We start from the raw sequence: 56,883 nt of genomic DNA, 5'->3' as shown, positions 1-56,883 counted from the left end.
GGGCGCGGCCGGACCCGTGGGCGCGGTCGGGGAAGCGGGCGCGGTCGGGGAAGTCGGCGAGGTCGGCGATGGCGGCAGGGGTATGTCCGCCGGGTCCACCGTGTGCGCCGGGCCGGTGCCCGCGGGCGGAGCCGGGGTCGTGGTCGACGGGCCGGTGGAGCCCTTGATGGGGATGCCGTCGGCGACACCGTCGATCTTGCGTCCGAGCCCCGCGACACCGACCGGCCCGGAGCCCAGCTTGGGCGCCGAGTTGGCGATCTCCCCGGCCGCGACCTCGTTCGGGTCGCCGCCCTGGGCCACCCCGACACCGATCTTCGCGCCGAGGGTCGAGCCCTCCTCGACGAAGCCGCCGACCTGGTCCGAGGCCCGCTTGCCGATCGAGTCGCCCAGCGCGGGATCGGTGGTGTCGCCGAACCGGCCGCCGCCCCCGGGCGGTACCGGCGCGTTGCCGCGCGCGGAACCGATCTTGCCGATGCCGCCCTTGAACGCCGTCCCGGCGACCGCGCCGGCGGCGGCGCCCGCGAAGACACCGGCCGCGGTGATCTTGTCGTGGTTGGCGGCCTTGGCGGCCGCCTCCAGCGCGGAGTTGGTCAGGAACTTGCCGCTGACGTCCACGGCCGTCTTGCCCACCGGGTTGGCCAGTACCGCGCCGACCGCCTTGTTGGCGGTGACGGAGTCACTGACCTTGGTGATCGTCCCGGAGACCTTCGCGATGGTCCCGGAGTTCTTGATCGCGGCGACCACACCGGGGGCGATCGCCTGGACCGCCTTGCTGCCCAGCTTGAACAGGGAGGCACCGGGGATGATGCCGATCAGCCCGGCGACGAAGTCACCGGCCTTGATGCCCCCTGTCTGACTCGCCACCACTTGGTTGAAGACGAACAACGCCCCGCCGAGCAGCGCACCCACCACCGGGAAGAACACGGCCACCACGGCGATCAGCGCGGCCAGCAGGATCTGGACGAACGGGAAGTCCTTGAAGAAGTCGGCGATCTTCTGGAAGACGTTGCGCTCGGGAATCGCCTCCGACGCCGCCTGGTCCAGGACATCGGCGCAGGTGCGCTGCGCGGACTCCCGCATCTGCTTGGCCTGCTGGGCCAGGCCCTTGGCGGCACCGAGCTCGTTGTTGCCCGCGTCGATCTCGTCCTGGACCGCGCGGGCCTGCGACTTCTCCTCGTCGGTGGGGTTCTCGCCGAGCGTCTTGGGCGTCTGGCCGGCCTTGGCGGCGGCCGAACGGGCCTGGTCGACGGCGCGGTCGAAGGTGTCCTGGGCTTCCTGGAGGCGGGGGATGTAGTCGGTGTAGGCGCGGGCCGCGTCGTGGTACGAGGTCGCCGTCTTGTTCAGCTTGTCGGGAAGGTCGTCACCGATCTTCTCCTTGAGCTGGTCCATGGCCGAACCGCGGCCGAGGGAGATGGTGCCGTCCTTCTTGAGGATGTTGAGCGCCTTCTCGGCGGCGTCACCGACGTCCTGGTACCGCTTGACGATCCCGCGGATCAGTTCGGGGTCACCCGGCGTCGGGTCCCGGTCGAGCCCGACGAGACGGAAGTCCTCGTCGCTCGCATGCCGGCGTCCCATCCTTGCCCCTCCCAGCTCCGTGTTCGTTGTCGCTTGCCACACGGCGCCCACCGGGACTTGGTTCAGATCTCTTTCGAACCTTTTTCCCGGGGCGCCCCGTGTAGGGGGTGACGGAACCCGGAACCCGGGACGACGGCCCGGCACGCACACGACGACTTGGGTGGAGACGATGAGAGACGGCGTCAGCGCCACAGGGCGGCACCGGCCGGGTGCCGGTACGCCCGCACCCGCCCGCGGGACGGCCGTGCGCCGCGCCGCGGCCGCGGTACTGCTCGCGCTCTGGGCCCTGTTCGCGGCGGGCGCCGCCCCGGCGAGCGCGGACGACCAGCTGGTGAAGGTCTTCGTGGTCCAGGACACCGCGGCGGCCGGGGGCGCCCCCGCGACGCTGGCGTCCGTCGCGGCGAGCACCCTCGGCGACCCGGCCCGCGCCGGGGAGATCTTCGACCTCAACCGCGGGCAGGCGCAGACCGACGGCTCCGCCCTCACCAGCCCGGACGAGCAACTGCACCCCGGCTGGATCCTGCGGCTGCCGCCGGACGCCTCGGGCCCCGACGTCCAACTGGCCCGCGACAACGCCGCCCAGAACGCCTCCGCGCCCCCGGCCGCCGACGGCGCGACCACGGCCACGAGCACGGGTGGCGGTACCGCGTTCACCATCCCGCTGCCCGCCGCGATCGCCGTGCTCGGCGCCGTCCTGCTCGCCCTGGTGACCGCGGGCATCGTCGGACGCCGCCATGTGCGCGCCGCGTGGGCCGCGCTGGGCCGCGCCGTGCGACGGCTCGGCGATCCCGTCGCCCGGCGCCGCCGCCTGGCGCTGCGCCGCACCGTGGGCCGGCGCTTCGCCGCCGACGCGGGCTCCGCGCGCCGCGCCTACGCGGCCGCCGCCGAACTGTCCGGCCCCGGCGCCGCCCCGGAGCGTCCGGTGCACGCCCTGCGCGTGGACAGCACCGGGGTGACCGCGTGGCTGACCCCCGGTGACGCACCGGGCGCCCCCTGGACGGCACTCGACGGACCGGAGGGCACCCGGTGGCGCACCACCGCCGGCACCGGCACCTCCCGGGTCCCGGACGACCGGGCCTGCCTGGTGCGGGTCGGCGTCGAGGCGGACGGGGAACCGGTCTTCTACGACCTCAGCCGGCTCGACGGGGTGCTCAGCGTCACCGGCGACCGCGACGTCGCCCGCGACGTGGTGAACGGCCTGCTCGAAGAGGTCGCCCGCAGCCGGCCCGGCACCCCGGTGACCGTCCTGCGCGGGCCCGAGGACACGTCGCAGCTGACGCTGCCCGCCGGGCTGCGGCAGGTCGTCCGCATCGAGGCGGGCGCGGCGGCACCGGCCTCCTCGGCACCCGAGGCCCACGGCACGGTGCGCGGCGCCGCCGCCCGCCGCCCGGTCCTGGGCCTGGTCGTCATCGCCGGCACGCCCACGGGGTCGGAGGCCGCCGAACTGGCCGAGCTGTGCGGCCCCGGCGGGGCCGGCTGGACCGGACTGGTCTGCGGCGACGTCGGCGGCGCCCACTGGCGCTGGACGGCCGACGCGAACGGCGAGGTCGACATCCCCGTGCTCGGACTGCGGCTGACGGTCCCGGCCTGAAGCGCGTGAACGGCGTCGACTCCGCGGTCAGCGGGCCGCGGAGCCGACCCGGCTGCGCAGATTGCTGAGCGCGTAGTGCTGCCGGGACTTCACCGTGCCCGCCGGTACCCCGAGGATCCTGGCCGTCTCCTGCACGGTCCTGCCGAACAGGTATGTGTGCACGAGCACCTCGCGGTGCTCGTGCGACAGGTGCCGCAGCAGGGCCCGCGCGTCGACCGAGGCCAGGACGGCGTCGGCGTGGTCGGGCTGGATCACGTCGTCATGGTCAGCGCCCACCGTCTCGTGACGGGAGCGGGCACTGCGGATGCGGTCGATGGCCAGGTTGCGGGCCACCGTGAGCAGCCAGCCCCGGACGGACCCCTCACTGCCGTACAGCCGGTCGGTGTGGTGCCAGGCCCGGATCAGCGTCTCCTGGACGACGTCCTCCGCCATGTGGCGGTCCCGCAGCAGCCGCTCGGCGTAGGCCAGCAGCGGCTTGCCGTGGTCGGCCACCAGAAGGGTCAGCAGATGTCCGGAGCGTGCCGCGGGGCGGACGCCCGGGGCGGCGGCGAAAGTCATGGTCGGTCCTGGAAGGCACAGCTCGTCCCCGTCGGCGCTCCCGGCTTCCGCACCGGCACCACCGCACCGCCGGAGCGGTGCGCGGATCGCCGAAGGACGGGGCAGGGCGGGCGGCGGCCGGGCCGGGTGTGGGGCCCGCCGGCCGACGGGCACGAAGGTTCGTGCCTGCTTCGGCGATGTTCCTGGCGGAAGCAGCGCGTGGCGTGATCGTAAGCAGGCACCGATGCCGAAAAACTGACGCAATTCTGACCATCCGCGCCGCGCCCCCCCGGGCCCGGGCATGGCAACGACCCGCCGGGGCATCGCATGCCCCGCGCGGGCCGTCGACCGGACCCCCGGGCCGGCGCGGTCGCGCCGCCCGGGCCGGGACGGTCAGCCCTTGGCCGCCGGAACGGTCTTGCCGCGGTCGACCGTGATGTCCTTCTTGATCGCGAACCACACGCCCTTGACGTTCTGGCCGTTGGTGTCGCCGGGCTGGCTGTCGCCCTTGAAGGTGTAACCCGGCCAGCAGTTGAAGGCCTCCTGCGCGGTGCCGTTCGGCGTGTTGAAGGTGAACAGCGCCTTGGGGTCGAGGCCCGCCTTCTTGGCGTCGGCGGCGGTCACCGGGGCGGTGGGGGTCCACTTCTGCAGGCAGGTCGCGTCGCACGCGGTCTTCATCGGCCACGGCTCGTCCTTGGTGAACAGGTACAGCGTCCGGCCGTTCTTGTCCTGGAGGATCTTCCCGAGCTTCGGGTCGTTCAGCACGCCGAGGGCCGGGCGCTCCACACCGGCCTTCCAGCCGTCGGGCTCCGCGGCGTACCACACGCCCTTGACGCCCTGGCCGTTGGTGTCACCGGGCTGCGTGTCCTTGGCGAAGTAGTACAGCGGCTTGCCCGCGAGGGTGAGCTGCTTGGAGCCGTCGGTGCGGGTGATGGAGCCGAGCAGGTCCTGGTTCAGGCCCTTCGCGGTCTGCGTGTCGTCCGCGGGGACCGGCGGCCACTGCGCCGCGCAGTCGCCCTCGCAGCTCGACACACCGGGCGTGGTGTCCTTGCTGAAGACGTAGACGGTCCTGCCCTTGCCGTCCACGACGATCGTCTTGAGCTGGGTGTCGGTGCGCACCGCCAGCCCGGACGCCGCCTCCGTCACCGGCGGGGCCGACTCCGTGTCGCCCACGTTGGGATAGCCGGACACCGCGTTCACCACCGGCTGCTGCACCGCCGCGGGTGCTGCGCCCGTGCCGGTCTGCTGACCGCAGGCGGTGACAGCCGTCAGCGCCAGCGCCGTACCGGTCAGGAACAGGGCGTTCCGCGCGTTCTTGTTCATCGCACTTCCTCAGGTCCACCAGACGTCCGCTCCGGGCCGGAGCTACGCCGCTATACACGGACCCGTGGCACCACTGGGTTCAACCCGGTGCCGTGCAATTTTTCGCGCACCCCCCGGGCGTCGGGATGACCGATGCCCTCCAGGATCGCCAGCGCCTGACGCAGGGCGCCGGCCGCGCCGTTGACGGCACCGGCGGCGATGTGGGTGTCGGCGATGTGGACGAGGGTGTCGGCCTCCAGGTACCCGTCCCGGATCTCCCGGTACATCCGCAGCGCCCGCCGGAAGCAGTCCAGCGCCTGTTCGTAACCGCGCAGTTGGTGGTAGGCGCAGCCCAGGCTGTCCCACGCGGCGGCCTCGCCGTTGAGGTCGCCGGTCTCCTGGTGGATGGCCAGCGAACGGCGGCACTCCTCCACGGCCTTGTCGTACTCGCCGAGCAGCATGTGCGTCCAGCCGACCTCGTTGTGCACGCTTGCCTCGCCGTTGAGCTGCCCGGCCGCGCGGTACAAGTCGCCGGCGAGCCCGTAGTGGCGCAGCGCGTCGTCGTGCCGCCCGTGCCGGTTGGACAGGAAGGCCCAGTAGCGGTGGACCCGGGCCTGGCCGCAGGGCTCGCCGACCTCCCCGAACAACTGCAGCGCGCGCAGCAGGTGTTCGCGCGCACCCTCCCAGCGGTCCAGCCGCCCCAGCGCGAACCCGAGCGCCCGGTGCGCGTGCGCCTGGCCGAGGACGTCGCCCTGCCGCTGCGCCGCCGTGGTGGCCGTGGTCTGCGCGGTCCGCTGCTCCTGCCAGCGGCCGTTGCGGTCCAGGTACAGCTCCAGCACCACGGCCAGCCGCCAGCTGTGCGACCCGTCCCCGTGCCGGCCGTCCTGCTCGATGGCGGCCAGCAGCACGGACCGTTCGGCGTCGAGCCAGTCGGCCGCCGCGCGCTGGTCGGTGAAGCGCTCGGGCACGGTGTGCGCCGCAGGGCGGCGCAGCGCGAGCCGTTCACGGTGCGGGGCGAGCGCGGCGACGGCGGTGTGCGCACTGTGCAGGTAGTGGTCGAGCAGCCGGACCCCGGCCGCGGCCGCCTCCCCCGGGTCGTCGTGCTCGCCGGTCAGTTCCGTCGCGTACGCCCGCAGCAGCCCGTGCGAGGAGAACCGGCCCGGCGCGTTCTCGAAGAGCAGCTGCGCCCGGACCAGCTCCGCGAGCAGCGCGCGCGTCTGCCCGGTGCGCCGGGCCGCCAGACTCGCCGCGGCGGCCACCGAGCAGTCCGGCCCGGGATGCACGGCCAGCAGCCGGAACAGCCGGGCCGCCTCCGGGCTCAGCGCCTGGTACGACCAGGAGAAGACGCTGCGCGCGTCGCCCAGCGGCGGCTCACCGGTGAAGGCGTCGAGGCTGCCGTGGCTCTCCCGCAGCTCGTCGGCGATCGCGGACAGCGGGAAGCCCGGGTTCAGGGCCGCGCGGGCGCTGACGATGGCCAGCGCCAGCGGGAGCCGCCCGCACAGCGCCACGATCTCCGCGGTCGCCAGCGGTTCCCGGGCGACCCGTTCCGCGCCCAGCCGCAGCGCCAGCAGTTCCTCCGCGTCGTCCTCGCCGAGCAGGTCCAGGGTCAGGGAGCGCGCGCCCTCGGCGGTCACCAGCCCCTGGAGCTGATGGCGGCTGGTGACGACCGCCAGGCAGCCGGGCGCGGACGGCAGCAGCGGGCGGACCTGCTCGGAGTCGCGGGCGTTGTCCAGCACAACCAGCACGCGGCGGCCCGCCAGCAGGCTGCGGTACAGCGCGGCCTGCGCCTCCAGCCCCGCGGGGATGCGGCCGACCGGTATCCCGAAGGCGTCGAGCAGCGCGCGCAGCGCCTCGGCCGTGCCCATGGCGGCGCCCGTGAGGTGGAAGCCGCGCAGATCGAGATAGAGCTGGCCGTCCGGGAAGCGGTCGGCGACCTGATGGGCCCAGTGCACGGCCAGGGTGGTCTTGCCCACGCCCGCCATGCCGCTGATCACCACGGCCTGCGCCGGTTCCGCGGGGACGGGCAGCAGCGTCCCGGACAGCTCCAGCTCCGAACGCCGCCCGGAGAAGGCGGCGAGGTCCCGGGGCAGCTGCGCGGGGCGCAGCTGGGCCGCGCCGCCGGGGACGTCGTCCGCCGCGTCACCCGCCGGGGGCGCTGCGTCCCCTGCGTCTGCTGTGTCCGCTGGGTTCGCTGGGTTCGCTGGATTCACGACGGGGCGCGCGGGTGCCGGTACCGCCTCCGCCGGCGCCGCGCGGTCCACGGCCGTGCCGTCCAGCACCCGGTACTGCGCCTCCCGCAGCTCCGGACCCGGGTCGAGCCCGAGCTCGTCGGCGATCCGCAGCCGTACTCCCTGGTAGACCTCCAGCGCCTCCGCCTGGTGCCCGGTCGCGGCCAGCAGGTCGATCAGCCGGGCCTGGAGCACCTCGTCCAGCGGGTGGTGGGCGGCGGCCTGCCGCAGGGTGATCAGCACCCGCTCCGTCAGCGCGTCCCCCGCGGCCGGCGCATACCCGGCGGCCTCCTTCACGGCGACCAGGTGCTCGTTGTCCACGGCGGCGAAGACCGGGTGCGCCCGCACCTCGGGCGCGATGCCGGAGGCCGTCGGGCCCCGCCACAGCCCCAGCGCGTCGACCAGCAGCCCGGTGGCGCGGACCCGGTCGCCGCGCTGCGCCAAGTTCCGCGCCTGCACCCGCAGCGCCCGGAACTGCAGCAGGTCCAGCTCCGCCGGCTCCACCTCCAGCCGGTAGCCGCCCGCGTCACGGACCAGCCGGCGCGACGCGGAGCCGGTCGGCAGCCCGGGTTCGAGCAGCCGGCGCAGCCCGCCGATGTGCCGATGGACCACATTCACGGCGGTCTCGGGGGGCTCTTGGCCCCACAGGGCGTCCAAAATGGCGTGCAATGGCACCGGTTGCCCGCTCTGGGCCAGCAACAGGGCGAACAGGGCCCGCTGCTTCGGTGGGCCCAGCTTCACCTCGGCCCCGTCCCGCCAGGAACGGACCGGCCCGAGGATCTGGAAGCGCACCACCACCCGGCCAAGCTTGGCATGCTCGCGGGGCGGCGTCGCGCCCGGCGCCGGACGGCGGGCCCTCCGACCGGGACAAAGGCGGTCCGGCGGCAGCCGGGGGTCTGTGCCCGCGACCGTTCCTTTGGCATGATCCCTTCCCATCGCACCCGCTGTTCGAAGGGATCACGCGTGATCGTCACCGTCACGTTGAACGCCGCCATCGACGTGACCTACCGCGTCCCCCGGCTGCGGCCGCACACCACCCACCGGGTGTCGGAGACCGCCGAACGCCCCGGCGGCAAGGGCCTGAACGTCGCCCGCGTCCTGGCCGCGCTCGGCCACGAGACCGTGGCGACCGGCTTCGCGGGCGGCCCCGCCGGCGCCCTGCTGCGGGACCGCCTCGCCGCCGTGGACGGCGTCACCGACGCGCTCGTCCCCATCTCCGGCACCACCCGGCGCACGGTCGGCGTCGTGGACGCATCGGGCGGCGGCACGACGATGTTCAACGAGCCCGGCCCCACGATCACTTCGGAGGAGTGGACGGCCTTCCTCGGCGTCTACCGCAAGCTCCTGGACGACGGCGCGCGGGCCGTCGCGCTGTGCGGCAGCCTGCCGCCCGGACTGCCCGTCGGCTGCTACGCCGACCTCGTACGGGACGCGCGGGCCGCGGGCATACCCGTCCTGCTCGACACCAGCGGTGAACCGCTGCGGCGCGGACTCGCCGCCCGGCCCGACCTCGTCAAGCCCAACGCGGGCGAACTGGCCGGACTCACCGGGGCGTTGGAACCCCTGCGGGCCGCCCGCGACGCCCGGCGCCGCGGTGCCCGCGCCGTCGCGGCCTCGCTCGGCCCCGACGGCCTCCTCGTCCTCACCGAGGACGGCTCCGTGCTGCGCGCCCGCCCACCGGCGCCCGTCGCCGGCAACCCGGCCGGCGCGGGCGACTCCGCGGTCGCCGGCCTGCTGTCCGGTCTCGTGGAGGGACTGGACTGGCCGCGCCGGCTCGCCCGCGCCGTGGCGCTGTCGGCGGCGACCGTCGCCGCGCCGGTGGCGGGCGAGTTCGACCGCGCGACCTACGCGGACCTGCTCGGGCGGATCGAGGTCGGCGCGGAGGCCGAAGCGTGCTAGCCGAGCCGAGCCGAGCCGACCCCTCCCCGGCGGGTCAGCTCTTGTGCTGGCCCTCTTCCAGCCACATCCGGTCGAGGTAGAAGTTGCACTGGTTGCCCGCCTCGCAGGAGAGCGTCAGCGTGTTCTCGCCCTTGTTCAGGGCGATGTAGCTGAACGAGTTGGTCCAGCCGTGCTCGTAGTCGCCCGGCTTGGCGTTCGCGAAGTTCTTCAGGCTGATGGGCCGCGCCTGCTTCGAGCCGTTGACCGTTATGGTCGCGTTGCCGTCGGCGCCGGGGACGCTGTAGTCCACGAAGACGGTGTACGCGCCGTCGTCGGGCGCGGTGAACTTCCACGTGACGGTGGCGCCCGCCTTGTCCATCCCGGCGACGTACTTGCCGTCCGCGGCCTTGGCACCGGGCACGTCCGACGTGATGAAGGCGCCGCCCGACAGGGGCAGACCGGCCACGTCGGTCTTGCCGGGCAGCTCGCCGCCCGCCGCGTCGCTGGAGGAGGGCTGCGGCGTGTCGCCACCGGTGCCGGCGGTCGCGGTGGGCGACGGGGTGCCGCCCGCCTGCGCGTCGTCGCCGGAGCCGTTGGCCATGGCGACACCGATGCCGATCGCGACCGCCGCGACCACGGCGACGGCGCCGATCAGCAGGCCCTTGCTGTTGGGGCCGGTGGAGCGGGAGGCCGCGGCGCGGCGGCCGCCGCCGGGACCGGCGGGAGCGGGCTGCGGCATGGCCTGGGTCGCCTGCGGCTGCTGCCCGTAACCGGGCTGCTGCGGGGGCTGCTGGCCGTAACCGGGCTGCTGGGGCCGCTGCTGCTGGCCCTGCGGGTAGCCGTAGGCGGGAGGCTGCTGCTGCTGGCGGCGCTCGCCGACACGCTGGACCTGGTTGTACGACGTGCGGGGCACACCCGGCTGCGCGACGGACGTCTGACCCGCGTCCTCGCCGTCCTGCCGGTACAGGTACCCGAAGGGGTCGTCGTTCCCGGGCTCGGGGGCGCCGTTGTTGCCGGCCGTCATCCGCTCTTCACCTTCCACTGCCTATCGCTTGCACAGCCCTATCAGTGCCGGGAGACCCGGCATAAGGGAGTGCGCTCTCCGGATGGCCAATGTTCATGATCGATTCATCCGCGGCTGTCGCGGGCGGACACATCCCTGCCCCGGGTACCCTACCTGTCCGCACTGAGCGGCCGCGGGCCGCGAACCCTCCGAGATGCGCCCATACGGTGGAGCCGTGACCGAAGACACAACCCGGGGCGCGCCCCGGGAAGCGGACGAGTGGACGGGGTGGCGGGCGGCCACCGAGCGGGCGCTGTACGGGCCCGGCGGCTTCTTCCGGCGCGAGCGTCCCGCCGCCCACTTCCGCACCTCCGTGCACGCCTCGCCGCTCTTCGCCGGCGCCGTCGCGGAACTGCTGCGGCGCGTCGACGCCGACCTCGGGCACCCGGGGGAGCTCGCCCTCGTCGACATCGGCGCGGGCGCCGGAGAGCTGGTCAGCGGGGTTCTGGAGGCCTTCGGCGACCCGCGGCTGCGGGTCTTCGCGGTCGAAAAAGCGCCGCGGCCGGCCGGGCTCGACGCGCGCGTCCAGTGGTGCGCGGAGCCGCCGCGGGGGGTGCGCGGACTGCTCTTCGCCAACGAGTGGCTGGACAACGTACCGGTCGATGTCGCGCAGACGGACGCGCACGGCGTCGCCCGTTACGTCCTGGTCCGTGCCCGCGACGGGGCCGAGCGGCTGGGCGGCCCGGTGGACGGCGCCGACGCCGCGTGGCTCGACCGCTGGTGGCCGCTGACGGGCGCGGAGGAGGGGACGCGGGCGGAAATCGGCCGGTGGCGGGATGCCGCCTGGGCGGACGCGACCGCCTGCCTCGACGCGGGGCTCGCGGTCGCGGTCGACTACGGGCACACGGCGGGCACCCGGCCGCCGTACGGGACGCTCACCGCCTTCCGCGAGGGCCGCGAGATCTCCCCCGCCGTCCCCGACGGCTCCAGCGACATCACCGCGCACGTGGCCATGGACGCCTGCGCCGCCCCCGGCGCCGTCCTCACCACCCAGCGCGAGGCCCTGCACGCCCTCGGCGTCACGGGCGCCCGCCCCCCGCTCGCGCTGGCGTCCACCGACCCGGCCGGCTACGTCCGCGCCCTGGCCGGAGCGGGCCAGGCCGCCGAACTCACCGCCCCCACCGGCCTCGGCGCGTTCCTCTGGCTGAGCCTGGCCGTCCCTCCGGGCCGGGCCGCACAAGCGGCCGGTACGGGTGGGAAACTAGGCGCATGACGGAGACCACGATCGGGATCGGCGGCGCCGCCGAGGGCACGGACATGGTGCTGAACATCGGCCCGCAGCACCCCTCGACGCACGGCGTGCTGCGGTTGCGGCTGAAGCTGGACGGGGAGCGGATCAGCGAGGCCGAGCCGATCGTCGGCTACATGCACCGGGGAGCGGAGAAGCTCTTCGAGGCCCGCGACTACCGGCAGATCATCATGCTGGCCAACCGCCACGACTGGCTCTCCGCCTTCTCCAACGAACTGGGCGTCGTCCTCGCCGTGGAGCGCATGCTCGGCATGGAGGTGCCGGAGCGCGCGGTGTGGACCCGCACCCTGCTCGCGGAGCTGAACCGGGTGCTCAACCACCTGATGTTCCTCGGCTCGTACCCGCTGGAACTGGGCGGGATCACGCCGATCTTCTACGCCTTCCGCGAGCGCGAGGACCTCCAGGCGGTCATGGAGGAGGTCTCCGGCGGCCGCATGCACTACATGTTCAACCGCGTCGGCGGCCTCAAGGAGGACCTGCCCAACGGCTGGCACGGACGCGCCCGCGCCGCCGTGGCCCAAGTGCGCTCCCGCATGGGGACGTTCGACGACCTGGTGCTGGGCAACGAGATCTTCCGCGGCCGCACCCGCGGCGTCGGGGTGCTGGCGGCGGCCGACGTCCACGCGTACGGCGTCAGCGGCCCGATCGCGCGCGCCTCGGGCGTCGACTTCGACCTGCGGCGCGACGAACCGTACCTGGCCTACGGGCAGTTGCAGGACACCCTGGAGGTGGCGACCCGCTCCGAGGGCGACTGCCTGGCCCGCTTCGAGATGCTGCTGCACCAGACGCACAACGCGCTGGACCTCGCGGACGCCTGCCTCGACCGCATCGCCGAACTGCCCCCGGGCCCGGTCAACCAGCGGCTGCCCAAGGTGCTCAAGGCCCCGGAGGGCCACACCTACGCCTGGACGGAGAACCCGCTCGGGCTCAACGGCTACTACCTGGTGTCCAAGGGCGAGAAGACGCCGTACCGGCTGAAGCTGCGCTCGGCGTCCTACAACAACATCCAGGCGCTGGCCGTGCTGCTGCCGGGCACGCTGGTCGCAGACATGGTGGCGATCCTCGGCTCGATGTTCTTCGTCGTGGGCGACATCGACAAGTGACGCCGCCCCCGGCGCCGGCTCCGGGGCGCGGCGCTACGAGGACTGGGCGCGCAGCTCGCTGAGGTCGAGCTGCTCGGTCTCGTCGTGCGCGGTGAGGTCGATGACCTCGGCGCCCGCCTCGGCCGCGGCGTCGGACTGCAGCGCGGCGCGGGCCGCGACCGCCTCGTCCCCGACGACGTCGGCGAGGTCCGCCCCGGCGGCCCCGTCCGTCCCCGGCGGCAGCTCCTTCGGCTGGCCCTTGGCGTTCTTGGCCGTGCCGAAGAAGTCGAACCCGCCCTGGGTCCGGGAGGCCTGCTTGTGCGGCTTGGCGTACGGAAGGACGGCCGCGGCGACGGCGGGCAGCGCCTTGGGCTGCCGCACCGGCAGGGCCGGGTTGCCCGCGGGGCGCTCCAGGACGCCACGGGTGGCTGTGGCACCGTCCGCGGCGGCGTGCCGGCCGTGCTGCTCGTCGGAGTCCGCCACGTCGCGGCGGCGGGCCTCCTGGACGGTGGCGGCGGCCTGCTGGCGGGCGGCGTTGCGCGACAGGTCCTTGAGCGCCGCGGCGGCCTGCAGGTACGCGGTGGGGCCGAGGGCGTTCGCCGGCACCGCCAGGGCGGAACCGGCGGCCTGGACGGCCAGGACGCGGCCGTCCTCCAGCGCGCGGGCGCGCTCGGACTCGGCCGTGGCGTAGCGGCGCAGCAGATCGGCGTGCTCGGTGCGCAGCCGGGCCAGTTCGGCGCGCTTGCCGCGCAGCTTGTTCTCCAGCTTGCCGCGCAGGTCGCGGGAGTCCTCGAGGTCGACCTCCAGCTCCGCGATGCGCTCGTCGGCACGCCACTCGTCGCGCACGCGGGCGGTCTTGAGGTCGGCGACCTGCTTGCCGGCCGAACGGTCCCAGCTGCGCAGCAGGAAGGCACCGGCACCGGCGGACGCCGCGGCGCCGAACACGAACACATGGAGCAGCGCCGGATCACCGATCGCCAGACCACCGAGCGCGAGGGCCGCGGCGGAGCCGGCGACCGTCACGGGCGGCAAAAGCCTGTGCAGCGGTTGGGAATGACGGTGGCGTCCACGTGGCATGCCAAGGAACTTAGCGTGCCCGTGAGTCGCATGGGGCCCCGCCATCCGATTTCTCACTGAACATACAACGACAAATACGGAGGGCAGCCGCCCCGGCACAATGCGTGGCGCGAATGCCCGCCCCGAATGAATTCCGATCTTGCTCATCGCCGCGGCGCGCCCCGGCCCCGGGGAATTCCGCGGACTCCGCTTCGACCTGCTGTTTCGGCCCCGCGGGGCGGGCGGGACGGGCGCCCCGGGAAATTCGGCGGGGCCAGGGTGCGGCGCTGATCGCGATTAGCCGGACGTTCCGATCGGCGTCCGCCCGGGAAGATCACTGGCGGGCGGACGGCGGCCGCGTGACAATCGGCGGGAGGGCCGCCGGACGGCGTCCCGGCGGGGAGCCGTGAGATGACCACACCGCGGGATTTGCTGATCACCGCCTCGGAGCCGGCGTCCGGCCGCTCCGTCGAGCAGGGCGATCTCTCGCTCGCGCTCGCCGGGGCCGAGGCGGTCGACCTCCTGGCCGCCGGAGCCGTGACGCTGGCGGACGGCCGCCTGGTGCCCGGCGAGCGGTCCCCCCTGACGGACCCGCTGCTGGACGGTGCGGCGGCGGCGCTGAACCGCCAGGCGCCGTACGAGACGGTCGCCGACTGGCTGTGGCGCCGGGGCCGGGACCTCACATCGGTCTACCTGGCCGCGATGGAGGCGGAGGGCGAACTGGTGGAGAAGCGGCAGCGCCGCTGGGTGGTCCTGCACACGACGTCGATCGTGCCGGGCGACACCACTGCCCGCCGCCGTGCGGCGGCGCGCTGGGCGGCGGAGGAACCCGTCCTGGCCGGCCTCGGGGCGGCGGTCGGACTGCGGGACGGCGCGCCGCCGGCCGGCGATCCGGCGGCGGGCGTGCTCGCCGCCGTCGACAACGCGGTGGGCGAACTGTCCGCCGAACGCCGGCGCCGCGCGCGGCGGCAGGAGGACGCCCACGCGGAGAACGTCAGGCGCGGCTACTGACGGACTGAGGGGCGAGCCGTGCCGCGAGCCGTGCGGGCCCGGCTACGCGCGGTCGCCCATGACGCCGTTGCGGTGGTCGTCCTCGTCCTCGGGGAGCCGGCAGACCCGTTCCAGGAAGAGCGCGGCGGCACACACCGCGACGCCCGCGAGCACCGCCGCGCCGCCGTAGATCGCCTGGTCGCGACGGGGCTGGTTGTCGAGCTCGTACATGATCAGGAAAACGACCGCGCCGCCGTACATGCCCGCGACCAGAGCGGCCACCAGCGCACTCGCCTGGCCGAAGACGACCGCGCGGGCGGCCAGCAGCGGGTCCACACCCTTGGCGCCGGGGCGCCGCTCGCGCTGGGCCCGCAGCCGGGACCGCAGCGACAGCGCGGTGGCGGCCAGCACGACCGCGATCAGCGCCAGCACAATGGGGGCGGCCACGGGCACGCTGGGCAGCGTGCCCACCGAGTCCCAGAGCTTGGCGCCGGCCCAGGAAAGGACCCCGGCCACCACGAAGAGACCCACCAGGGTCCTGACACGCAGCGCCTTCACCGAGTTCTCGCTCCCCACATCGACGGACACAACGACGAAGTCGTCAACGATTACTCGGGCAGTCTGAGTTCCACGTCACCGCGCGACCAGACCGACTCGCGGCCCACACCCGCCAGCAGCCCGGCCACCGGGCCCGCGCCCGGCAACTCCGCCGCCGGGTCGATGTCGTGCCACGGCGCGAGCACGAACGCCCGCTGGTGCGCCCGCGGGTGCGGCAGGGTGAGCTCCGGATCCTCGGAGACCACACCCTGGTAGGCGACGATGTCGACGTCGATGGTCCGGGCCCCCCACCGCTCGGTGCGGGTCCTGGCGAAGGCGTCCTCGATGGCCCGGCCGCGCTCCAGCAGCGAGGAGGGCGGCAGGGTGGTCTTGATGAGCACCACGGCGTTGAAGTAGTTCGGCTGCGAGCCCGGCTCGACGCCCCAGGGCTCGGTCTCGTACACCGGCGAGACCCTCTTCACACGGACGCCCGGAGTGTCCTCCAGCGCGTCGACCGCTCCCTGGAGGGTCTCCAGGCGGTTGCCGAGATTGCTCCCCAGGGAGATCACGGCGAACTTGGGGTTCTGCAGCGTGGAGTCCGCCGCGTCGACCTGCGCGACAACGGAGGCCGGGACGGGCTGCACGGTGGGGTCGTAGCTCACGGGCGCCTCCGGATGATCGATACGGTCACGTCGTCAAAGGGCACGGTGATCGGGGCCTGCGGCTTGTGCACGGTCACCTCCACCTCCTCGACCAGTTCATGCTTGAGGCACTGGTCGGCGATCCGCTGGGCGAGGGTCTCGACGAGGTCCACCGGCTCGCCCTGCACGACGGCCACGACCTCCTCGGCGACGATCCCGTAGTGCACGGTCCGCGTCAGGTCGTCCGTCGCCGCGGCGGGCGCGGTGTCCAGTCCGAGGACGACGTCCACGACGAAGTCCTGGCCCTCGCGGCGCTCGTGCTCGAACACGCCGTGGTGTCCACGGGCTCTCAGGCCCCGCAGCGCGACTCGGTCCACGATGCACTCCCGCTGGTCGTCGAACGGACGGACGAAATTGACGAGGGGTGGAACGTAACAGTACGCCCTTTCTCGAATCTACCTGCGACCACCGACAGCCCTCCGGTACCGGGGCGGTACCGGGCCGGCCGGGGTCCGGACGACCCGCGCTTACCCCGTACCGGAGGCACCTACTCCGCCTCCGCCGACTTCTTGCCACGAACGGGTCACGAACGGCTGGCGCGGCGGGCGGTGTTCAGGCCGTGCCCTCCCCGGCGCCGTCGTCGCCGGCCCCGTCCTCCGCGTCGTCCTCACCCGCGCCCGCCATGACCGGGGAACCGTGGTGCACCCACAACCGCCAGCCCTCCGGTGTGCGCCGGAACACATTCGTGGCCACCACCAGACCGCCCACCAGCGAGCCCATGTCGCCCTCCTCCTCGGCGGGACCGCCGGTGAGGATGTTCTCGGTGCACGTCACGAGCGCGGTGTCCCCGTCGACGGCGACCTCCACGTCCGTGAGGAAGAACTGGATGTAGTCGGTGTTCGCCATGATCAGCGCGTACGAGCGCATCACCTCGCGGCGCCCGCGCAGCACCGGCCACCCCGGGTGCACCACCGACACCGTCTCCGCCAGCGGACCGGTCAGCACCAACTCCTCCAGCGCGTCCAGGTCCGAGCGCTCCACCGCGTCGTAGAACGCCTGGTTCGCCTGCTCGACCCGGGCCGCCTCGGCCGTGCGCGGCGTCACCGCGACACCCCCCGCACCACAGGGCCCCGCCCTTCTCCGGCCTGTTCCCGCCGCTCGCTCATCGCGCCCCCTCGATCGCCCGCGCCACGCGGACCGCGTCCGCACTGTCGTGCACCTCGTGCACCCGCACCGCCCACGCCCCCCGGCTCGCGGCGATCGCCGTCACCGCCGCGGTCGCCGCGTCCCGCTGGCGCGCCGGCGGCGGATCGCCGCCCTCACCGGCCAGCACCCGGCCGAGGAACCGCTTGCGCGAGGCCGCGATCAGCAGCGGGCGGCCCAGCGTCCGCAGGTCCTCCATGTGCGCGATCAGCGCGAGGTCGTGCTCGGCGTCCTTGGCGAAGCCCAGGCCCGGGTCGAGCACGATCCGCTCCGGGGCGATCCCGCCGGACACCGCGGCGTCGAAGCTGCGCCGCAGTTCGCCGGTGACCTCGCCGACCACGTCGGCGTAGACCGCGCGGTTGTTCATGTCGATGCTCTGGCCGCGCCAGTGCATCACGACGAACGGGCTGCCCGCGGCCGCCACGACCGGGATCATCGCCGGATCGGCGAGGCCGCCGCTCACGTCGTTGACCAGTGCCGCGCCCGCCTCGACGGCCTTCTCCGCGACCGCGGCCCGCATCGTGTCGACGCTCACCACGACCCCGGCCGCGGCCAGTTCCCTGACCACCGGGATGACCCGGCGCAGCTCCTCCGCCTCGTCCACCCGCGCCGCGCCCGGACGGGTCGACTCACCGCCCACGTCCACCAGATCGGCCCCGGCGGCCACCAGGTCCAGCCCGTGCTTGACGGCCAGCTCCGGGTCGAACCACTCGCCGCCGTCGGAGAACGAGTCCGGCGTGACGTTCACCACGCCCATGACCGCGCACCGGTCCCAGGACGGCAATCCGGCCACGTGGCCGCGCATCGTACCCATGAGGTCAGCCTAGGGGGCGGGCCGGACGGGCGGTCACCGCAGACGCCGGGAGGCCCAGACGGGGAGGGCCAGCGTGACGAACCCCTCGGCCTGCATCGCGGCCAGGCCGATCCGGGGGAGGTCCTTCGTGGCGCGGAAGACCAGGAAGCGCGGCACCCACTCGGGCTGGAACTTGGCGTTGAACTTGTACAGCGACTCGATCTGGAACCAGCGCGACAGGAAGACCAGCAGCCCGCGCCAGGTGCGCAGCACCGGCCCCGCGCCCAGCCGCTCCCCGCGCGCCAGCGCGGAACGGAACATCGCGAAGTTCAGCGAGACCCGCCGCACCCCGATCTCCGGCGCCCGTTGCAGCGCCGCGACGATCAGCAGCTCGTTCAGCCCCGGGTCTGCGGCGCGGTCGCGCCGCATGAGGTCCAGGGACATCCCGTCGGTCCCCCAGGGGACGAAGTGCAGCACCGCCCGCAGTTCGCCGTCCGTGTCGTAGGCCGTCGCCACCACGCACGCGTCGTCGGACGGATCGCCGATGCGGCCCAGCGCCATCGAGAAGCCGCGCTCGGTCTCGGTGCCCCGCCACGCGTCGGCCGCGCGCCGGATCGTCTCGCGTTCGTCCTCGTCCAACTCGCCCACCCGGCGCACCTTGCACACGTAGCCGGCCCGCTCGATCCGCTTCACCATCTGCCGCACATTGCGCATGGCCCGCCCGGACAGCGAGAACGCCGCCGTCTCCACGACGGCCTCGTCGCCCAGTTCCAGCGCGTCCAGCCCGGTCTCCCGGGTCCACACCTCGCCGCCGGTCTCGCTGCACCCCATCACCGCGGGGATCCACGCGTGCGCGCGGGCCTCCGCCATGAACCGCTGTATCGCGCCCGGCCAGGCCTCGACGTCGCCGATCGGGTCGCCGCTGGCCAGCATCACCCCGGACACCACGCGGTAGCAGACCGCCGCCTTGCCGCTCGGGGAGAACACCACGCTCTTGTCCCGGCGCAGCGCGAAGTGCCCGAGGGAGTCCCGGGCGCCGTGCCGGGCCAGCAGGCAGCGCAGCCGCTCCTCGTCCTCCTCGGTCAGTTCGGCGACCGGGTGGGCGGGGCGCAGCGCCAGGTACGCGGTGACCGCGGCGGTCAGGAAGCCGAGCCCGCCCAGCGAGTACGCGACGACATCGGCCGCCTGGTCGGTGGTGTAGCTGACGGGTCCGTCGAAGCCGAGCAGCCCGTACAGCACCTCGGTGAAGCGCTGCGCCACCGTCGGGTCGCCCATCTCCGCCGCCGGGTGCGCGCTGACGATCACCAGCCCGAGCAGCACGCTCAGCCCGCTCAGCCCCGTGAACGCCGCCACCGCCCGCCACCGGGTGCGCGGGTCCCCGAGCGCCGAGAACTCCGCCCGGTACCGGATCAGCAGGGCCAGCAGGAACGCCGACAGCACCGCCCCGCCCAGGGAGTGACGGTGCAGCACCTGCGCCACCCCGCCGATCGGCAGCAGCACCACCGCGGCCCGCCAGGCGCGCTTCTTCCCCCGCTTGAGTCCGTGCGCCAGCATCAGCACGAGGATGCCCGTCACCACGGCCGCCGCGGCGGCCACCGAGGTGACGGTCCCGGGGACCACCCCCGCCAGCACGTGCATCCGGCTGTGCCGGAACCGCGGGAAGATCCCGGCCGCCAGGTCCATCAGCCCGACGAGGGCGCACGCCGTCCCGACCGCGCGAGGGGACGCCGCCGCGGGCAGCACCGAGGGAAGCCTCCGCCCGGCCCCCCGGGAAACCCGGACGCCGGGCTCTTCCTCTGCGACGACAGACATGGCCCCACCAAGTTCCAGCGCTGCGGAAATGTGCCGTACGCCCGACTCGCGTACGGAGATGTGCGCCCTGTAGGACGTGAACTCCCGCCCGCGGGTTCCGTCGGTGGCACAACCGTGTCCCCCCGGAGACCTTCCCGTCCGGGGGGATGCCCGCCGGACGCCGCCGGCGATCAGCTCGGTTCAGCTCAGCGCGACATGATCATGCTCATGGCCTCGGCCCGCGTCGCGGGGTCGCGCAGCTGCCCGCGCACGGCCGAGGTGAGGGTCTTGGCGCCGGGCTTGCGGACCCCCCGCATCGTCATGCACATGTGCTCGCACTCGATGACCACGATCACACCGCGCGGTTCGAGTATCCGCATCAGGGACTCCGCGATCTGCGTGGTCAGCCGCTCCTGCACCTGCGGGCGGCGGGCGAAGACGTCCACCAGCCGCGCCAGCTTGGACAGCCCGGTGATCTTGCCGTCCGCCGACGGGATGTAGCCCACGTGCGCGACGCCGACGAACGGGACCAGGTGGTGCTCGCAGCTGGAGAGCACCTCGATGTCCTTGACCAGGACCATCTCGTCGTGACCGAGGTCGAAGGTCGTCGTCAGGACGTCCTCCGGCTCCTGGTAGAGGCCGGCGAAGATCTCCCGGTACGAGCGGGCCACCCGCGCCGGGGTCTCCCGCAGACCCTCACGGTCGGGGTCCTCGCCCACGGCGATGAGGAGTTCGCGGATCGCGTTCTCGGCACGTTTCTCGTCGAACTCGCCGATGGGGCTCCGCTCGCCCTCAAGGGTCACCGGGTCGGTCATCTGTGCCTCGTTCCTCGTACGCCGTACCACGCGGGAAAAGCCGCGCCCCCCAGGATAGAAACCTGGGGGGCGCGGCGGACATTCCGGTGAACGTGAGCGATCCCACGCCGGGGGCGTCAGCCCTCGGTGCCGGGCTCCTCCGGGAGCTCGACGCTCTCGGTCGCCTTGCTCAGCGAGCCGGCCGCGGTGGCCGTGCCGTTGGCCGACGGCTGCGTGCCGTTGGTCAGGGCGAGCTCCTTGGGCGAGAGCACGGGCGGGCGGGTCGACGGCGTACGCCGCGACGAGCCCGTCCAGGCCGGACGCGCCGGACGCTTCACGATCTGCTTGAAGACCTCGGCGATCTCCTCCTTGTTCAGCGTCTCCTTCTCCAGGAGGGCCAGAACAAGGTTGTCGAGGACGTCGCGGTTCTCGACCAGGATCTCCCACGCCTCGTTGTGCGCGGTCTCGATGAGCTTCTTGACCTCTTCGTCGACCAGCCCGGCGACCTCTTCCGAGTAGTCGCGCTGGTGCGACATCTCCCGGCCGAGGAACGGCTCGCCGTCGCTCGTCCCGAACTTGATCGCGCCCAGCCGCTCGGTCATGCCGTACTGGGTGACCATCGCACGGGCCGTGGCGGTGGCCTTCTCGATGTCGTCCGCGGCACCGGTGGTCGGGTCGTGGAAGACCAGCTCCTCCGCCGCGCGGCCGCCCATGGTCATGGCCAGCCGGTCGAGCATCTCGTTGCGCGTGGTGGAGTACTTGTCCTCGTCCGGCAGCACCATGGTGTAACCCAGGGCACGGCCGCGCGACAGGATCGTGATCTTGTGGACCGGGTCGCTGTTCGGAGAAGCCGCCGCGACCAGGGCGTGTCCGCCCTCGTGGTACGCGGTGATCTTCTTCTCCTTCTCGGACATGATCCGGGTGCGCTTCTGCGGGCCGGCCACGACGCGGTCGATGGCCTCGTCCAGCATCGAGTTGTCGACCAGCTTCTTGTCGCTGCGCGCGGTGAGCAGCGCCGCCTCGTTGAGGACGTTGGCCAGGTCCGCACCGGTGAAGCCGGGGGTGCGGCGGGCGACGGCCTTGAGGTCGACGTCCGGCGCGACCGGCTTGCCCTTCTGGTGCACCTGGAGGATCTCCAGGCGGCCCTGCAGGTCCGGACGGTCGACGGCGATCTGCCGGTCGAAGCGGCCGGGACGCAGCAGCGCCGGGTCCAGGATGTCGGGCCGGTTCGTGGCGGCGATCAGGATGACGCCGCCCTTCACGTCGAAGCCGTCCATCTCGACCAGCAGCTGGTTCAGCGTCTGCTCGCGCTCGTCGTGACCGCCGCCGAGGCCCGCGCCGCGGTGCCGGCCGACGGCGTCGATCTCGTCGACGAAGACGATGGCCGGGGCGTTCGCCTTGGCCTGCTCGAACAGGTCGCGGACCCGGGAGGCACCGACACCGACGAACATCTCGACGAAGTCGGAACCGGAGATCGAGTAGAACGGGACACCCGCCTCGCCCGCGACAGCACGCGCGAGCAGCGTCTTGCCCGTTCCGGGCGGGCCGTACAGCAGTACGCCCTTGGGAATCTTGGCACCCACGGCCTGGAACTTGGCCGGCTCCTGGAGGAACTCCTTGATCTCCTGGAGCTCCTCGACCGCCTCGTCCGCGCCCGCGACGTCGGCGAAGGTGGTCTTCGGGGTGTCCTTGGTGATCAGCTTGGCCTTGGACTTCCCGAAGTTCATGACCCGGGAGCCGCCGCCCTGCATCTGGTTCATCAGGAACAGGAACACGACGACGATCAGCACGAAGGGCAGCAGCGAGAGCAGGATGCCGACGAAGGCGTTCTGCTTCGAGGGAGCGACGGTGTACCCCTGCGGGAGCTGGCCGTTCTCCGACTTCGTCTGCAGCGTCTTCGCGATGTCGACGCCCTGGTCGCCGATGTAGCTCGCCTTGATCTTCGAGGAGCCGAGGTCCTTGCCGTTGACCTTGGCGCCGTCCTTGAGCTGGACCTTGATGGTGCTCTCGTCACCTGTGGTCAGCTCTGCCGACTTGGCCTGATTGGTGTCGATCGCCGCGATGACCTGGCCGGTGTCCACCGTCTTGTAGCCGCCGGACGAGCCGACGACCTGCATCAATACGACCACGGCGAGGACAGCCAGCACGATCCACATGACTGGCCCACGGAAATAGCGCTTCACGTCCATCCATGCGGGGCGATCACGCCCCGTCCCTCCTGCCACAGTGAGGCACAGCGGCCGGAGAGCCGCCGGTGCATCCGGTGTATGAACCGACCTTCGGACGGTACCCCAGCATTGTCACCCGAAGTCGCCGGAGACCGTTAACAAACAGCGTTACCACCCTCCAACGCCGCGGAGGGCGTGAGGGTTCCCGCCGGCCTCAGCCGCCGTACACGTGCGGCGCAAGTGTGCCGATGAACGGCAGGTTCCGGTACTTCTCCGCGAAGTCGAGGCCATAGCCGACCACGAACTCGTTCGGGATGTCGAATCCGACGTACTTCACATCGATCTTGACCTTGGCGGCGTCCGGCTTCCGCAGCAGCGTGCAGACCTCCAGCGAGGCCGGACGGCGCGAGCCGAGGTTGCTGATCAGCCAGGACAGGGTCAGACCGGAGTCGATGATGTCCTCGACGATCAGGACGTCGCGGCCGGCGATGTCGGTGTCCAGGTCCTTGAGGATGCGCACCACACCGGACGACTTGGTGCCGGCGCCGTACGAGGACACGGCCATCCAGTCCATCGTCACGTGCGAGGACAGGGTGCGGGCGAGATCCGCCATGACCATCACCGCGCCCTTGAGGACGCCGACGATGAGCAGGTCCTTGCCTTGGTAGTCCCGGTCGATCTTCGCCGCCAGCTCCGCCAGCTTGGCGTCGATCTCTTGCTTGGAGATGAGCACCTTCTCGAGGTCGGTGCCCATGTCGTTCTCGTTCACCCGTACAACTTCCGGCTCGGTCTACAAGGCCTGGAAGAACAGTCTGCCATTGCGCCGCCCGACGGCGACTCCGCCCGGCAGGTTGAGCGGCTTCTGACCGCGCCAGGCGGTGAGCAGGCGGTCGGTCTCCTCGATGTGGCGGGCGAAGAGCGAACCGGGCGGGGAACCGGCGGCGACGGCCGCGCGGCGCAGGACCCGGCGGCGAACGGCGGGGGGGAGCACGAGCAGACGGGAGATCTCCAGGCCGCCCTCGGCAGCGGCGGCGGACCGTTCCGCCTCGGCGGCCCACTGGTCGAGCGCGTCCGCGTCGTCGCGGGAGAGCTGGGCGGTGCGCGCCAGCGCCTCGACGACGCCCTTGCCGAGGGACTTCTCCAGCACGGGCAGCGCCTCGTGGCGGACGCGGGAGCGGGTGTAGGCCGGGTCGTGGTTGTGCGGGTCCTCCCACACATCGATGCCCTGCGCCAGGCAGGCCTTGCGGACCGTGTCCCGGTCGAGCAGCAGGAACGGCCGGCGGTAGCGGCCGTTGACCGACGGCATCCCGGACAGCGACCGGATGCCGGAGCCGCGCGCCAGCCCCAGCAGCACCGTCTCGGCCTGGTCGTCGCGGGTGTGCCCGAGCAGCACGGCGGACGCCCCGGAGCGCTCTGCGGCGGCGTCGAGGGCCGCGTAGCGGGCGTCGCGGGCCGCGGCCTCGGGGCCGCCCTGGCGGCCCACGGTCACGGCGACCGCGTCCACGGGGTCCAGGCCCAGGCCGCGCAGGCGGGCGGCCACGTCCACGGCGCGGACGTCCGAGCCGTCCTGGAGACCGTGGTCGACGGTCACGCCGCCGGCGCGCACGCCGAGCCGGGGGGCCTCGAAGGCGAGCGCGGTGGCGAGTGCCATGGAATCGGCGCCGCCGCTGCAGGCGGCGAGCACCAGCGGGCTGCCGCCCTGGTGGTCGGTCAGGACGTCCTGGAGTACGCGGCGGACCGCGAGGCGTATCGCCGCGACCGCGGGGTGGGGACCCATGTCCGGTTTCCCTCCTGAAGAGCACTGGCGGAGCAGTGGAGGCAGTGGAGACGGTGGAGTGACGCAGGGTAGCTAGATGGTGACAGACAGCGTGCGATACCCGAGCATTGCACGCTTACGCTGCGCCGACGGTCCCTCGGACGGGTGAAAGGGCTGGCGAAAAGACGGGCAAGGGGCGGCTGGATCAACGGCTGGGGCCGGGGTGGGGTAACGGGTGCGCCCGGGGCGCGGACGCCCCGGGCGGATCAGGTCTCGGTCCTGCGGTGCACCCGCGACACCCAGTCCGCCGGTTTGGCGATCTCCAGCTTCGTCGGCAGCGTGTTGGGCGAGGTCCAGATCCGGTTGAAGCCGTCCATGCCCGCCTGGTCGACCACCGCCCGCACGAAGCGCTCGCCGTCCCGGTACTGGCGCAGCTTGGCGTCCAGCCCCAGCAGCTTGCGCAGCGCCTGGTCCAGCCGGCCCGCGCCGCTCTGCCGGCGGCGCTGGAACTTCTCGCGGATCTCGGCCACCGACGGCACCACGTCCGGGCCGACGCCGTCCATCACGTAGTCGGCGTGCCCCTCCAGCAGCGACATCACGGCGGTCAGCCGGCCCAGGATCTCCCGCTGGTTCGGGGTCTGCACGAGGTCGATCAGGCTGGGGCCGTCCTCGGGCGCGGCGTCGATCGCCTCCTCCTCGGCCTCGGGGCGGCCGCCGGAGAAGGACTGGAACGCCTCGCGCAGCCGCTCGATCAGCGTCGAGGGGTCGATCTCGGTCTCGCCGAGGAAGGCCTGAACCTCCTGCTCGATGTGGTCGCGCAGCCACGGCACGGCCGTGAACTGCGTGCGGTGGGTCTCCTCGTGCAGGCAGACCCAGAGCCTGAAGTCGTGCGGGTCCACGTCGAGTTCGCGTTCCACGTGGACGATGTTGGGGGCCACCAGCAGCAGCCGGCCGGTGCGCGGCTCGCCCGGCCCCGGCACGGCGGGGCCGGCCGGCATGTCCCGGGAGGCCGGGGCGAACGTCTCGTACTGGCCGAGGACCCGCGAGGACAGGAAGCTCAGCAGCATCCCGACCTCGACCCCGGTCACCTTGCCGCCGACGGTGCCGAGCACGGCGCCGCCCGGGCCCCCCGGCTTGCGGGCCTGCATCTTGTCCAGCAGCGGCTTCAGCACCTCGCGGAAGCCGGCCACATTGGCCTTGATCCATCCGGGGCGGTCCACGATCAGGACGGGCGTCCCGGCGTCCGTGGGCTCCTCGTCCCCGAACATCCGCGTGAACGCCCGTACGTGGGCCTCCGACTCCTTCGCGTACCCGCGCAGTTCCGCGACCACCGCGCGCGCCTCGTCCCGGCTGACCTCGGGCCCGGGCCGCACGAAGCGGGTCGCGGTCGCGACCGCGAGGTTCCAGTCGACCATCTCCGCACCACCGATGCTCGTCATTCCTTCACGGTACGTGCTGTCCCCCGCGCCCGGGAGCGTTCGCGGGGTGTCGGGTCAGCCGTGGCAACCGCATCGGGCCACCGCGGAGGCCAGCCGGTCCAGGGCGCGCTGCGCCGACGCGGGACTGGTGGTCCCGTTGGTGAGGAAGGCGAACGCGACGAGCCGGCCGTCGGCGTTCACGACGGTGCCGGCCAGGGTGTTGACCCCGGTGAGGGTGCCGGTCTTGGCGCGGATGACGCCCATGCCGCCGTCGGCGTCGCCCGCGGTGAAGCGTTCCTTCAGCGAGCCGGTGAAATGGGCGACCGGCAGGCCCGTCAGAGTGGGCCGCAGCTCGGGGTACTCGGGGTCGCCGGCCAGCACCAGCAGCCGGGCGAGCTGGTCGGCGGTGAGCCGGTCCGCCCGGTTGAGACCGCTGCCGTCGGTGAACCGGGCCCCCTTGAGCGGGATCCCCAGCTCGCGCAGGGCGGAGGAGATGCCCTGCGCCCCGCCGCCGAAGGAGCCGGGCAGCCCGGCGGCGAGGGCGGTGTGCCGGGCCAGGGCCTCGGCGATGTCGTTGTCGCTGTTGGTGAGCATCCGCTCGACCAGGTCCGACAGCGGCGCCGAGCGCACCACGGCCAGCCGGTCGGCGGCGCTCCCCTTGGGCGCCGAGCGCCGGTCGACCGTCCCGGTGACCTTCACGCCCCGGTCGCGGAGCATCCCCGCGAAGGCCGTCGCCGCCTTGGCCGCGGGGTCCCAGACGCGGGCCGCCGGGCCCTTCCAGCTCTTGCCGTCGACGCGGCCCTCGTCCGCCATGAGGGCGTCGACCGGGGCGATGTTGTCGTTGTGGCCGATGGGGTGCAGGGCGGGCCCGCTGTAGAGCGACGTGTCGTACGACAGCCGCACGGTGCGCGTGCCGCGGGCCTTGAGGGCGCTCGCGGTGCCGTCGGCGAGGGTGCGCAGCGACGCCGCCGTGTAGCCGCCACCGGCGGTCTTGCGCGCGGTGAGGGTGGGATCGCCGCCGCCGACCAGGACCACGCGGTCGTCGCCGTCCGCGACGACACCGGTGGTGAGCCGGTGGTCGGGTCCGAGCAGCGACAGCGCGGCGACCGCCGTGGCGATCTTCGTCGTGGACGCGGGCACGGCCGCGGCGGTCTCCCGCCGGCCCCAGACCCCCTCACCGGTGGCCGCGTCGACGACCGCCCCGGTGGTCAGCGGGCCGAGCGCCCGGTCCTTGAGCAGCGGGGCGAGCCGGCCGGCGAGGCCCCCGCCGCCCGGCGGCACCGCCCCCCGCGTGCCCGCGGCGGCCGCCAGCACCTCGGGCGCCGGGACGGGCACGGCGGCCCCCTTGCGGCCTCCCGCGGCCTTCCCGGGCGGCTGCCCGGCCGAGGCCCGCTCCCCGGGCTTTCCCTCCCGGGAGGCGGCTCTCACCCTTTCGGCCGTACGCTGGCCTGACTCCCACGGTCCCGCGAGGGCCACCGCTGTCAGCGCCACGGCGAGGCCGGCGGCGGTCGACCCCGCCACCACCTGCCAGTTCTTGGAGACGGGCACCCCGGACCAGCCCCTTTCGCGACCACACACAAGCGTGGGAGACACTTAATCACCAGAAGTATGTGCTGATCATGGAGGACAGGCTGTGCTCGAGTTCGACGTCACGATCGAGATCCCGAAGGGTTCCCGGAACAAGTACGAAGTGGACCACGAGACCGGTCGTATCCGCCTCGACAGGCACCTGTTCACCTCGACCGTCTACCCGGCGGACTACGGCTTCGTGGAGAACACCCTCGGCGAGGACGGCGACCCGCTGGACGCCCTCGTCCTGCTGGACGAGCCGACCTTCCCCGGCGTCCTGGTGCGCTGCCGCGCCATCGGCATGTTCCGCATGACGGACGAGGCCGGCGGCGACGACAAGCTGCTGTGCGTGCCGGCCTCCGACCCGCGCGTGGAGCACCTGCGCGACATCCACCACGTCTCCGAGTTCGACCGCCTGGAGATCCAGCACTTCTTCGAGGTCTACAAGGACCTGGAGCCCGGCAAGTCCGTCGAGGGCGCCAACTGGGTCGGCCGCGCCGAGGCCGAGGCCGAGATCGAGGCGTCCTACAAGCGCCTGAAGGAGCACGGCGGCCACTGACGCCGTGCCCGTGCCGAGGGCGGCGCGCTCCCTGCCGGGGCGCGCCGCCCTCGTGTGTGCTCAGGGCTGCCGCCGCGGACCGTCCTCGCCCTCGCCGCAGGCCGCCAGCAGTTCGGCCAGGGAGCCGTGCAGCGCGGCGGCCAGCGCGTCCGTGTCCGGCACGGCGGTGGCGTCCGCGAAGAGCCCGATGTGCACCCGGCCGCGGTAGGTCGAGATGGCCACGGCCAGCGACTGGCCGCGGGCGAGCGGGGCGATCGGGTGCAGCTCGGTCATCCGGCAGCCGTCGAGCGTCAGCGGCACGTCCAGCATCGGCACATTGGTGACCAGCACGTCGAACAGCAGCCGCGCGGAGGCGGCCAGCAGCGGCGCCGCGAAGCGGTGCGCGAGCGGCGGCACGCTGTCGGCGAGCAGCGCCACCGCCCCGGGGCCGGTGTCGGGCCCGGCGGCCTTGTTGCGGTCCATGCCCTCGCGCACGCCGCGCAGCCTGGCCAGCGGGTCGGCCTCGCCGACCGGCAGCCGCAGCAGGTAGCCGGAGATGCGGTTACCCCGCCCGCCGCGCACGCCTTTGCGGCGGCGGCGCGCCACGGGGATCAGCGCCCGCGGGCCCGGCCCGTCCGGGTCGTCGCCGCGCGACTCCATCCAGCGCCGCAGGGCCCCGGCGACGACGGCCATCACGACGTCGTTGACGGTGCCGCCGCTGGTCTTGCGCACCCGGTGCATGTCGTCGATGTCGAGCGAGGCCCCGGCGAAGCGGCGGGGCGCGCCGCCGTGCCGCGGCGCGGCACCGAGCGCGGCCGGGCCGCCGGGGTCGAGCGAGGCCCGCAGCACCGCGGAGCCGATGCCCAGCGCCCGGCCCGCCTCGCGCATCCGTGAGGGCAGGGAGGCGACCACCTGGCGCGGGTCGGGGAGCGCCGGAAGCCCCGGCAGGCCCGGCAGCGCGGGCAGATGGAGGCCGGCCGGCTGCCGGGGCGCGGGTGGCGCCGGGACGGCCGCCGGGCGCGCGTTCCCGCCGTCGACGCGCTGCGCCGGGGCCGTCGTGGGCGCCGGGCGTGCGCCCTGGTCGAGCAGGACCGCCCCGAACTCCACCGCGCGCAGGCCGTCGGCCAGCGCATGGTGCAGCTTGACGAGCACGGAGACGGGCGCGTCGGGGGCGCCCTCGATGACGTAGACCTCCCACGGCGGGTGCTCGCGGTCCATCGGACGGGACATCAGTTCGGCGACGGCCGCGGAGGTGTCGGCGCGGCGGACGGCGTGCACATGGCGCCGGACGTCGAAGTGCTCGTCGGGGGCCCAGGCGGCGCCGCCGACGCCGTACCAGACGTCACGTACGCGCTGGCGCATGCGCGGGGCGTTCTCGGCGCGCGCGGTGATCAGGGCCGCCAGGCCCTCGGCGTCCACCGGGTGCTCCGGGTCGCGCTCGAAGACGGCGACGGCACCCAGGTACATGGGATGGCCCGGTGAGTCGAGGTTCCAGAAGGCGAGATCCAGTGGGCTCAACAGCTCGTCAGCCAAGGCTCCTCGCCTCCGAAAAGTTCACTTTTGCCCCGGATCGGACAGCAACGTATGCAGTGAAACCCGTGGGAATGATTACAGTCAACTACGACCACGATACGGACAGTTAACATCAGATTTCCCGACGCATCATCAGGAACGGCCGTCCGTGCGGCCGCAGCGCTCAGAATCCGCGCGTCCGCTTCGCCGCCGCGCGGCGTCGTGCCTGGTCAGCGCCACCGGGCAGCCTCAGGAAGAGCCGCACCGTCTCACCGCCGAGGTTCACTCCGATGGCCACCGCGAGCGCCAGCGCGGCGGCCTTGGTGAGCGAGGCGAAGCCCTGGTCCAGATGGCCCCGGGTCAGTCCGAGGAGTCCGTAGTACGTCGCGGAGCCGGGCAGCAGCGGCCCGATCGCCGCCGTCACGTACGGCAGCGCGGAGGCGAAGCGGTAGCGGGACAGCATCTGCCCGAACAGGCCCACCAGCCCCGCGGCGACGGCGGTCGCCGCCACCGGCGACATCCCGATGCCGGCCGACTTCTGGTGCAGCGCCGCGTAGACCGTCCAGGCCACTCCGCCGTTGAGCGCCGCCGGCAGCAGCACGCCGCGCTCGCACTGGAGCAGCACCGCGAACGCCAGGCTCAGCACCATCGCCGCCACCAGTTGCAGCGGCGGGTTCTCGTACGCCCGCAGCGCCTGGTCGGGGTCCAGCTCCGCGCCCAGGCTGACCCCGGCGTACAGGATCAGGGTGACGCCGACGACGATGCCGGTGAAGAGGTACATCACCTCCAGCAGCCGGGCCGAGGCGGTGATGTAGAAGCCGGTCAGGCCGTCCTGCACGGCCGCCACCAGGGCCCGACCCGGGATCAGCGCGAACAGGCCACCGGTGATGACGGAGGAGGCCTGGAGCGTGCCCGTGCCGGGCAGCTCGTGGCCGTAGCGGGCGATGAGCACGCCCAGCGCCGCGGCCGGCATGGCCGCGGCGACGAACTGGTAGAACTCCGGCAGCCCGCGCCCCGCGCACAGCCAGGCCAGCCGGTCGCCCAGCATCGCCCCGAGCGCCGCGACCGCGAAGACCACCGGGCCGCCGCCGCCCACCAGGAGGCTCGCCGCGCCCGCGAGCAGCCCGGCGGCCGCCGTCAGCAGCCAGCCGGGGTAGGGGTGGCGGTTGCGGCGGATCAGCGCGAGACGGCGGTAGGCGTCCTCCAGGGTGAGGTCGGCCGCCGTGATGTCGTTGATCAGCCGGAAGACGGCCGCGAGGCGCGTGTAGTCGGTGGCCCGGCGGCGCACCGTGCGGTTGGCGGTGGCGGGCGCGTCCACCAGCGAGGGCTGGTACGAGATGCCCAGCAGCGTGAAGGTCACGCTCGGCTCGACGCGGCCGAGCCCGTACGCGTGGGCCACGCCCAGCATCGCGGCCTCGACGTCCTCCGCGGCCTCGCCGCCGGCGAGCAGCAGCTCCCCGATGCGCAAGGTCAGGTCGAGCACGCGCGGCACGGGCGGCCCGGCACCGGCCTCCGGCTGCGTACCGGGCTGCTCCGGCGCCGGCCGCTCGCCGAGCGGCATGCGCAGCATCGTCCGCATGCGGTCAGGCCAGGGGGCCTCCTTGGAGAGGCTGACCACGGGGATGCCCTCGGGAGGCGTGAACGCCGGGTGCGACAACTGCGGGGAGGTCTTCGGGCGCGTGAAAGCGGAACCCTGCGGTTCGGGCCGGGGCAGCTCGACCCCGAGCGGCGGGGTGAACTCCGAGCCGCCGGTCTGCTGCCCGGGCTCCTCCTGGTGCGTCACGGTCGTTCCTCCACTCAGCCTCTCGGTGTTCCCACCCGCCGGGTGCGGCAGGGGGAGGGTGTCACCACCCTCCCCCAGGCACAGCGGTTCGACTGCCCGTCGCCCGCCGGACGCTAACGCCGGTTCGCGCGGTGGCGCCCGCCGCCGGAGGCGGTGGGGCTCTGGACCGGCGGCTGCGCCGGCCCGGCGCCGTCGGCCGGGGACTCCGGCCGCGGCGGGGCCTTCTTCGCGGCCGAGCGGGCCCGCAGGAACTCGATGGCGATCGGGACGACCGAGAGCACCACGATCGCGACCAGCATCAGCTCGATGTGCTCGCGCACGAAGGCGATCTGCCCGAGCCAGTAGCCGAGCAGCGTCACACCCGCGCCCCACAGGGTGCCGCCGATGATGTTGTAGGTGACGAAGGTGCGGTAGTTCATCCGGCTGACACCGGCCACGATGGGCGTGAACGTCCGCACGATCGGCACGAAACGGGCCAGGACGATCGACTTGGCACCGTACTTCTCGAAGAACTCGTGCGCCTTCTCGATGTTCTCCTGCTTGAAGAGCTTGGAGTCCGGGCGGCGGAAGAGCGAGGGGCCGACCTTGCGGCCGAAGAGGTAGCCGACCTGGTCACCGGCGATGGCGGCGATCACGACGAGCAGGCAGACGGCCCAGATCGGCCAGTCCAGCTTGCCGCCGGCCACCAGCAGGCCACCGGTGAACAGCAGGGAGTCACCGGGCAGGAAGAACCCGATGAGCAGACCCGACTCGGCGAACACGATCGCCAGCAGGCCGATCAGGCCCGCGGACGAGATGAGGTAATCGGGGTCGAGCCATTGCGGGCCCAGGGCGATAGTCGTCACGCGCCAAAAGTATCAACGCGCTCGGGACCGGACGGTTCCCCGTGCGCGAACGTCCGGCCACGGTTCCCCCCGTACGTTCCACCGCACACCCGCACACATCCCCCGCCGCTCCCGAAACCCCGCCTTCCGGTGGAACCCGCGGAAAGCACGCCATTTCCGCGGCGGCCCGGCGTGCATCGCGCGCGGGACGGCGGTCGCCGCGCACGATGCACCCATGGATATCGACGAGTACGGCGGCGGACAGCGGCAGGGGTCCGGCGTCCTGGTGGTGACCACGAACGACATCCCCGGCTTCCGGGTGGAGCGGGTGATCGGCGAGGTCTTCGGCCTCACCGTCCGCTCCCGCCATCTGGGCAGCCAGATCGGCGCGGGCCTGAAATCCCTGGTCGGCGGCGAGCTGAAGGGACTCACCAAGACCCTGGCGCAGACCCGCACCCAGGCGATGGAGCGGCTGGTCGAGCAGGCGCGGGCACGCGGCGCGAACGCCGTGCTGATGATGCGCTTCGACGTGAGCGAGGCCGCCGACGTCGGCACCGAGGTGTGCGCCTACGGCACGGCGGCGGTCATCACCCCTGAGCCCGCCTAGCGTTGGCGACGATCGCGTCGTGCACGTACTGGGCGATGCCCGGCGCGATCGCCTCGTAGTAGGCGTTGAAGCGGGGATCGGCCAGGTACATCCCGGCGAGCCCGATGTGGATCTCGTAGCCGCAGTCGTAGTAGTGGTCCACGATGAACCGCCGGTGCTCCTCCGCCAGCTCCATCGCGGCCGCGCCGTCGGCCGGGGCACCCGAGTCGCGCAGCGCGACCAGGCGGGCGGTCCAGTCGTCCTGCTCGGCCTTGATCCGCAGCCAGTCCTCCTTGGTGTAGGAGGCGGCGCGGCGCTGCGACTGCTCGTACGCGACGGTGTTGCCCCAGCGCTGCCGGGTCTCCTCGGCGTGCTGCTCGGGGTCGTGGTCGCCGAAGACCTCGAACTTCTCCTCGGGCGTGAGGTTGATGCCCATCGTGCGTGCCTCCATGGCTCGTTGGACGGCGTCGGCCATCTCCGTCAGCTTCCCGATCCGCGCGGTCAGCAGCTCGTGCTGGCGCCGCAGGTGCTGCCGCGGGTCCGCGGCCGGGTCGTCGAGGAGGACCGCCACCTCGTCCAGGGGAAAGCCGAGCTCCCGGTAGAAGAGGATCTGCTGCAGCCGGTCGAGGTCGGCGTCGCTGTAGCGGCGGTGGCCCGCGTGGCTGCGCCCACTGGGCGAGAGCAGCCCGATCTCGTCGTAATGGTGCAGCGTGCGGACGGTCACGCCGGCGAAACCCGCCACCTGCCCGACCGGGTAGCCCGTGCTCGTGTTCATGACCACACCCTCCGGCCTCACGCCACGTGAGGTGCAAGTGTCATATTGGTGCCCATGCTGGGTATCACCGACCTGCCGACCTATCTGCTCGGCACCGTGCTCATCGTGCTGCTGCCGGGACCCAACTCCCTCTACACCCTGTCCGTCGCGGCGCGGCGCGGGGTCCGCACCGCCTACCGCGCGGCCCTGGGGGTCTTCCTCGGTGACACCGTCCTGATGACCGCCTCGGCGGCCGGGGTGGCGGGCCTGCTCACCACGAACCCCGTCCTGTTCGGCATCGTGAAGTACGCGGGTGCCGGCTACCTGGCTTGGATCGCGTTCGGCATGGCGCGGGCCGCGTGGCGGATGTGGCGGGGGCGGGCCGAACCGGAGCCCGAGGTCGCACCGGCCGCCGCCGACGGGCCGGCGCAGGCCGAGCAGCCGTTCCGGCGGGCGCTGGTGATCAGCCTGCTCAACCCGAAGGCGATCCTGTTCTTCATCTCCTTCTTCGTGCAGTTCGTCGACCCCGGCTACGCCCATCCGGCGCTGTCCTTCCTGGCGCTGGGCGCGATCGCGCAGGTCTTCAGCTTCAGCTACCTGACCCTGCTGATATTCGGCGGTACCTACCTGGCCGGCCAGTTCCGCCGCCGCAGGCGCCTCGCGGCCGGGCTGACCTCGGGGGCGGCGGCGCTGTTCCTCGGCTTCGCGGCGAAGCTGTCGATGGCGTCGTCGGTCTGACCCGCCGGCCCGGTCCCGGGCCGGCGGCTCGACCTGCCGCGGCGCCGCATCGCACTTAATGTGAGCGCTATGTCGCTGCACAAGGGTGCCGAGGGGCTGCCGAAACTCGCCGTCAACCCCTTCTACGCGGGGGCCGATCCGGTCGCGGGCATGCGCACCGCACCGCCCAAGCACCAGCTCCCCGACGGGCCGATGCCGCCCTCGACGGCGTACCAGCTGGTCCACGACGAACTGATGCTCGACGGCAACGCCCGGCTCAACCTGGCCACCTTCGTCACCACCTGGATGGAGCGCGAGGCCCAGGTGCTGATGGCCGAGTGCTTCGACAAGAACATGATCGACAAGGACGAGTACCCGCGCACCGCCGAACTGGAGCGGCGCTGCGTGTCGATGCTCGCCAAGCTGTGGAACGCCCCCGACCCGGAGAAGGCCGTCGGCTGCTCCACCACCGGCTCCTCCGAGGCCTGCATGCTCGCCGGCATGGCGCTCAAGCGGCGCTGGATGAAGCGCCAGGGCGACCGCTACCCGGGCCAGGCCCGCCCCAACCTGGTCATGGGCGCCAACGTCCAGGTCTGCTGGGAGAAGTTCTGCAACTTCTGGGAGATCGAGGCGCGCACCGTGCCGGTCGAGGGCGACCGGCTGCACCTGGACGCCGAGTCCGCCCTCGCCCGGTGCGACGAGAACACCATCGGCGTCGTCGCCGTCCTGGGCTCCACCTTCGACGGCTCCTACGAACCGGTGGCCGAGATCTGCGCGGCCCTGGACGGGCTCCAGGAGCGCACCGGCCTCGACATCCCCGTCCACGTCGACGGGGCCTCCGGCGGCATGATCGCGCCCTTCCTGGACGAGGACCTGGTCTGGGACTTCCGGCTGCCGCGCGTGGCGTCGATCAACACCTCCGGGCACAAGTACGGGCTCGTCTACCCGGGCGTCGGGTGGGCCCTGTGGCGCGACGACGTGACCCTGCCCCAGGAACTGGTCTTCCGGGTCAACTACCTCGGCGGCGACATGCCGACCTTTGCCCTCAACTTCTCCCGGCCCGGATCGCAGGTCGCCGCGCAGTACTACACCTTCCTGCGGCTGGGCCGCGAGGGCTACCGCCTGGTCCAGCAGACCGCCCGCGACGTGGCCGTCTACCTGGCCGGTCGGATCGAGGAGTACGGCGACTTCCGGCTGATCACCCGGGGCGACCAGTTGCCGGTGTTCGCCTTCACCACCGCCGACCACGTCACCGCGTTCGACGTCTTCGACGTCTCCCGGCGGATGCGCGAGCGCGGCTGGCAGGTGCCCGCCTACACCTTCCCCGCCGACCGCGAGGACCTGGCGGTGCTGAGGATCGTGGTCCGCAACGGATTCTCCGAGGACCTCGCGGACCTCTTCCTGGCCGATCTGGATCGCTACCTGCCCCAGTTGCGCGAGCAGGAGCGTCCGCTGCACCCGCCCGGCGAGGCGCCCACGGCCTTCCACCACTGAGCCGCCGCGCCCCGGGCAGACGCACCCCATGGGCAAGGACACTCAGACCAAGGGCACCGTCTTCGTCGCCCTCGCCGCGAACCTGGTGATCGCCGCGGCGAAGGCCGTCGGGGGCCTGCTCAGCACGTCGCCGGCACTGCTGTCGGAGGCGGCGCACTCGGTCGCCGACACCCTCAACGAGATCTTCCTGCTCGCCGCGCTGCGCCGCAGCCGGCGCAGTCCCGACGCCCGGCACCCCTTCGGCTACGGCAAGGAGCGCTGGTTCTGGTCACTGCTCGCCGCCGTCGGGATCTTCGTCATGGGCGGCTGCTTCTCCTTCTACCAGGGCATCAGCGCCTTCCACGAGCACGAGCCGCACACCCTCAAGGCCTTCCTGATCGCCACCGTCGTCCTGGTGGTCTCCCTGCTCGCCGAGGGGTCCTCCCTGGCCAAGGCGCTGCTCCAGGTGCGGGGCGGGGCGCGCGAGCACGGCCGCTCCTTCCGCACCGAACTGCGCGAGGGCGAGGACCCCACCTTGCGCACGGTCATCGGCGAGGACAGCGCGGCGGTCCTCGGCGTCCTGCTGGCCCTGGCGGGCGTGGGGCTGCACTGGGCGACCGGGGGGCGGCAGTGGGAGGCATGGGCGTCCCTGGCCATCGCCGGGCTGCTCATGTTCGTGGCGTACCGGCTCGGCAAGGACTGCCGCGACACCCTCATCGGCGAGGCCGCCGACCCGCGGCTGCGGCAGCGGGCGCACGAACTGCTCACCCGGCAGCCGGAGATCGACACGGTGACGGCGCTGCTGACGATGCGGCTCGGCGTCGACTCGGTGCTGCTGGCCGCCCGGGTGGACCTGACGGAGGGCATCGACAGCGAGACGGTGGAGGAGGCCGCCGTCCGGATCAAGACCACGCTCGCCGGGGAGTTCCCCGAACTGGACCAGATCTTCCTGGACGTCACCGAGGCGAGCGAGGAGGACCGCCGCGAGGCACACGAACTGCGGCAGTCGCTGCGCACGGAGGCCGCACGCCGCGAGGGCGGGGGCTGACCGGTCGCCCGGCCGGTCCCCGCCCTCGCACGTCGTGCGGGTGGTGCCGTGCGCTAGCGCACGTCGACGAAGACGGCGGTGCCGTCGCTGTCGAAGTGCTTCGCGTCACCGAAGTACTGGATCAGCCACTTGCCGTCCGCGGTGGGCTTGCCCTTGAGCGTGGCCTTGCCCGTCGAGGCGGTGGTGCCCGAGGAGATGTACGTCCACTTCGTCGAGCCCTTCTTCTGGAAGAACAGCTCGACATGCGCGCCCTTGTACGGCCGCCAGGTGCCGGACACGTACTCCTTCAGGGTGCCGGTGAAGGTGACCGTGGCCGCCTTCTTCACCTTGGTGGACGACGCCTTCATCGAGTACAGCCGGGCGTTGGTGCGGGTCAGCCGGACGGGCTTGGTGGCGGTCTCGGCCAGCTGGTCCGAGGTGTAGTGGTGCAGCCGGTACCAGCCGTCGAGGCGGCCGTACTTGGTGATCGTGACCGTGCCGCCGTTCCACCTCGCGTACCCAGTGCCGAGGTCCTTCCAGCCGGTCCTGCCGTCCGGGGAGTACTCCAGGTGGACGAACTGCGCCGGGAGGGACTGCTCGCGGTTGTACGCCGCCCACAGCTTCGCGGAGACCGTCACCTCGGTCTCCGCGTCGATCCTGGCGCTGACGTTGGTGAAGGTCCCGTCCTCGGGGAGCGCGATCGGCCCGGAGACGGCGTTGCCGTCCAGGTAACCGTTCGGGGCCGTGGAGGCGTACCAACTGGTCCACAGCCGCGGCACGGCGGCGACAGCTCCGGAGAACGCCCCCGTGCTGTCGGTGGTCACCACGATCCGGCCCTCGGGCACGGAGTCCAGGCCCAGGACGACCTCGGCACCGGGCACCGGAAGCCCCGTCGCGTCGTCCTTGACCGTGCCGCTGATGGTGATCTTCTGGCCCGGCAGCGCCCGCGTGCGGTCCGCCTTCGCGGCGATCCTCACCCACAGCCCGTGGGAGGCGGGAGCGGAGAACTCCCGGACCGAGCCGTGGACCTCGTCGCCGTCCTCGGTGAACGTGGTGAGGAACCCGCGGCTGCCAGGAACGGTGAAGTCCGGCGTGGTGAAGTCGCCCTCGGCGTCGGTGGTTGCCGTCAGCGTCTGCAGCGGCGCCGTTTCCACTGCGTTGTACACCATGGCGACGGTGACCTTACGGCCCTCGACAGGGACCAAGTCACCGCTGCCCGGCTGGATGCCCTCGATCCGGCCGGTCGCAGCCGTCGTGGGGTGGGCGAAGTCCAGGAGCGGAGTGGTGAAGCCCTTGGTCCGCAGCACCGGCCGCAGGGTGAAGTCCAGCGTGCCCGCATCGGCGCGGGTCGTGCTGTGGCCCTGGTCGTCGGTGGCGGTGACGTCGATGGCGTAGCGACCCAGATGCGGCACAACGCCGCCGTCCTCGGTCAGCTTCAGCGGTGCGTCGGACGGCACGGCCCAGAGTCCGCCGGACGGGGCCAGCGCCAGATCGTCCGCCACGACGGTGTCGCCCTCGCGCACGGTCGCCGTGACCGAGGTGAGGTCGGCGCCGGAGGCGTCGGTCCAGGCCGGCACGGTGAAAGTGCCCCGCTGGGCGTCGACCGTGCGGGCCACGCCGACGACCACCGGCCCGGCGCCGTCGGCGAGGGCAGGGGTGACAGCCAGTCCGCCCGACAGGGCGGCGACGGAGACGATCAGCGCCAGGGCGCGCCGGGAGGAATCAACGCGCATTGACGTACTCGTCCTTCGACTCGCTGTAGAAGTGGGTGGAGTCGGCCTCCAGGTAGGCGCCCCACGTGCCGTCGCCGTACGCCTTGGTCCTGAGGCTGAAGCGGCCCGAGGAGTCGGTCTTCCCCTTCACCGCCCAGTACCAGGTGCTCTCGCCCTTCGGCTTGAAGACGATGACGATCCTCGCGCCCTTGTACGCCTTCCAGGTGCTGCCCGACTTGTACTGCACGGTGCCCTTGGCCGTGAGCGCCCCGCCCAGACGCGGGCTGTTGGGCGTCATGTCGAAGGCGGCGAAGCGGGTGTCGGTGCGGCGCAGCCGCGACTTGCCGGAGTCGGCGGCGAGCATCGCGTTCGACTCGTCGTGGTGGACGCGGTAGTAGCCGTCGAGCCAGCCGTACTCGCTGATCGAGAAGGAGCAGGTACTGCCGGACTTCTGGGCCGCGGCGGCGGTCTTGAAGGTGGACCAGCCGGTGCTGCCGTTCTTGGAGTACTGCAACGCCAGCTTCTCGGCGGAACAGGACCCGGACAGCCTGCCGGTGGCCTTCACCTTGCCGTACGCGTCGATCGACATCTTCATGCCGGAGAACGACCCCGAGGTGGGCACGGAGAGCTGGTGCTGCACCTGCGGGAAGGAGCTGAAGTAGCCGTTCGGCTTGACGTACGTGTAGTGCGTCGTGGTCACGGACGCCGTCGCGCTGTAGGCGAACGCCCCCGAGGCGTTCGCGGTGCCCGAGCCCATCACGCCGGAAGGGACGTGCGACGAGGTGTTCACCGGCCGGGAGCCCGTGAGGACGCTCGCGCCGGCGAAGGGCTTCCAGCCGTCCGCCGTCAGCCGCTGGACCGTGCCCCTGATGCCGAAGGCCACACCTTTGTGCACCCGGGCGGCCGACGGATCAGCACTGATCCGGTAGGTCAACTGCTCCGCGGGCACGTTCGGCAGGGGCATCGGGCTGTCGGGCGCGGCGTCGGCCGACTGGCCGCCCCGGACGTACGTACTGACCTCGGACAGGGCGCCGTTGACGGTCACCGACTGACGGAAGGTGCCGTCCGCGGCGGTGGTCGCGGTGAGTCCCTTGGACCGCAGGTAACCGTCCTGCTCCAGCCAGTAGACCAGGACGGCCACGCCGGGCGCGGCGGGGACGGTCGTCCCGGTGGCCGGGTCGAAGGTCGTGACCGTGCCGCTGACGCCGAGCGTGCGGTGGTCGTAGTCGGTGGTGCCGCGGTCGAACGCCGCGGTGGCGACGACCGTGTGCTTGCGGTAGTCGAGGCTGTTCCCGGACCAGTGCTGCGTGGTGCCGCCGGGCATGCGGTAGTCGACGTCCACCGGGTAGTCGCCGTACGCGGTGCCCTCGGGCAGCCGCACCGGCTGCCGGGTGTACCAGCCGCGCGACTCGCTGTACTCCACCTCGTCGGTGGAGGCGAGCACGGGCGCGTCCGGCGCCGTCGAGGCACGGACGCTGATCTTGACCCAGAGCGCACTCGGGTCGTCCAACACCACGGCCAGTGTGCCGTCGTCGCCGGTCGTCACCCGCTGCACGGTGGCACCGCTGTCGGCGAAGGCGGGCGCGGCGGTCGAGGCCGCGACGCCGGTGATGGTCAGAAGAAGGGCTGCCGCGTGCAGAACGGCAGGTCTGGGTGCGCGCGATATGCGCATGCAGGACCCCCCACAGGTCAGAAAAGCCGGCGGCGGCAAGATCGCACGCCGGAAGCCGAACAGTAACGGACCTGTGCGACAGCTGTGACGGGTGGGGCCGCGGCGCCTCAGTCGCCCGGGTCGGCCACGCGGACGCCGTGCCGGGCGAGCCAGGGGAGCGGGGGGACGGCCGAGCCCATCTGCGGGGTGACGCGGACCTCGAAGTGCAGGTGGGGGCCGGTGGAGTTGCCCGAGCTGCCGGACAGCCCGATGCGCTGCCCGGCACGCACCCGGCGGCCCGGCGAGGTCTCGATGACGGACAGATGCGCGTAGTGCGTGCAGTAGCCGTCGTCGTGCCGGAGGACGATCTGGTTGCCGAAGCCGTCGCCGCAGCCGGCCGCCACCACGGTGCCGTCGCCGACCGCGCGGACCGGTGTGCCGGAGGGGACGGCGAAGTCCTGGCCGGTGTGCCGGTGCGCCCAGTGGGAGCCGGCGTCGTCGAAACCGGCGGAGAGCCGGTAGCGGGCCACCGGGCTCACCCAGTGCGGGGCGCCGCGGCGGAAGGCGCCGGGGGCAGGGCCGTCGACGGGGTCGGCGTGCGGGCAGCGGGCCGGGATGCCGCCGCCCAGCAGGGCGAGGTAGCGGGCGGCGAGCCCGGCCCCGGCGCGCAGCAGCTTCTCCTCGATGTCCCGCCGGAGCTCGGCCTGCCGCCGTACCCGGTCGTCCAGGTCGTCCAGCGCGGCGTCCACGGCCGCCGTGTCCGCGGCCAGCCGGCGTTGCGCCACCCGGTGCGCGGTCAGCAGCGCGGCCTCGGCGTGCTCGCCCTGGCGGACCAGGGTCACGTCCTCCAGCAGGCGGTCCGGGCGCCCCGACAGCAGCACCCGGGCCGACGGGCTGAGTCCCGCGTTGCGGTACTCCGTGCGCGCCATGGCGCCGACCCGGTCCCGCAGCACGCGCAGCCGGCGCCGCTCCCCGTCCGCCGTCACCCGCAACGCGCGCAGCTCGGCCCGCTTGCGCCCGGCCGCCAGCTCCGCCGCCTGGTACCGCTCCACGGCGCGTTCGGCCTCCGCGTACAGCCGCTCCACGCCGGGGCCGCCCGCGGGCGGTCCGGCCGCCGTCGCCACCGCCGCCGTCGCCGTCCCCCGCAGCGCGAAGGGCACCGCCAGCAGCAGGCACAGCACCACGGCCACCGCCTTGCATCGCATCGGGCCGATCGTGACGGCCGCCCGCGTGCGGCGGTCCGGCGACACGCCCCGCCGGGGCCCATAGCCACCCGCCGGGGTGATCGCATCCGGGCGTGCGCCGAACGGCCGACCGCCAGATCATGGGTACGGGCGCACTCGGCGGACGGGAGGATGACCCGGGTGAGCGGTGACAGGGGGCCCGGCGACTGGTCACCACTGGACCACGAGGTCCTGCGGCAGGTGCTGGACGGCACACCGGCGGGCGTGAGCATCCTCGACGCGCGGCTGCGCTACGTCTACGTCAACCCCGCCCTGGCCCGGATGAACGGCGTCTCCGCCGCGGCCCACGTGGGCCGCACGATCACCGAGGTGCTGCCCGACCTCGACGACACCGGCGAGGACACGATGCAGCAGGTCCTGGCCGACGGCACGTCCCGCGAGGTGCCGTCCAGCGGCCACACCCGGGCGCCCTCGGGGCTGACCCGGCGCTACTGGCAGGGCGCGTACCACCGGCTGAGCGGCCCGGACGGCACGGCGGTCGGCCTGGTCGGCATCACGCTGGAGGTCAGCAGCTCCCGGCACGAGCAGCACGAACTGGAGCGGGCCCGCGAGCGGCTGGCCCTGCTGGACCGGGCGGCCACCTTGATCGGCACCACGCTGGAGATGGAGGCCACCTGCTCCGAGCTGGCCCGTTTCCTCGTTCCGCTGCTCGCCGACATCGCCAGCGTGGACGTCCTGCCCCCGGAGGGCACGACCGCGCACACCCGCGGCCTGCTGCGGCTGCGCCGCGCGGCGATGGCGGCACTGCCCAATCTGCGGGACCAGGTGAGGATCTTCGGCGAGCCCGGGCAGTACCTGGACTACCAGGAGGGTTCGACCATCCCGCGCTGCCTCCAGTCGGGCCGCCCGGTGCTGGAGGACCTGTGCCACGACGGCGCGCTCGCTCGCTCCGCGAGCGGCCTGGAGCGGATCGCCGCCTACCGGGCGGCCGGCATCCACTCCGCGCTGGTCGTGCCGCTGACCGCGCGCGGGCACCCCATCGGGACGGTCAGCATGGTCCGCGGCGGGGAGTCGCCGGCCTTCACCGAACGGGACGTGGAGATCGCCCAGGACGTGGTGGGCCGCGCGGCGATCAGCCTGGACAACGCCCGCCGCTACACCCATGAGCACGGCATCACCCTCGAACTCCAGCGGGCGCTGATGTCCGAGCCGGGCTCGCCGCACCCCACCGTCGAGGCCGCCTTCCGCTACCAGCCGGCCGGCAGCAGTGCCCTGGTGGGCGGCGACTGGTACGACACCGTGCGGCTGTCCTTCGGGCGCACCCTGCTGGCCATGGGCGACGTCATGGGGCACGGGGTGGAGGCCTCGGTCGACATGAGCCAGTACCGCTCGATGCTGCGCTTCGTGGCCGGCGCCGACCTGCCGCCGCACCGCATCCTGCGCCGGCTGGACACCCTGATCTCGGAGACGGAGTCGGGGCGCCCGGCCAGCTGCCTGCTGGCGCTGGTGGACCCGACGCGCGGCAAGTGCGCGTACTCCAGCGCCGGGCACCTGCCGCCCGCCATGATTCGCCCGGACGGCTCCGTCGAGCTCGTCGAGGTGCCGGTCGGGCCGCCGCTGGGGACCGGGCACGGCGGCTACGAGATCGTCTCGGGCGCGTGCGGGCGCGGCGACGTCCTGCTGCTCTACACCGACGGCCTGGTCGAACGCCGCGGCGAGGACATCGACGTGTCCCTCGACCGGCTCGCCAGGTTGCGGTTGCACCCGGACGGGGATCTGGGCGGTCTGGTCGACCGGATCCTGTCCCTGCTGGTCTGCGAGCCCGCCGACGACGACATCGCGGTCCTCGCGGCGCGCATCGTCCGCTAGGCCGCAGGAGGGACGCCTCCCCCGGGCAGCGCAACTCTACGGGCGAAATCGGGGCAATACCGTCACGATGATCATACGGGACTGCCACCGGGGCGGTCCCGGGAACCGGCTCCCTCGGGGAGGACCTGCCGTGACCGTCAGCCTCGCGCAGTTGCGCCGTTGCTCCGTAGCCGTCGACCTCGGCGCCTCACGGACCCGCGTCTACATCAAGGGACAGGGACTCGTCGTGGACGAGCCCAGCGTGGCCGCCGTCAACGCCCACAGCGGGGCCCTCATCGCCGTCGGGTCACTGGCCGAGCAGATGACCGGACGGACCCCCGACCACATCCGCGTCGTCCGGCCCATCCAGGCCGGCATGGTCGTCGACATCGACATGGCCCAGCGCATGCTCCGGCACCTGCTCGGCGGCCGGCTCCGCAAGGCGTGGCGGCGCAAGCCCATGCTGCGCGCCGCGGTGTGCACCCCCAACAGCAGCAAGCCGCTGGCCCAGCGCGCGGCGATCGAGACGCTCTACGGGCTCGGTTCCCGGCGGGTCGAACTCGTCGACTCCGTCATCGCCGCCGCCGTCGGCTGCGGACTGCCGGTCGAGCAGCCCGAAGCGACGATGATCATGCTCAGCGGGGCCGGCACGACGCAGATCGCGGTGCTGTCGCTCGGCGCGATCGTCGCGGCCGAGACCATCCCCGTCGGCGGCGACGCCATCGACCACGTGGTGGTGCAGCACGTCCGCAACGCGCACGAACTGGTGCTGCCCACCCAGTCGGTGCGGCCGCTGCACGAGATCCTGTCCGCCCCCGGGCCCATCGCGCCGAGCACGGAGGTCCAGGGCCGGGACGTGGCCAGCGGCATCGCCCGCACCGTCACCGTCGACATCGAGAGCGTCCGCCGGGCCATCCGCATGCCGATGGGGGCCCTCATCGACGGCATCGGCACCGTCCTGCGGCGCTGCCCGCCCGACCTCGTCGCCGACCTCACCGACCGCGGCATCATGCTCGCCGGGGGCAGCGCGCTGCTGCCCGGCCTGGACATGATGCTCCGCCAGGCGACCGGGATGCCCGTCACGATCGCCGACCGGCCGGACGTCTGCGCGGTGCGCGGCCTCGGCGCGATGATGGAGGGGCAGGTGCTGCCCATGCCGATGGACTCGATGTCGGCGTAACGCCCGGGCGGCGGGCCGCCGCACTGCCGTGACGGCCCACGCCGCCCGCGCCCGGCGGTCACCGGGCGGCCCCCTCCCTCCCGACGCGCTCGACCAGGCGCACGACGTACTCGGCGACGAGTGCGGGGCGGAAGCCGGGCAGCCAGTGGCCGCCGTCCACGTGGTGGATCTCGGCACCGGGGGCCCAGTCGGAGATCTCCGTCTGCCACGGCGGCAGCACGAACACGTCCTTGGACGGGGCCAGTACCTGCGCCGGCAGGGCGGCGTGCCGGACCCGCGGGCGGAGCATGCGGGGCAGCACATTGGCCCGGTAGAGCTTCAGCCCGGCCCGGTTGCGGGCGGCCCGCCCCGGCCCGTACCCCTGCGGGGGCTCACCGGTCTCCAGGCGGAGCAGGCCCTTGATCACCCCGTCCAGTAAGCCGCTGCGGCAGGCCAGTTCGGCGACGCCGGGCAGATGGAAGAAGGCCACATACTGCGAGGCCAGCGCCTGGCGCAGTAGCTTGCCCAGCCGTGCGGGGGTGGGCCGGCGCACCTGGGCCCGGTACCAGCGGCCGGTGTGGTCCAGATCCGGGCCCGAGATCGACGTCATCGAGGCGTAACGGTGCGCCAGCTCCGGCGTACTGACGGTGTGCCAGCTCTGCACGGACCCCCAGTCGTGCGTCAGCAGGTGCACCGGCGCGTGCGGGCTCACTGCGTCCGCCACCGCCGTGGTGTCGGCGGCGAGCTGCGGCAGCCGGTACGCGCGGGTGCGGCGCGGCGCGCCGGACGAGCCCGAGCCGCGCACGTCGTAGGTCACCACGTGGAAACCATGTGCGGCCAGGCGTGCCGCCACGGCGTCCCACACCCGGTGGTCGTCGGGAAAGCCGTGCACGCACAGGACCGTGGGGGCGGCGGGGTCGCCGTGTTCGTACACCGCGAGGGGGACGCCGTCGGAGGCGGTGACCCAACGCGGCGCTTCGCCGTACCGGGTTTTTTCCCCGCCCGCCCGCCCGTGTGCCCCAGGAAGTCCGGGCGCCCCGCCGCCCGTTGTGTGGGGGCCGGGTTCGGGGCCTCCGGGGCTGCCATTCTGGACAGCACATTTAGGTGCCTCAGGCACTTTCCGTCGAGCGCTCCGGGTCATGCACCCAAATATGCTCCAGCGTCCAGAACGCCACCCCTACGACCCCGCCCCCTCCGTGAGCTCTCGCGCCTGATCCCCGGTGGGTGGGTATGGACGGCACCGTACTCGGGCACCCGTTGGCGCCGCGCTGTCCAAGTGCGCAGCCGTCACCGCCCACCGACACCCCACCGGCCGTAAGGCGCCCCAACGACCCCGGGAGGGGGTGCGCCGGGGTCCGCCCGCTGGGGGCACCTCCCAGCGGTAGCTGGGGGAGGGACGAGCGGCGACCGCGGCACACGATGTACGGGGGTAAACCGCGAGCGCCGTGGGGGTCCCCCCGGCCGAAGGTTGGGGGAGGACTCCGGAGCGGCGCCGACCCCCACAACGAACAGAGCGGGGCCCGCACTTACCGCGCCGGGCACTCGGGAGGGCGGGCGGGGAAAAACCCAGGCACAGCGAAGCGCAGCGGCGTTGCTTGAACGAGACGCATCCGCAACGCCGCCGAAGCCCCCCTGGGAAGGCCCCGTGCGTCACAGTCACAGAAGCCGTACGGGGAGGGGACACGACATGAGGCGGACGACGAGAACCATCGCGCTGGCGGTCGCCGCGGGGGCGCTGCTCGCGGGGTGCAGCGCGGTGGGCCCGCGCGGGAGCAGTCACGACGCGGGGCACCGCCCCGCGCCCGCACCGGCCCGCGTCGCGGGGGGAACACAGGCGCCGGACGGCGAACGCGCCCCCGCGCAGGACCAGTTGTCGACGTTCGCGCTGGACGTGGACACCGCGTCGTACGGCTATGCCGCCCGGCAGCTGAGCAACGGGCAGCTGCCGGACCCGTCGGCGGTGCGGTACGAGGAGTTCGTCAACAGCTTCCGGCAGGACTACCCGAGCCCGGACGGCGACGGCTTCTCCGTCACCGCGGACGGTGCCCGCACCCCCGGGGCCGGTTCGCGGTGGTCGCTGCTGCGGATCGGGCTGGCCACGCGCGCCGCCGACAAGGCGGCACGCAAGCCCGCCGCGCTGACGTTCGTCGTGGACGTCTCGGGCTCGATGGGTGAGCCGGGGCGGCTGGACCTCGTGCAGAAGGCGCTGCGGTCGGCGGTCGGCGAGCTGCGGGGGGACGACTCGCTGGCCGTGGTGACGTTCAGCTCGCGGGCGCGGGTGGCGCTGCCGATGACGCGGCTGGGCGCCGAGGGGGCCCGTGCGCACGCACGGGAGGTGATCGACGGACTGCGGCCCGAGGAGTCCACCAATCTGGAGGCGGGCCTGCGCGCGGGCTACGACGTGGCCCTGGAGGGCGCCCGCTCGGGCGTCACGAACCGGGTCGTGCTGCTCTCGGACGCGCTGGCCAACACCGGTGAGACGGATCCGGACGCCCTGCTGGAGCGGATCGCCCGGGCCCGGGAGCAGCACGGTGTGACGCTGTACGGGGTGGGTGTCGGCAGCGAGTACGGCGACGCGCTGATGGAGCGGCTGGCGGACCGGGGCGACGGCCACACCTCGTACGTCTCCACCGAGCGCGAGGCCCGGGCGCTCTTCGTGGACCAGTTGCCGGCCAATGTGGAGCTGCGCGCCCGTGACGCCAAGGCGCAGGTCGCCTTCGACCCGGGGACGGTGGAGGACTACCGCCTCATCGGCTTCGAGGACCGTGCCGTGGCCGACGAGGACTTCCGCGACGACCGGGTGGACGGCGGCGAGGTCGGCCCCGGGCACACCGTGACCGCGCTGTACGCCGTGCGCCTTCGGCCGGGCGCGCGGGGCCATGTGGCCACCGCGACCGTCCGCTGGCTCGACCCCGCGGGCCGCGCCCCGCACGAGCGGTCGGCGACGATCGAGGCGGACCGGCTGACCGGTGCGCTGTGGGACTCCGGTACGTCGGCGCGGCTGCGGGTCGACGCGGTGGCCGCGTACTTCGCCGACGCCCTGCGGACGTACCCCACCGGTGACGAGCAGCTGCCCGGCGCCCCGGGGCTGGCCGAACTCGCCGAGCGCGCGCGCTCCCTGGCCAGGACCACGGAGGACCCGGCCGTGGCCGACCTGGCGGAGTCCGTCGACCGCGCGTACGCGCTCCGCGCGGCCTGATGGAGTATCAGTGGAGTCATGGCAGCAGAAAAGGAACCCGAGGCCGAGCTCGACGCCCGCTACAGCAGTGACGGCGCCGACCCGACGACCTGGAGCCAGGCGCACCGCTTCCTGGCCGATGCCGAGATCTACTGGCTGACCACCGTCCGCCCCGACGGGCGTCCTCATGTCACCCCGCTCATCGGGGTCTGGTACGAGAACGCCCTGCACTTCAGCACCGGCGCCGACGAGCGCAAGGCGCGCAACCTCGCCCGCAACGCGAAGGTGGTGCTCACCACCGGCACCAACGCGCTGCACGAGGGCCTGGACGTGGTCGTCGAGGGCGAGGCGGCGCGCGTGCGCAGTGACACGCAGCTGCGCCGCATCGCCGAGGTGTACGAGGCCAAGTACGGCGAGGAATGGCGCTTCGAGGTTCACGGCGAGGTGTTCCGCGGGGAGGCGGGCAACGAGGCGCTCGTCTACCAGGTCGAGCCGAGGACGGCCTTCGCCTACGGACGGGGGACGACGTACAGCCAGACGCGCTGGCTGTTCTAGGGCGTCCTCCGGAACAGGGCGGTCCACAGGAAGGGCTCGCCGAAGTGCGGGGAGTCCGGCGGCTCGTCGCGCATGCGGCGCAGTTCGATCTCGGTGAGCCCGGAGAAGATCGCGCGCAGGGACTCCGGCGTGTAGGCGAGCCCGCCGTGCAGGCGGGCCTGCCGGTAGAGGTCGGCGTCCGGCAGCTCCGAGCCCATGGCGCCGGAGGCGAAGCAGGTGAGGGCGAAGTGGCCGCCGGGAGCGAGGACGCGGTCGAGCAGGGCGAGGTGGCTGACGCGGCGGTGCGGCGGCAGGTGGTGGAAGCAGCCCGAGTCGTGGACCAGGTCGTACGGGCCCTCCAGCGGGCCGCCGGACGCGGTCAGGGCGAAGGCGTCGCCGCGGTGGAAGCGCACGCCCCGCGCGCCGGTCTCGCGGGCCCGCTCCTCGCCCCAGGCGACGGCCGCGGGCGAGAGGTCGACGGCGTCCACGGCGAAGCCCGCGGCGGCCAGGTGCAGGGCGTTGCGGCCGGGACCGCAGCCGAGGTCCAGGGCCCGGCCGCCGGGGGCGAGCAGGCCCCGGTCGAGGTAGGAGACCAGGTTCTCGTCCGGTTTCCGCGCGAAGAACGGGACCGGCTTGGAGCGGTCGGTGTAGAAGCCGTCCCACCAGTCGGCCGCGCCGCCCGTCCAGCGGTCGGCCTCCGGCGCGAACAGGCCGTCCAGCAGTTCCAGCACGTCCTCGACCGTACGGATATGACGATCCATCAGGACTCCTTTCGCGGTGCCGCCAGCCTAGGCCCGTGGGGCATGAAAGCCCAGCTCAGCGACGGTTTCCCCATCGCCGGTACGGGCGTCCGAGCGGCCGCGCGGGCTCCGGGTGACGGCTCCCTCGGGCCCGGCCGCGGACGGGGCTCCGCGCCCCCGCGAGGGGCCGCCGCGGGAGCTTCGGCGGGCGCGCGAGGGCCGGTTTTCCGTTCGCTAGAGCCGGGCGCCGTCCGCCGCGGCCGTGCCGTGCTCCCAGCCCTCGCGGTCGCGGCCCTTGAGCCGCTGCGAGCGGGTCTGCGGGAACATCTCGTCGGCCGCCCGGCCCACCGCGACCTCGCGCGCCGCGAGGACGGGCAGCACCTCCGCGCTGCCGCCGCCCTCCTCACCGGCCTCACGGGTGGCGTCCCGGGTGGCCGACGCGAGCCGTTCGCCGATCCGCCCCGCGTAGGCGATGAGGAACGACTCGCGGAAGTTCCGGGACAGGTTCTTGCGGCCCTTAGCGCGTGCCGCACCGCCGCCGCGCAGCATCGCGGTCTCCGCCTGCACCAGCAGCGAGGTGTAGAGCACCTCCACGGCCTCCAGGTCGGCCTCGTAGCCGACCACCGTCGAGAAGCCGAACTCCGCCGACCACACCGCGCGGCAGCGGTTCGCCGAGGCGACCGCGTCCAGGAGCAGCGCCTTGGGGGCCTCGTACGGCCGGTCCACACCGACCCGGCGCGCACCCGGCCCGTCGCCGGGGGCCGGCCCCGCGAGCAGGGCCTCGTCGACGCTGTAGCGGGCCATCAAATGCTGCGCCTTGGCGCTGAGCGCCTCGGCCTCCTCCGGGTACGGGGTCGACTCCGCCTTCGCCAGCAGCGCGCGGATCCGCCCCAGCTTGGACCCCGCGCCGCTCCCCGCCGCGGGCCGCGGCGGGGCGGCGGTCAGCGGGGTGATCCGGGGCAGCCGGCCCAGGAGGCGGACGAGTTCCAGCACGGCGGTCGCCGCGCCGAAGCGGTCCAGCCGCTCCTCGCGGGCGTACGCCGTCAGCAGGGCCGTCGCCTCCGGCCGCGGCGCGCCGTCCACCGCGAGCAGCCGCTCCGCGAGCCGCACATGCTCGGGGCCGAGCTCCCTGCGGGCCATCCGCACCAGGTCCGGATTCCCCCAGCCGCGGCCCCGGCAGCCGCTCAGCAGATCGTCGAGCGCGGCCAGCACCGCCGGGCCCGCCTGCTCCCATCCCGCCGCCGCGAGCGCCGACGCCCCGGCGTCCACAGCGAACTCCGCGTCCGCGCCGGCCGCCCCCACGGCGCCGGCGAACGCCTCCCGAACCACCGTCGTCACGTCCCGCACGCCCTCCAGGATCGCATCCCGGCGACACGCCGCGTACGGAGCAGGGTGGTCGCGCGACCAGGGCGGCAGCACCAGGGTGGGGCCCCGTGAGCACCGAGACCCGAACCGTGGACTGGGACATCCGGACTGCCGGCCCGGCCGACGCCCGGCACCGGGCGCTGCTGCTGCCCGGCGGCCTGTGCACCGCGGAGTTCTACGCCGACGTCATGGCCGAACCGGCGCTCGCCGACGCGCGCCTCGGCCTGACCGCGGTCACCCTCCCCGGCTTCGGGCGCACCCCGGCGCCGCAGGACGTCTCCGTGGAGAACTACGCGCGCCTCCTGGGCCGGGTCGCCGCGGAACAGGGCTGCGACCTCGTCGTCGGTCAGGGCCTCGGCTCCACGGTCGCCATCGAGATGGCGGTGGCCGGCGCCTTCACCGGCCCGCTCGTGCTGCTCTCCCCCAGCTTCTCGCGGAACGACGAGGCCCCCGAGTTCGCGCTGTTGGACCGCCTCGGCCGCGTCCCGGGCCTGGGCGGGGCGGCCTGGGCGGTCGCCCTGCGGCTCTTCCCGCGCGCCGTGCGCGACAGCCTGCCGCCGGGCCGCCGCGACACCCTCGCCGCGGTCCTGGCCGACAACGACCCCGCCTTCTGCCACCGCGCGCTCCGCCACTACTACGACCACCTGGACCGGCACGGCTCGCTCGTCCCCCGGCTCTGCGCCACCGCCCTGCCCGCCTGGGTCGTCCGCGGTGAGGCCGACGACATCGGCCTCACCGACGGCGAACGCCGCGACCTGGACGCCTGCCCCAGCATCACCCTGGTCCCCGTGCCACGGGCCGGCCACGGCGTGCTCGTCGAACAGCCTGCCCGCGTCGCCGCGATCATCGCCGAGGCCGCGGCCCGCCTCGGCTGACGGCCGAACGCCGTGCGCTCCGCGGGGACCGGGGGTGCGATCGTTCCGCGCGGGTCCGCGGTGGCCGGTCGCGCAGTTCCCCGCGGCCCGCCTCGGCTGACGGCCGAACGCCGTGCGCTCCGCCGCATAGAGTCCGTGCCCTGGTGGTCCGTACGACTTCGGGGGTGGAACATGACGAGGAGCGAGGCGCTCAGCCGTATCCGGATGCTCGCGGCGGACCGCGCGCACGCGTGGCCGGGCCGGGACCGCGCCGCACTGGTGGAGGCGGGACTCGACGCGCTGCTCGCCGGCGAGGACAGCCCCGCGCTGCGGCAGCTCGCGGGGCTGGGGCGCAACGAGACGGACGAGGCGGATGCGTTGTTCGACCGCGTCCTGGAGGAACTGGGCCTGCTGCCGCTGCTCCCCGCCGACGTCGCGGCCGCGCGGTGGGAGATGACGCGGTGCTGGGCCGGGCTGATCACCCGCGGCGTCCTCGCGCCCGCCGACGGGGTCCGGCTGATCCGCGAGGCGGCCGGGGAGCTGGGACACCCCGGAGAACTGGCGGACCTGGTGCGGTGGGCGGGGGAACTCGACGAGATCGAGCACGGGCGGGAGCCGTCACCGTACACACGGGACGCCGTCCACAGCGGCATCGTGCGGGACGCCGCCCGGCTGCTCGCGGGATGATCGGTCACCCGCCGGTTGCCCGCGCGTCGTTCGGCGGTCACCCGATGATGCGATCGTGCGGTAGTGACTCGCACCATGGCCCTCGGACTTGCCGGGACGGTCGCGTTGGCTGTCGGCGGAAGGGCCGCGGGGGCGCTGCCCGTCCGGGACGAATTCGCCCTGCCCCGAGGGGAGGCGGCGATCGGGCTGCTGGTGGCCTACTTCGGACTCGGGCTGCTGATCGCCGCGTGGTGGCAGCTCGGCCGGCTGGTGCGCGGTCCGCAGCCGCCGACGATACGGAGCCTGCTGACCACCTTCGCCGTCTGGGCCGCACCCCTGCTGCTCGCGCCCCCGCTGTTCAGCAGGGACGTCTACAGCTACCTGGCGCAGGGCGCGATGGTCAGCAAGGGCATCGACGCCTACACGTACGGACCGAGCGTGCTCGGCGGTGCGGCGGCGGCCGAGGTGCCGGCGATCTGGCGCGACACCCCGGCACCGTACGGTCCCGCCTTCCTCGCCCTCGCGCGGCTGAGCGCGCACGCCGGGATCACCGGGATGCGGGCGCTGGCGCTGCTCGGAGTGGCCCTGCTCGCCACGCAGTTGCCGCGGCTGGCCCGGCGCTGCGGCGCGGACCCCGCGCAGGCGGTGTGGCTGGGGGCGCTCAACCCCCTGGTGCTGCTGCACCTCGTGGCGGGCGCCCACAACGACGCGGTGATGCTGGGCCTGCTGGGCGCCGGCCTCGGTGCCGCGCTCGCGCGGCGGCAGGTGATCGCGACGGTGCTGGTGACGCTGGCCGCCCTGGTCAAGGCGCCGGCCGCGCTGGGACTGCTGGTCGTGGCCACCTTGTGGGCCGAACACATGGAAGGACGTTGGCGGTTGGCCCGCGCGGGCGGCACCACGGCGGTGGTCGCCGGGGCGACGACGGTCGGCATCACGGCGGTGACCGGCGTGGGGTACGGCTGGATAGGCGCCCTGAGCACGCCCGCCTCCGCCTCCAACTGGTCGCTGGTCAACACCATGGCCCGCTTCATCGGCACCCCGCACACCTGGCGGATGCTGAGCCTGGTCGCCGTCGCGGTGGCGATCGGCGCGGTGTGGCTGTTCCGCAGGCGGCTCGGCCCCGTCTACGCCCTCGGCCTGAGCCTGCTCGCGGTCGCGCTGCTCGGCCCCGCGATACGCCCCTGGTACCTGCTGTGGGGGCTCGTGCCGCTCGCCGTGGCCGCTCCTGACGGGCGGGTGCGCCGGGTGGCCGCCGTGGGCAGCGCGGTGCTGGCCCTGGCGGTGCTCCCGAACGGCTTCCCCGCCACCGTGCACCAAGTGGCCCTGGCGACCGCGGGCGCCGCCGCCGCCCTGCTGCCGATCGTCGTGCTCCATCTCGTGCGGCTGGTACGGCCGGCCCGCCCGGCCCCCGCCTCATGAACGTCAGGACCTTCATGCGCAGTGCTCTCCGTGCTCTCGAGTCCCTCAGATCCCTCGGGGCCCCCGGGTCTCTTCGGGCTCCCGCCACGCAACGCGTGGTGAGCGCGGTCGTGGCGGTGACCGCGACCTTCGTCTTCCTCGCGACGGTGCCGCTGCACCGGCACTGGTTCGACGTGGCCGTCTACCACGGCGCGATCAACTCCTGGGTGCACGACGGCGGCGCGCTCTACGACTACCTGCGGCCCGGCACGGTGTACGGCTTCACCTACCCGCCGTTCGCCGCGCTGTGCATGCTGCCGATGGCCTGGGTGGACTGGCCGACCACCGTGGTGCTGGCCGCCACCCTCAACATCGGCGCCGGTCTGCTGGTGCTCCAGTGGACGGCCGGGCCGGTGATCCGCCGCCAGGGCTGGCCCCAGTGGTACGCGATGGTGCTGGCCGGCTGCCTGATGTCGCTGCTCGAACCGGTCCGGGACACCTTCACCTTCGGGCAGGTGAACCTCGCGCTGCTCGCGCTGGTGCTGCTCGACGCCGAACTCCTGCGCCGCGGCAGCCGCTGGGCCGGGTACGCGACGGGCCTGGCCGCCGCGGTCAAGCTGACCCCCGCCCTGTTCATCGGGTGGCTGCTGATCGCCGGGCACCGCAGGGCCGGGCTCACGGCGGCGGCCACCGCCGCCGGGGCGACCCTGCTCGCCGTCCTGGCCGCGCCGGGCGCGTCCCGGACGTTCTGGACGCAGGCGATGTGGGACACCGACCGCGTCGGCTCGCTCTCGTACGCCGGCAACCAGTCGCTGCGCGGCACCCTCGCCCGGCTCGACGCGCCGGAGTGGGTGTGGGCGGTCGCGGTGGTGGCCGTGCTGGCGGTGTGGGCGTACAAGGTGCGGCGCGCCGACGTCACCAACGGCGTGGCGTTCACCGGTGTCGCGGCCTGCCTGATCAGCCCGGTGACCTGGGTGCACCACCTGGTGTGGATGATCCCGGCGCTGGCCGTGCTGGCCGGTGAGGCGCTGCGGGTGCGGACCCGCGCCCGGGTGGCGATCGCGGTGGGCGCGTACGTGGTGCTGTGCAGCAGCATCGTGTGGCTGTGGCTGGACGAACCGGGCCAGGGCGGCCCCAGCTCGCTCATCGGCGGCAGCGCGTACGTCTGGATCGCCTTGGGGCTGCTGCTGGGGCCCCGGCACGGATGGCGTAGCCGGGCGCGCACCGGGGCGATCTTGGCTGACAGGGTGGGAGAGCGGGCCGGCTGACGGTCCGACGGCTCACGCGGCCCCTGTCGACCGAGGAGTTCACGCATGCGTGTGTCCCTGCGCCGGACGTTGACCATGACCGCCGCGTGTGTGAGCGCCGTCTGCGCCGTGTGCGTCCTGCCCATGGCGGCCGCCGCGCCCGCGCGGACGCCGGCCCCGCTGCCCGCCCTCGCCCCGCTGCTGGGGGCGAGCGCGCCGAACGCCATCCCCGGCGAGTACATCGTGACCCTGACTCCCGGCAGCGACCCCGCGCGCGTGGCGCACGACGCCGGCGTCACCCCGCACCACCTCTACCAGGACGCGATGCTCGGCTTCTCCGCCCCGCTGACCGAGCCCCAGTTGGCGCAGGTGCGCGCGCTGCCGCAGGTCCGCAAGGTGGAGCAGGACACCAAGGTCGCCCTCCCCCCGCAGGACCGCGTCCCCTCGCCGCCCCGGCGGCTGCTGCCGCGCCCGGGCGCGGCCCCGGGCCACGACGGCGGACACGGCACGGACGGGCGGACGGGCCCCGCCGCCACGGACGCCGAGCTCTCCGCGCCCGGCATCTTCTGGGGGCTGGAGCGCATCTCCCACCGCACGCCCCACACGCACGGCTTCACCGTGAAGGCCACCGGCTCCAAGGTGACCGCGTACATCATCGACAGCGGCATCGACTTCGCGCACGACGAGTTCGGCGGCCGTGCCACGCCCGGCATCGACGAGATCGGCGACGGCCTCGACGGCGAGGACTGCGCCGGGCACGGCACGCACGTCGCGGGCACGGTCGGCGGCGCGCACGCCGGGATCGCCCGCGAGGTCCGCCTCGTCTCCGTCCGGGTCCTGGACTGCGATGCCGCGGGCCCCAACTCGGGGATCATCGCGGGCATCAACTGGCTGGCCCGGAACGCGGTCAAGCCCGCCGTCGCGAACGTGTCGCTGGGCGGCATGTACTCGCCCGCGATGAACGACGCCCTGGACGGCCTGGCCCGCGCCGGCGTCTTCCCGGTCGTCGCGGCGGGCAACGACGACATCAACTCCTGCGTCATCTCGCCCGCCAGCGCGACCGAGGCGTTCACGGTGGCGGCCACCGACCAGGCCGACCACCTGGCGTCGTTCAGCAACTTCGGCAGCTGCGTCAACCTCACCGCGCCCGGTGTGGACATCGCCTCCGCGTGGCCCGACGGTTCGTACGCCATGATGAGCGGGACGTCGATGGCCGCGCCCCATGTGACGGGGATCGCCGCGCTCTACAAGGACACGTACGGGGACGCCCCCTTCGACGTGGTGAAGAAGTGGCTCATCGCCCAGGCCACCCCGAACGCCTCGGCGGGCGCCCCCTGGGGGACGCCGACGCTGCTGGCCTTCACCGGCGATCTTTGAGGGGTGCCGTTCCCCGGGATCCGGAATCCTGGATTCCGTATGTCCGTGATAACGGGATCTGGACATGTAGCATCGAGAACATGAGGATGAACGAGGGCGTGGAGTGGGCACTCCACTGCTGCCTCAACCTGGCCTGGGCCGGTCCCGAGAGGGCCGTCACGGCGGCCCGGCTGGCCGCCTTCTACGAGCTGCCCACGGCCTACCTCAACAAACAGCTCCAAGCGCTGGCCCGCGAGGGCATCGTCTCCTCCACCCCCGGACCGCGCGGCGGCTTCCGGCTCGCCCGGCAGCCCGAGGAGATCACCGTCCTGGACGTCGTCACGGCCATCGAGGGGCGGGACCCGGCGTTCCAGTGCACCCACATCCGCAAGCGGACCCCCAACAACGGCACGCTGCTCGACGACGACTTCCGCCAGCCGTGCCTGGTGCACCAGGCCATGGCCCGCGCGGACCTCGCATGGCGCAAGGAACTGGCCGGTCAGACGCTCGCGGACCTGAAGGCGTCCATCGAGGGGGTGGCGCCGGGGGCGGCGGAGGGGACGCGGGGGTGGCTCCTGGGGACCGGGGGCTGAGGGCGCTGCGTTTCGCTGTACCGGGTTTTTTCCCCGCCCTCCCGCCCTCCCCCAACCTTCGGCCGGGGGTGCCCCCAGCCCCAGGAAGTCCGGGCGCCCCGACGCGCGTTGTTGGGGGCCGGGTTCGGGGCCTCCGGGGCTGCCATTCCGGACAGCACATTTAGGTGCCTCAGGTACCCGCCTTGATCGCTCCGGGTCATGCACCCAAATATGCTCGAGTGTCCAGAACGCCACCCTCCCTCAGCTACCGCTGGGAGGTGCCCCCACCTCCCCCGCCCCCTCCGTCTCGTATCGCGCCTGATCGCCGGTGGGTGGTCTGAAGCGGCACCGTGCTCGCGCAGCCGTTGACGCCGCGCAGCACGGTGAGGCGGTCAGGAGAGGTCGCGGGTGAAGTGCAGGGCTGTGATGGCCATGCGGCAGGTGTGGTGGAAGCGGTGCGCGCCGTGGTTGGTGACACCGGAGTCCAGCTCGACGCGTTCACAGCCCGCCTTGCGCGCTCTGATCTCCAGTTCGTCCATCAGCCGGGCGCCCACCCCGGCGCGGCGTGCGTCGAGCGCCGTGACCAGGTCGTCCACGAAGAGGGTGCGGCCCCGGCTGGTGGCGAGCACCCGGTGCGTCGCGACGGCCAGGTAGCGTCCCTGGTTGTCGCGTGCGGCGGTGAAGACGAGGCCCTGCGCGTGTGCCTCGCCGGCGAAGGCGGCGAACCCGTCGGCGGTCAGGGCGGGCCTCAACGTGCGTATGAGGGGCCCCACTTCCGCCGTCATGTCCGGTTCACCGGGCCGTACATCCACGAATGTCAGCTCCATGCGGAGATCTTAAGAGGGGCTGACGGGCACCCGGCGGGGCACAAACTTCTGTGCTAGGGCGTGTTTCGAAAGTAGCGCCGGCCGCCCGGAGGGCGGGTCCCGCGGCTCCCCCAGCTACCGCTGGGGGTACCCCCAGGTGCGGTGCATCGCAAGGCGG

The 56,883-nt window shown here is 73.3% G+C and carries 49 protein-coding genes (1 of these 49 only partly in view); 20 read left to right on the top strand and 29 right to left on the bottom strand.

All coding sequences use genetic code 11. From position 1 onward, the window contains the following. On the bottom strand, positions 1-1,575 hold the 5' portion of the coding sequence (locus tag ACIP9H_RS10585) for a hypothetical protein (RefSeq protein WP_401958713.1). The gene continues 282 nt to the left of window position 1, outside the view; only the first 1,575 of its 1,857 coding nucleotides appear in the window; the start codon lies at positions 1,573-1,575; its stop codon lies off the left edge, out of view. A 160-nt stretch (positions 1,576-1,735) separates the two neighbouring features. Here ACIP9H_RS10585 and ACIP9H_RS10580 point away from each other — a divergent pair, with 160 nt between their 5' ends. Further along, the gene (locus tag ACIP9H_RS10580) at positions 1,736-3,166 is read left to right on the top strand and encodes a hypothetical protein (RefSeq protein ID WP_401592382.1); all 1,431 of its coding nucleotides are present in this window, start codon (positions 1,736-1,738) and stop codon (positions 3,164-3,166) included. Between the two features lie 27 nt (positions 3,167-3,193). On the opposite strand, the gene ACIP9H_RS10575 is transcribed toward ACIP9H_RS10580, so the two are convergent. From ACIP9H_RS10575 to ACIP9H_RS10565, 3 genes are all read right to left on the bottom strand, one after another. Beyond that, complete coding sequence (locus ACIP9H_RS10575; protein ID WP_401592380.1) at positions 3,194-3,724, bottom strand: sigma-70 family RNA polymerase sigma factor; 531 nt, start codon at positions 3,722-3,724, stop codon at positions 3,194-3,196. A 372-nt stretch (positions 3,725-4,096) separates the two neighbouring features. After that, the gene (locus tag ACIP9H_RS10570; protein ID WP_401592378.1) at positions 4,097-5,026 is read right to left on the bottom strand and encodes an SCO0930 family lipoprotein; all 930 of its coding nucleotides are present in this window, start codon (positions 5,024-5,026) and stop codon (positions 4,097-4,099) included. Between the two features lie 50 nt (positions 5,027-5,076). Next, positions 5,077-8,031 (bottom strand): AfsR/SARP family transcriptional regulator, encoded by a 2,955-nt coding sequence (locus ACIP9H_RS10565; protein ID WP_401958708.1) that lies wholly within the window; start codon positions 8,029-8,031, stop codon positions 5,077-5,079. A gap of 165 nt (positions 8,032-8,196) precedes the next feature. Here ACIP9H_RS10565 and ACIP9H_RS10560 point away from each other — a divergent pair, with 165 nt between their 5' ends. Further along, positions 8,197-9,132: a 1-phosphofructokinase family hexose kinase gene (locus ACIP9H_RS10560; RefSeq protein WP_401958705.1), complete on the top strand. Its 936-nt coding sequence runs from the start codon at positions 8,197-8,199 to the stop codon at positions 9,130-9,132. A 34-nt stretch (positions 9,133-9,166) separates the two neighbouring features. Here the strand turns inward: ACIP9H_RS10560 and ACIP9H_RS10555 are convergent, their stop codons facing one another. Further along, positions 9,167-10,135 (bottom strand): carbohydrate-binding protein, encoded by a 969-nt coding sequence (locus ACIP9H_RS10555; RefSeq protein ID WP_401958702.1) that lies wholly within the window; start codon positions 10,133-10,135, stop codon positions 9,167-9,169. 214 nt (positions 10,136-10,349) lie between these two features. Here ACIP9H_RS10555 and ACIP9H_RS10550 point away from each other — a divergent pair, with 214 nt between their 5' ends. Together ACIP9H_RS10550 and ACIP9H_RS10545 are read left to right on the top strand one after the other, a co-directional pair. Then, complete coding sequence (locus tag ACIP9H_RS10550; RefSeq protein ID WP_401958699.1) at positions 10,350-11,387, top strand: SAM-dependent methyltransferase; 1,038 nt, start codon at positions 10,350-10,352, stop codon at positions 11,385-11,387. Then, a complete protein-coding gene (locus ACIP9H_RS10545) occupies positions 11,384-12,526 on the top strand; it encodes an NADH-quinone oxidoreductase subunit D (RefSeq protein ID WP_401592368.1) in 1,143 nt (380 codons plus the stop codon). The genes ACIP9H_RS10550 and ACIP9H_RS10545 overlap by 4 nt, the downstream gene beginning before the upstream one ends. A 33-nt stretch (positions 12,527-12,559) precedes the next feature. Here the strand turns inward: ACIP9H_RS10545 and ACIP9H_RS10540 are convergent, their stop codons facing one another. Next, on the bottom strand, positions 12,560-13,528 hold the full coding sequence (locus ACIP9H_RS10540; RefSeq protein WP_401592366.1) for a hypothetical protein: 969 nt from the start codon (positions 13,526-13,528) through the stop codon (positions 12,560-12,562). A gap of 444 nt (positions 13,529-13,972) precedes the next feature. On the opposite strand from ACIP9H_RS10540, the gene ACIP9H_RS10535 reads away from it, so the two are divergent. Next, positions 13,973-14,572, top strand: coding sequence for a GPP34 family phosphoprotein (locus ACIP9H_RS10535; protein WP_401592364.1), 600 nt, complete (start codon positions 13,973-13,975; stop codon positions 14,570-14,572). 42 nt (positions 14,573-14,614) lie between these two features. Here the strand turns inward: ACIP9H_RS10535 and ACIP9H_RS10530 are convergent, their stop codons facing one another. The 12 genes from ACIP9H_RS10530 to dacB form a co-directional block, all read right to left on the bottom strand. Next, positions 14,615-15,109, bottom strand: a complete 495-nt coding sequence (locus ACIP9H_RS10530) for a DUF3180 domain-containing protein (protein WP_401592579.1) — start codon at positions 15,107-15,109, stop codon at positions 14,615-14,617. A gap of 50 nt (positions 15,110-15,159) precedes the next feature. Further along, positions 15,160-15,750, bottom strand: coding sequence for a 2-amino-4-hydroxy-6-hydroxymethyldihydropteridine diphosphokinase (folK, locus tag ACIP9H_RS10525; RefSeq protein ID WP_401592362.1), 591 nt, complete (start codon positions 15,748-15,750; stop codon positions 15,160-15,162). Next, the gene (gene folB, locus ACIP9H_RS10520) at positions 15,747-16,106 is read right to left on the bottom strand and encodes a dihydroneopterin aldolase (protein ID WP_401592360.1); all 360 of its coding nucleotides are present in this window, start codon (positions 16,104-16,106) and stop codon (positions 15,747-15,749) included. The genes folK and folB overlap by 4 nt, the downstream gene beginning before the upstream one ends. A gap of 235 nt (positions 16,107-16,341) precedes the next feature. After that, the gene (locus tag ACIP9H_RS10515; RefSeq protein ID WP_401592358.1) at positions 16,342-16,833 is read right to left on the bottom strand and encodes a nuclear transport factor 2 family protein; all 492 of its coding nucleotides are present in this window, start codon (positions 16,831-16,833) and stop codon (positions 16,342-16,344) included. 58 nt (positions 16,834-16,891) lie between these two features. Then, positions 16,892-17,746 carry a dihydropteroate synthase gene (folP, locus tag ACIP9H_RS10510; protein ID WP_401592356.1) on the bottom strand — a complete coding sequence of 285 codons (855 nt, stop codon included), beginning with the start codon at positions 17,744-17,746 and terminating at the stop codon, positions 16,892-16,894. A gap of 33 nt (positions 17,747-17,779) precedes the next feature. Next, entirely contained in the window at positions 17,780-19,408 is a 1,629-nt protein-coding gene (locus tag ACIP9H_RS10505) for a phosphatidylglycerol lysyltransferase domain-containing protein (RefSeq protein WP_401958989.1), read from the bottom strand. Positions 19,409-19,722: 314 nt separating this feature from the next. Continuing rightward, entirely contained in the window at positions 19,723-20,331 is a 609-nt protein-coding gene (folE, locus tag ACIP9H_RS10500) for a GTP cyclohydrolase I FolE (protein WP_401592354.1), read from the bottom strand. Positions 20,332-20,447: 116 nt separating this feature from the next. After that, entirely contained in the window at positions 20,448-22,499 is a 2,052-nt protein-coding gene (gene ftsH / locus ACIP9H_RS10495) for an ATP-dependent zinc metalloprotease FtsH (RefSeq protein ID WP_401592352.1), read from the bottom strand. Between the two features lie 193 nt (positions 22,500-22,692). Then, positions 22,693-23,232, bottom strand: coding sequence for a hypoxanthine phosphoribosyltransferase (gene hpt, locus ACIP9H_RS10490; protein WP_401592575.1), 540 nt, complete (start codon positions 23,230-23,232; stop codon positions 22,693-22,695). 36 nt (positions 23,233-23,268) lie between these two features. Further along, complete coding sequence (gene tilS, locus ACIP9H_RS10485) at positions 23,269-24,255, bottom strand: tRNA lysidine(34) synthetase TilS (RefSeq protein WP_401592350.1); 987 nt, start codon at positions 24,253-24,255, stop codon at positions 23,269-23,271. A gap of 245 nt (positions 24,256-24,500) precedes the next feature. Further along, a complete protein-coding gene (locus ACIP9H_RS10480; RefSeq protein ID WP_401958691.1) occupies positions 24,501-25,673 on the bottom strand; it encodes a zinc-dependent metalloprotease in 1,173 nt (390 codons plus the stop codon). A gap of 54 nt (positions 25,674-25,727) precedes the next feature. Beyond that, positions 25,728-27,200: a D-alanyl-D-alanine carboxypeptidase/D-alanyl-D-alanine-endopeptidase gene (gene dacB, locus ACIP9H_RS10475; protein ID WP_401958688.1), complete on the bottom strand. Its 1,473-nt coding sequence runs from the start codon at positions 27,198-27,200 to the stop codon at positions 25,728-25,730. A gap of 85 nt (positions 27,201-27,285) precedes the next feature. Between dacB and ACIP9H_RS10470 the strand changes: the two genes are divergently transcribed. After that, a complete protein-coding gene (locus ACIP9H_RS10470) occupies positions 27,286-27,780 on the top strand; it encodes an inorganic diphosphatase (protein ID WP_319139054.1) in 495 nt (164 codons plus the stop codon). A gap of 60 nt (positions 27,781-27,840) precedes the next feature. Here ACIP9H_RS10470 and ACIP9H_RS10465 read toward each other — a convergent pair whose 3' ends face one another. The 3 genes from ACIP9H_RS10465 to ACIP9H_RS10455 all read right to left on the bottom strand — a co-directional run bounded on the left by ACIP9H_RS10465 (position 27,841) and on the right by ACIP9H_RS10455 (position 31,899). Next, a complete protein-coding gene (locus ACIP9H_RS10465; protein ID WP_401592343.1) occupies positions 27,841-29,292 on the bottom strand; it encodes a wax ester/triacylglycerol synthase family O-acyltransferase in 1,452 nt (483 codons plus the stop codon). Between the two features lie 163 nt (positions 29,293-29,455). Beyond that, entirely contained in the window at positions 29,456-31,054 is a 1,599-nt protein-coding gene (locus ACIP9H_RS10460; protein WP_401592341.1) for a threonine/serine exporter family protein, read from the bottom strand. 113 nt (positions 31,055-31,167) lie between these two features. After that, positions 31,168-31,899: a DedA family protein gene (locus tag ACIP9H_RS10455; RefSeq protein WP_401592339.1), complete on the bottom strand. Its 732-nt coding sequence runs from the start codon at positions 31,897-31,899 to the stop codon at positions 31,168-31,170. A 214-nt stretch (positions 31,900-32,113) separates the two neighbouring features. Here ACIP9H_RS10455 and ACIP9H_RS10450 point away from each other — a divergent pair, with 214 nt between their 5' ends. Further along, positions 32,114-32,485 (top strand): YbjQ family protein, encoded by a 372-nt coding sequence (locus tag ACIP9H_RS10450; protein ID WP_401592337.1) that lies wholly within the window; start codon positions 32,114-32,116, stop codon positions 32,483-32,485. Here the strand turns inward: ACIP9H_RS10450 and ACIP9H_RS10445 are convergent. Continuing rightward, entirely contained in the window at positions 32,466-33,239 is a 774-nt protein-coding gene (locus ACIP9H_RS10445) for a MerR family transcriptional regulator (protein ID WP_401592335.1), read from the bottom strand. The two genes, ACIP9H_RS10450 and ACIP9H_RS10445, sit on opposite strands and share 20 nt — an antisense overlap. Positions 33,240-33,293: 54 nt before the next feature. On the opposite strand from ACIP9H_RS10445, the gene leuE reads away from it, so the two are divergent. The 3 genes from leuE (at position 33,294) to ACIP9H_RS10430 (ending at position 36,456) form a co-directional block, all read left to right on the top strand. Next, positions 33,294-33,956 carry a leucine efflux protein LeuE gene (leuE, locus tag ACIP9H_RS10440; protein WP_401592333.1) on the top strand — a complete coding sequence of 221 codons (663 nt, stop codon included), beginning with the start codon at positions 33,294-33,296 and terminating at the stop codon, positions 33,954-33,956. 69 nt (positions 33,957-34,025) lie between these two features. Continuing rightward, a complete protein-coding gene (locus ACIP9H_RS10435; protein WP_401592331.1) occupies positions 34,026-35,429 on the top strand; it encodes a glutamate decarboxylase in 1,404 nt (467 codons plus the stop codon). Between the two features lie 28 nt (positions 35,430-35,457). Next, on the top strand, positions 35,458-36,456 hold the full coding sequence (locus ACIP9H_RS10430; RefSeq protein ID WP_401592329.1) for a cation diffusion facilitator family transporter: 999 nt from the start codon (positions 35,458-35,460) through the stop codon (positions 36,454-36,456). 53 nt (positions 36,457-36,509) lie between these two features. On the opposite strand, the gene ACIP9H_RS10425 is transcribed toward ACIP9H_RS10430, so the two are convergent. From ACIP9H_RS10425 to ACIP9H_RS10415, 3 genes are all read right to left on the bottom strand, one after another. Then, positions 36,510-38,168 carry a hypothetical protein gene (locus ACIP9H_RS10425; RefSeq protein ID WP_401592327.1) on the bottom strand — a complete coding sequence of 553 codons (1,659 nt, stop codon included), beginning with the start codon at positions 38,166-38,168 and terminating at the stop codon, positions 36,510-36,512. Further along, positions 38,158-39,819 carry a hypothetical protein gene (locus ACIP9H_RS10420; protein ID WP_401592325.1) on the bottom strand — a complete coding sequence of 554 codons (1,662 nt, stop codon included), beginning with the start codon at positions 39,817-39,819 and terminating at the stop codon, positions 38,158-38,160. The genes ACIP9H_RS10425 and ACIP9H_RS10420 overlap by 11 nt, the downstream gene beginning before the upstream one ends. Positions 39,820-39,926: 107 nt before the next feature. Further along, entirely contained in the window at positions 39,927-41,003 is a 1,077-nt protein-coding gene (locus ACIP9H_RS10415; RefSeq protein ID WP_401592323.1) for a M23 family metallopeptidase, read from the bottom strand. A 159-nt stretch (positions 41,004-41,162) separates the two neighbouring features. Between ACIP9H_RS10415 and ACIP9H_RS10410 the strand changes: the two genes are divergently transcribed. Both ACIP9H_RS10410 and ACIP9H_RS10405 read left to right on the top strand, forming a co-directional pair. Beyond that, positions 41,163-42,851 carry a SpoIIE family protein phosphatase gene (locus ACIP9H_RS10410; protein WP_401592321.1) on the top strand — a complete coding sequence of 563 codons (1,689 nt, stop codon included), beginning with the start codon at positions 41,163-41,165 and terminating at the stop codon, positions 42,849-42,851. Between the two features lie 130 nt (positions 42,852-42,981). Next, entirely contained in the window at positions 42,982-44,010 is a 1,029-nt protein-coding gene (locus ACIP9H_RS10405) for a rod shape-determining protein (protein ID WP_401592319.1), read from the top strand. 58 nt (positions 44,011-44,068) lie between these two features. On the opposite strand, the gene ACIP9H_RS10400 is transcribed toward ACIP9H_RS10405, so the two are convergent. Beyond that, positions 44,069-45,130, bottom strand: a complete 1,062-nt coding sequence (locus ACIP9H_RS10400; protein WP_401958678.1) for an alpha/beta fold hydrolase — start codon at positions 45,128-45,130, stop codon at positions 44,069-44,071. A gap of 546 nt (positions 45,131-45,676) precedes the next feature. On the opposite strand from ACIP9H_RS10400, the gene ACIP9H_RS10395 reads away from it, so the two are divergent. Together ACIP9H_RS10395 and ACIP9H_RS10390 are read left to right on the top strand one after the other, a co-directional pair. Then, positions 45,677-47,188: a von Willebrand factor type A domain-containing protein gene (locus ACIP9H_RS10395; RefSeq protein ID WP_401958675.1), complete on the top strand. Its 1,512-nt coding sequence runs from the start codon at positions 45,677-45,679 to the stop codon at positions 47,186-47,188. An 18-nt stretch (positions 47,189-47,206) separates the two neighbouring features. Beyond that, positions 47,207-47,722, top strand: coding sequence for a pyridoxamine 5'-phosphate oxidase family protein (locus tag ACIP9H_RS10390; RefSeq protein ID WP_401592093.1), 516 nt, complete (start codon positions 47,207-47,209; stop codon positions 47,720-47,722). On the opposite strand, the gene ACIP9H_RS10385 is transcribed toward ACIP9H_RS10390, so the two are convergent. Further along, entirely contained in the window at positions 47,719-48,462 is a 744-nt protein-coding gene (locus tag ACIP9H_RS10385) for a class I SAM-dependent methyltransferase (protein WP_401958672.1), read from the bottom strand. The genes ACIP9H_RS10390 and ACIP9H_RS10385 overlap by 4 nt on opposite strands. A 213-nt stretch (positions 48,463-48,675) precedes the next feature. Continuing rightward, positions 48,676-49,779 (bottom strand): DUF2786 domain-containing protein, encoded by a 1,104-nt coding sequence (locus ACIP9H_RS10380; protein WP_401958669.1) that lies wholly within the window; start codon positions 49,777-49,779, stop codon positions 48,676-48,678. A 95-nt stretch (positions 49,780-49,874) separates the two neighbouring features. Here ACIP9H_RS10380 and ACIP9H_RS10375 point away from each other — a divergent pair, with 95 nt between their 5' ends. The 6 genes from ACIP9H_RS10375 to ACIP9H_RS10350 all read left to right on the top strand — a co-directional run bounded on the left by ACIP9H_RS10375 (position 49,875) and on the right by ACIP9H_RS10350 (position 55,920). Then, the gene (locus ACIP9H_RS10375) at positions 49,875-50,681 is read left to right on the top strand and encodes an alpha/beta fold hydrolase (RefSeq protein WP_401958666.1); all 807 of its coding nucleotides are present in this window, start codon (positions 49,875-49,877) and stop codon (positions 50,679-50,681) included. A 171-nt stretch (positions 50,682-50,852) separates the two neighbouring features. Continuing rightward, positions 50,853-51,347: a hypothetical protein gene (locus tag ACIP9H_RS10370; protein ID WP_401958663.1), complete on the top strand. Its 495-nt coding sequence runs from the start codon at positions 50,853-50,855 to the stop codon at positions 51,345-51,347. A 75-nt stretch (positions 51,348-51,422) separates the two neighbouring features. Then, complete coding sequence (gene mptB / locus ACIP9H_RS10365) at positions 51,423-52,745, top strand: polyprenol phosphomannose-dependent alpha 1,6 mannosyltransferase MptB (protein ID WP_401592105.1); 1,323 nt, start codon at positions 51,423-51,425, stop codon at positions 52,743-52,745. Between the two features lie 98 nt (positions 52,746-52,843). Continuing rightward, entirely contained in the window at positions 52,844-53,992 is a 1,149-nt protein-coding gene (locus ACIP9H_RS10360) for a glycosyltransferase 87 family protein (protein ID WP_401958660.1), read from the top strand. 45 nt (positions 53,993-54,037) lie between these two features. Beyond that, positions 54,038-55,348: a S8 family serine peptidase gene (locus tag ACIP9H_RS10355; protein ID WP_401592083.1), complete on the top strand. Its 1,311-nt coding sequence runs from the start codon at positions 54,038-54,040 to the stop codon at positions 55,346-55,348. An 80-nt stretch (positions 55,349-55,428) separates the two neighbouring features. Continuing rightward, on the top strand, positions 55,429-55,920 hold the full coding sequence (locus ACIP9H_RS10350) for an RrF2 family transcriptional regulator (RefSeq protein ID WP_401592081.1): 492 nt from the start codon (positions 55,429-55,431) through the stop codon (positions 55,918-55,920). Between the two features lie 371 nt (positions 55,921-56,291). On the opposite strand, the gene ACIP9H_RS10345 is transcribed toward ACIP9H_RS10350, so the two are convergent. Then, positions 56,292-56,726 (bottom strand): GNAT family N-acetyltransferase, encoded by a 435-nt coding sequence (locus ACIP9H_RS10345; protein ID WP_401592079.1) that lies wholly within the window; start codon positions 56,724-56,726, stop codon positions 56,292-56,294. Positions 56,727-56,883: the final 157 nt, after the last annotated feature.

The organism is Streptomyces sp. NPDC088732 (assembly GCF_044751205.1).
Classification (GTDB): domain Bacteria; phylum Actinomycetota; class Actinomycetes; order Streptomycetales; family Streptomycetaceae; genus Actinacidiphila.
Note: the sequence above shows the minus strand (reverse complement) of the source record. Positions and strands in the feature narration are given on the sequence as shown.

Excerpts from the sequence above, each read along its gene's own strand:
- ACIP9H_RS10575 (WP_401592380.1), bottom strand. The coding sequence starts at position 3,724 with ATGACTTTCGCCGCCGCCCCGGGCGTCCGCCCCGCGGCACGCTCCGGA.
- ACIP9H_RS10570 (WP_401592378.1), bottom strand. The coding sequence starts at position 5,026 with ATGAACAAGAACGCGCGGAACGCCCTGTTCCTGACCGGTACGGCGCTG.
- ACIP9H_RS10555 (WP_401958702.1), bottom strand. The coding sequence starts at position 10,135 with ATGACGGCCGGCAACAACGGCGCCCCCGAGCCCGGGAACGACGACCCC.
- ACIP9H_RS10545 (WP_401592368.1), top strand. The coding sequence starts at position 11,384 with ATGACGGAGACCACGATCGGGATCGGCGGCGCCGCCGAGGGCACGGAC.
- ACIP9H_RS10535 (WP_401592364.1), top strand. The coding sequence starts at position 13,973 with ATGACCACACCGCGGGATTTGCTGATCACCGCCTCGGAGCCGGCGTCC.
- folP (WP_401592356.1), bottom strand. The coding sequence starts at position 17,746 with ATGGGTACGATGCGCGGCCACGTGGCCGGATTGCCGTCCTGGGACCGG.
- ACIP9H_RS10505 (WP_401958989.1), bottom strand. The coding sequence starts at position 19,408 with ATGGACCTGGCGGCCGGGATCTTCCCGCGGTTCCGGCACAGCCGGATG.
- folE (WP_401592354.1), bottom strand. The coding sequence starts at position 20,331 with ATGACCGACCCGGTGACCCTTGAGGGCGAGCGGAGCCCCATCGGCGAG.
- ftsH (WP_401592352.1), bottom strand. The coding sequence starts at position 22,499 with ATGGACGTGAAGCGCTATTTCCGTGGGCCAGTCATGTGGATCGTGCTG.
- hpt (WP_401592575.1), bottom strand. The coding sequence starts at position 23,232 with ATGGGCACCGACCTCGAGAAGGTGCTCATCTCCAAGCAAGAGATCGAC.
- tilS (WP_401592350.1), bottom strand. The coding sequence starts at position 24,255 with ATGGGTCCCCACCCCGCGGTCGCGGCGATACGCCTCGCGGTCCGCCGC.
- ACIP9H_RS10480 (WP_401958691.1), bottom strand. The coding sequence starts at position 25,673 with ATGACGAGCATCGGTGGTGCGGAGATGGTCGACTGGAACCTCGCGGTC.
- ACIP9H_RS10450 (WP_401592337.1), top strand. The coding sequence starts at position 32,114 with ATGGATATCGACGAGTACGGCGGCGGACAGCGGCAGGGGTCCGGCGTC.
- ACIP9H_RS10445 (WP_401592335.1), bottom strand. The coding sequence starts at position 33,239 with ATGAACACGAGCACGGGCTACCCGGTCGGGCAGGTGGCGGGTTTCGCC.
- leuE (WP_401592333.1), top strand. The coding sequence starts at position 33,294 with ATGCTGGGTATCACCGACCTGCCGACCTATCTGCTCGGCACCGTGCTC.
- ACIP9H_RS10435 (WP_401592331.1), top strand. The coding sequence starts at position 34,026 with ATGTCGCTGCACAAGGGTGCCGAGGGGCTGCCGAAACTCGCCGTCAAC.
- ACIP9H_RS10430 (WP_401592329.1), top strand. The coding sequence starts at position 35,458 with ATGGGCAAGGACACTCAGACCAAGGGCACCGTCTTCGTCGCCCTCGCC.
- ACIP9H_RS10425 (WP_401592327.1), bottom strand. The coding sequence starts at position 38,168 with ATGCGCGTTGATTCCTCCCGGCGCGCCCTGGCGCTGATCGTCTCCGTC.
- ACIP9H_RS10420 (WP_401592325.1), bottom strand. The coding sequence starts at position 39,819 with ATGCGCATATCGCGCGCACCCAGACCTGCCGTTCTGCACGCGGCAGCC.
- ACIP9H_RS10415 (WP_401592323.1), bottom strand. The coding sequence starts at position 41,003 with ATGCGATGCAAGGCGGTGGCCGTGGTGCTGTGCCTGCTGCTGGCGGTG.
- ACIP9H_RS10400 (WP_401958678.1), bottom strand. The coding sequence starts at position 45,130 with ATGACCCGGAGCGCTCGACGGAAAGTGCCTGAGGCACCTAAATGTGCT.
- ACIP9H_RS10395 (WP_401958675.1), top strand. The coding sequence starts at position 45,677 with ATGAGGCGGACGACGAGAACCATCGCGCTGGCGGTCGCCGCGGGGGCG.
- ACIP9H_RS10390 (WP_401592093.1), top strand. The coding sequence starts at position 47,207 with ATGGCAGCAGAAAAGGAACCCGAGGCCGAGCTCGACGCCCGCTACAGC.
- ACIP9H_RS10385 (WP_401958672.1), bottom strand. The coding sequence starts at position 48,462 with ATGGATCGTCATATCCGTACGGTCGAGGACGTGCTGGAACTGCTGGAC.
- ACIP9H_RS10370 (WP_401958663.1), top strand. The coding sequence starts at position 50,853 with ATGACGAGGAGCGAGGCGCTCAGCCGTATCCGGATGCTCGCGGCGGAC.
- mptB (WP_401592105.1), top strand. The coding sequence starts at position 51,423 with ATGGCCCTCGGACTTGCCGGGACGGTCGCGTTGGCTGTCGGCGGAAGG.
- ACIP9H_RS10355 (WP_401592083.1), top strand. The coding sequence starts at position 54,038 with ATGCGTGTGTCCCTGCGCCGGACGTTGACCATGACCGCCGCGTGTGTG.
- ACIP9H_RS10350 (WP_401592081.1), top strand. The coding sequence starts at position 55,429 with ATGAGGATGAACGAGGGCGTGGAGTGGGCACTCCACTGCTGCCTCAAC.
- ACIP9H_RS10345 (WP_401592079.1), bottom strand. The coding sequence starts at position 56,726 with ATGGAGCTGACATTCGTGGATGTACGGCCCGGTGAACCGGACATGACG.